The 50,947-nt window shown below is 56.3% G+C and carries 53 protein-coding genes; 7 read left to right on the top strand and 46 right to left on the bottom strand.

From position 1 onward, the window contains the following. The 5 genes from AACR14_RS00670 to AACR14_RS00650 all read left to right on the top strand — a co-directional run. The coding region (locus tag AACR14_RS00670) for an aminomethyltransferase beta-barrel domain-containing protein (RefSeq protein WP_019444754.1) at positions 1-214 on the top strand (214 nt) is incomplete at its 5' end. A 23-nt stretch (positions 215-237) separates the two neighbouring features. Continuing rightward, positions 238-852 carry a high frequency lysogenization protein HflD gene (gene hflD / locus AACR14_RS00665; protein WP_005334622.1) on the top strand — a complete coding sequence of 205 codons (615 nt, stop codon included), beginning with the start codon at positions 238-240 and terminating at the stop codon, positions 850-852. A gap of 129 nt (positions 853-981) precedes the next feature. After that, the gene (gene purB / locus AACR14_RS00660; RefSeq protein ID WP_019444753.1) at positions 982-2,352 is read left to right on the top strand and encodes an adenylosuccinate lyase; all 1,371 of its coding nucleotides are present in this window, start codon (positions 982-984) and stop codon (positions 2,350-2,352) included. 139 nt (positions 2,353-2,491) lie between these two features. Continuing rightward, a complete protein-coding gene (locus AACR14_RS00655) occupies positions 2,492-3,622 on the top strand; it encodes a ribosomal protein uL16 3-hydroxylase (RefSeq protein ID WP_005334626.1) in 1,131 nt (376 codons plus the stop codon). Between the two features lie 183 nt (positions 3,623-3,805). Then, positions 3,806-4,219: a hypothetical protein gene (locus AACR14_RS00650; RefSeq protein ID WP_019444752.1), complete on the top strand. Its 414-nt coding sequence runs from the start codon at positions 3,806-3,808 to the stop codon at positions 4,217-4,219. Positions 4,220-4,315: 96 nt separating this feature from the next. Here AACR14_RS00650 and AACR14_RS00645 read toward each other — a convergent pair whose 3' ends face one another. From AACR14_RS00645 to AACR14_RS00600, 10 genes are all read right to left on the bottom strand, one after another. After that, the gene (locus AACR14_RS00645; protein ID WP_005353625.1) at positions 4,316-4,855 is read right to left on the bottom strand and encodes a GNAT family N-acetyltransferase; all 540 of its coding nucleotides are present in this window, start codon (positions 4,853-4,855) and stop codon (positions 4,316-4,318) included. A 6-nt stretch (positions 4,856-4,861) separates the two neighbouring features. Beyond that, positions 4,862-6,502, bottom strand: a complete 1,641-nt coding sequence (locus AACR14_RS00640; RefSeq protein WP_019444751.1) for a GNAT family N-acetyltransferase — start codon at positions 6,500-6,502, stop codon at positions 4,862-4,864. After that, positions 6,502-7,116 (bottom strand): glutathione S-transferase family protein, encoded by a 615-nt coding sequence (locus AACR14_RS00635; RefSeq protein ID WP_019444750.1) that lies wholly within the window; start codon positions 7,114-7,116, stop codon positions 6,502-6,504. Before AACR14_RS00635 ends, AACR14_RS00640 begins: the two co-directional genes overlap by 1 nt. Positions 7,117-7,152: 36 nt before the next feature. Continuing rightward, the gene (gene pdxH, locus AACR14_RS00630; protein WP_019444749.1) at positions 7,153-7,791 is read right to left on the bottom strand and encodes a pyridoxamine 5'-phosphate oxidase; all 639 of its coding nucleotides are present in this window, start codon (positions 7,789-7,791) and stop codon (positions 7,153-7,155) included. A gap of 176 nt (positions 7,792-7,967) precedes the next feature. Then, the gene (locus tag AACR14_RS00625) at positions 7,968-10,097 is read right to left on the bottom strand and encodes a reprolysin-like metallopeptidase (protein WP_019444748.1); all 2,130 of its coding nucleotides are present in this window, start codon (positions 10,095-10,097) and stop codon (positions 7,968-7,970) included. 305 nt (positions 10,098-10,402) lie between these two features. Then, entirely contained in the window at positions 10,403-10,741 is a 339-nt protein-coding gene (locus tag AACR14_RS00620) for a hypothetical protein (RefSeq protein ID WP_019444747.1), read from the bottom strand. Further along, entirely contained in the window at positions 10,720-12,681 is a 1,962-nt protein-coding gene (locus tag AACR14_RS00615; RefSeq protein ID WP_019444746.1) for a reprolysin-like metallopeptidase, read from the bottom strand. The genes AACR14_RS00620 and AACR14_RS00615 overlap by 22 nt, the downstream gene beginning before the upstream one ends. A 45-nt stretch (positions 12,682-12,726) precedes the next feature. Further along, positions 12,727-12,912, bottom strand: a complete 186-nt coding sequence (locus AACR14_RS00610; protein WP_019444745.1) for a hypothetical protein — start codon at positions 12,910-12,912, stop codon at positions 12,727-12,729. Between the two features lie 21 nt (positions 12,913-12,933). After that, on the bottom strand, positions 12,934-13,263 hold the full coding sequence (locus AACR14_RS00605) for a hypothetical protein (protein WP_019444744.1): 330 nt from the start codon (positions 13,261-13,263) through the stop codon (positions 12,934-12,936). Continuing rightward, positions 13,260-15,236: a reprolysin-like metallopeptidase gene (locus AACR14_RS00600; RefSeq protein WP_019444743.1), complete on the bottom strand. Its 1,977-nt coding sequence runs from the start codon at positions 15,234-15,236 to the stop codon at positions 13,260-13,262. Before AACR14_RS00600 ends, AACR14_RS00605 begins: the two co-directional genes overlap by 4 nt. A 215-nt stretch (positions 15,237-15,451) precedes the next feature. Here AACR14_RS00600 and AACR14_RS00595 point away from each other — a divergent pair, with 215 nt between their 5' ends. Next, positions 15,452-16,663 carry an RsmB/NOP family class I SAM-dependent RNA methyltransferase gene (locus AACR14_RS00595; RefSeq protein ID WP_019444742.1) on the top strand — a complete coding sequence of 404 codons (1,212 nt, stop codon included), beginning with the start codon at positions 15,452-15,454 and terminating at the stop codon, positions 16,661-16,663. A gap of 81 nt (positions 16,664-16,744) precedes the next feature. Here the strand turns inward: AACR14_RS00595 and AACR14_RS00590 are convergent, their stop codons facing one another. The 6 genes from AACR14_RS00590 to AACR14_RS00565 all read right to left on the bottom strand — a co-directional run bounded on the left by AACR14_RS00590 (position 16,745) and on the right by AACR14_RS00565 (position 23,995). Next, a complete protein-coding gene (locus AACR14_RS00590) occupies positions 16,745-17,128 on the bottom strand; it encodes a RidA family protein (protein ID WP_019444741.1) in 384 nt (127 codons plus the stop codon). A 69-nt stretch (positions 17,129-17,197) separates the two neighbouring features. Continuing rightward, a complete protein-coding gene (gene pflB, locus AACR14_RS00585) occupies positions 17,198-19,492 on the bottom strand; it encodes a formate C-acetyltransferase (RefSeq protein WP_019444740.1) in 2,295 nt (764 codons plus the stop codon). 44 nt (positions 19,493-19,536) lie between these two features. Further along, complete coding sequence (gene tdcD, locus AACR14_RS00580; protein WP_019444739.1) at positions 19,537-20,745, bottom strand: propionate kinase; 1,209 nt, start codon at positions 20,743-20,745, stop codon at positions 19,537-19,539. Between the two features lie 198 nt (positions 20,746-20,943). Further along, positions 20,944-22,275, bottom strand: a complete 1,332-nt coding sequence (gene tdcC / locus AACR14_RS00575) for a threonine/serine transporter TdcC (protein WP_019444738.1) — start codon at positions 22,273-22,275, stop codon at positions 20,944-20,946. Positions 22,276-22,286: 11 nt separating this feature from the next. Then, positions 22,287-23,291, bottom strand: coding sequence for a bifunctional threonine ammonia-lyase/L-serine ammonia-lyase TdcB (gene tdcB, locus AACR14_RS00570; RefSeq protein WP_019444737.1), 1,005 nt, complete (start codon positions 23,289-23,291; stop codon positions 22,287-22,289). A 359-nt stretch (positions 23,292-23,650) separates the two neighbouring features. Beyond that, positions 23,651-23,995, bottom strand: a complete 345-nt coding sequence (locus AACR14_RS00565) for a Grx4 family monothiol glutaredoxin (RefSeq protein ID WP_005353650.1) — start codon at positions 23,993-23,995, stop codon at positions 23,651-23,653. Between the two features lie 288 nt (positions 23,996-24,283). Here AACR14_RS00565 and sodB point away from each other — a divergent pair, with 288 nt between their 5' ends. Then, entirely contained in the window at positions 24,284-24,868 is a 585-nt protein-coding gene (gene sodB, locus AACR14_RS00560) for a superoxide dismutase [Fe] (protein ID WP_019444736.1), read from the top strand. 112 nt (positions 24,869-24,980) lie between these two features. On the opposite strand, the gene AACR14_RS00555 is transcribed toward sodB, so the two are convergent. From AACR14_RS00555 to AACR14_RS00410, 30 genes are all read right to left on the bottom strand, one after another. Continuing rightward, on the bottom strand, positions 24,981-25,793 hold the full coding sequence (locus AACR14_RS00555; RefSeq protein ID WP_005334673.1) for an MlaA family lipoprotein: 813 nt from the start codon (positions 25,791-25,793) through the stop codon (positions 24,981-24,983). A gap of 85 nt (positions 25,794-25,878) precedes the next feature. Further along, positions 25,879-27,147 carry a c-type cytochrome biogenesis protein CcmI gene (ccmI, locus tag AACR14_RS00550; protein ID WP_019444735.1) on the bottom strand — a complete coding sequence of 423 codons (1,269 nt, stop codon included), beginning with the start codon at positions 27,145-27,147 and terminating at the stop codon, positions 25,879-25,881. Then, complete coding sequence (locus AACR14_RS00545) at positions 27,144-27,623, bottom strand: cytochrome c-type biogenesis protein (protein WP_019444734.1); 480 nt, start codon at positions 27,621-27,623, stop codon at positions 27,144-27,146. Before AACR14_RS00545 ends, ccmI begins: the two co-directional genes overlap by 4 nt. A gap of 11 nt (positions 27,624-27,634) precedes the next feature. Continuing rightward, complete coding sequence (locus tag AACR14_RS00540; RefSeq protein ID WP_005362026.1) at positions 27,635-28,165, bottom strand: DsbE family thiol:disulfide interchange protein; 531 nt, start codon at positions 28,163-28,165, stop codon at positions 27,635-27,637. Beyond that, the gene (locus tag AACR14_RS00535) at positions 28,162-30,117 is read right to left on the bottom strand and encodes a heme lyase CcmF/NrfE family subunit (RefSeq protein ID WP_019444733.1); all 1,956 of its coding nucleotides are present in this window, start codon (positions 30,115-30,117) and stop codon (positions 28,162-28,164) included. The genes AACR14_RS00540 and AACR14_RS00535 overlap by 4 nt, the downstream gene beginning before the upstream one ends. 82 nt (positions 30,118-30,199) lie before the next feature. Further along, a complete protein-coding gene (gene ccmE, locus AACR14_RS00530; RefSeq protein ID WP_005334685.1) occupies positions 30,200-30,691 on the bottom strand; it encodes a cytochrome c maturation protein CcmE in 492 nt (163 codons plus the stop codon). After that, positions 30,688-30,894, bottom strand: a complete 207-nt coding sequence (gene ccmD, locus AACR14_RS00525; RefSeq protein ID WP_019444732.1) for a heme exporter protein CcmD — start codon at positions 30,892-30,894, stop codon at positions 30,688-30,690. Before ccmD ends, ccmE begins: the two co-directional genes overlap by 4 nt. A 2-nt stretch (positions 30,895-30,896) precedes the next feature. Beyond that, a complete protein-coding gene (locus AACR14_RS00520) occupies positions 30,897-31,637 on the bottom strand; it encodes a heme ABC transporter permease (protein WP_005334687.1) in 741 nt (246 codons plus the stop codon). A gap of 170 nt (positions 31,638-31,807) precedes the next feature. Further along, positions 31,808-32,476 carry a heme exporter protein CcmB gene (gene ccmB / locus AACR14_RS00515; RefSeq protein ID WP_005334688.1) on the bottom strand — a complete coding sequence of 223 codons (669 nt, stop codon included), beginning with the start codon at positions 32,474-32,476 and terminating at the stop codon, positions 31,808-31,810. A gap of 4 nt (positions 32,477-32,480) precedes the next feature. Beyond that, on the bottom strand, positions 32,481-33,125 hold the full coding sequence (ccmA, locus tag AACR14_RS00510; protein WP_019444731.1) for a cytochrome c biogenesis heme-transporting ATPase CcmA: 645 nt from the start codon (positions 33,123-33,125) through the stop codon (positions 32,481-32,483). Between the two features lie 198 nt (positions 33,126-33,323). After that, on the bottom strand, positions 33,324-33,701 hold the full coding sequence (locus AACR14_RS00505) for a DUF2802 domain-containing protein (protein ID WP_005353661.1): 378 nt from the start codon (positions 33,699-33,701) through the stop codon (positions 33,324-33,326). Between the two features lie 28 nt (positions 33,702-33,729). Continuing rightward, complete coding sequence (locus AACR14_RS00500) at positions 33,730-34,218, bottom strand: chemotaxis protein CheW (RefSeq protein ID WP_005298836.1); 489 nt, start codon at positions 34,216-34,218, stop codon at positions 33,730-33,732. A 69-nt stretch (positions 34,219-34,287) separates the two neighbouring features. Continuing rightward, entirely contained in the window at positions 34,288-35,160 is an 873-nt protein-coding gene (locus AACR14_RS00495; protein ID WP_019444729.1) for a chemotaxis protein CheW, read from the bottom strand. Beyond that, positions 35,157-35,951, bottom strand: coding sequence for a ParA family protein (locus AACR14_RS00490; protein ID WP_019444728.1), 795 nt, complete (start codon positions 35,949-35,951; stop codon positions 35,157-35,159). The genes AACR14_RS00495 and AACR14_RS00490 overlap by 4 nt, the downstream gene beginning before the upstream one ends. Before the next feature lie 4 nt (positions 35,952-35,955). Next, positions 35,956-36,876, bottom strand: a complete 921-nt coding sequence (locus AACR14_RS00485; protein ID WP_019444727.1) for a flagellar motor protein MotB — start codon at positions 36,874-36,876, stop codon at positions 35,956-35,958. 2 nt (positions 36,877-36,878) lie between these two features. Further along, entirely contained in the window at positions 36,879-37,616 is a 738-nt protein-coding gene (locus tag AACR14_RS00480) for a flagellar motor protein (protein WP_019444726.1), read from the bottom strand. Between the two features lie 2 nt (positions 37,617-37,618). Beyond that, the gene (locus AACR14_RS00475) at positions 37,619-38,734 is read right to left on the bottom strand and encodes a protein-glutamate methylesterase/protein-glutamine glutaminase (protein WP_019444725.1); all 1,116 of its coding nucleotides are present in this window, start codon (positions 38,732-38,734) and stop codon (positions 37,619-37,621) included. 32 nt (positions 38,735-38,766) lie between these two features. After that, positions 38,767-40,953, bottom strand: coding sequence for a chemotaxis protein CheA (locus AACR14_RS00470; RefSeq protein ID WP_019444724.1), 2,187 nt, complete (start codon positions 40,951-40,953; stop codon positions 38,767-38,769). 11 nt (positions 40,954-40,964) lie between these two features. Beyond that, positions 40,965-41,705, bottom strand: a complete 741-nt coding sequence (locus tag AACR14_RS00465) for a protein phosphatase CheZ (protein ID WP_005353668.1) — start codon at positions 41,703-41,705, stop codon at positions 40,965-40,967. Positions 41,706-41,717: 12 nt separating this feature from the next. Then, positions 41,718-42,089, bottom strand: coding sequence for a chemotaxis response regulator CheY (gene cheY, locus AACR14_RS00460; protein ID WP_005334709.1), 372 nt, complete (start codon positions 42,087-42,089; stop codon positions 41,718-41,720). 123 nt (positions 42,090-42,212) lie between these two features. Beyond that, complete coding sequence (locus AACR14_RS00455) at positions 42,213-42,932, bottom strand: RNA polymerase sigma factor FliA (RefSeq protein WP_019444723.1); 720 nt, start codon at positions 42,930-42,932, stop codon at positions 42,213-42,215. Further along, the gene (locus tag AACR14_RS00450; protein WP_013723550.1) at positions 42,925-43,800 is read right to left on the bottom strand and encodes a MinD/ParA family protein; all 876 of its coding nucleotides are present in this window, start codon (positions 43,798-43,800) and stop codon (positions 42,925-42,927) included. The genes AACR14_RS00455 and AACR14_RS00450 overlap by 8 nt, the downstream gene beginning before the upstream one ends. Position 43,801: 1 nt before the next feature. Continuing rightward, on the bottom strand, positions 43,802-45,226 hold the full coding sequence (flhF, locus tag AACR14_RS00445; RefSeq protein ID WP_019444722.1) for a flagellar biosynthesis protein FlhF: 1,425 nt from the start codon (positions 45,224-45,226) through the stop codon (positions 43,802-43,804). 16 nt (positions 45,227-45,242) lie between these two features. Beyond that, positions 45,243-47,345, bottom strand: a complete 2,103-nt coding sequence (flhA, locus tag AACR14_RS00440) for a flagellar biosynthesis protein FlhA (RefSeq protein WP_005353675.1) — start codon at positions 47,343-47,345, stop codon at positions 45,243-45,245. Positions 47,346-47,452: 107 nt separating this feature from the next. Next, positions 47,453-48,583 carry a flagellar biosynthesis protein FlhB gene (flhB, locus tag AACR14_RS00435; protein WP_019444721.1) on the bottom strand — a complete coding sequence of 377 codons (1,131 nt, stop codon included), beginning with the start codon at positions 48,581-48,583 and terminating at the stop codon, positions 47,453-47,455. Next, on the bottom strand, positions 48,576-49,373 hold the full coding sequence (fliR, locus tag AACR14_RS00430; protein WP_019444720.1) for a flagellar biosynthetic protein FliR: 798 nt from the start codon (positions 49,371-49,373) through the stop codon (positions 48,576-48,578). Before fliR ends, flhB begins: the two co-directional genes overlap by 8 nt. Beyond that, positions 49,370-49,639: a flagellar biosynthesis protein FliQ gene (fliQ, locus tag AACR14_RS00425; protein WP_005334727.1), complete on the bottom strand. Its 270-nt coding sequence runs from the start codon at positions 49,637-49,639 to the stop codon at positions 49,370-49,372. Before fliQ ends, fliR begins: the two co-directional genes overlap by 4 nt. Before the next feature lie 25 nt (positions 49,640-49,664). Next, entirely contained in the window at positions 49,665-50,438 is a 774-nt protein-coding gene (fliP, locus tag AACR14_RS00420) for a flagellar type III secretion system pore protein FliP (protein ID WP_005334729.1), read from the bottom strand. Further along, positions 50,425-50,805 (bottom strand): flagellar biosynthetic protein FliO, encoded by a 381-nt coding sequence (fliO, locus tag AACR14_RS00415; RefSeq protein ID WP_005362049.1) that lies wholly within the window; start codon positions 50,803-50,805, stop codon positions 50,425-50,427. Before fliO ends, fliP begins: the two co-directional genes overlap by 14 nt. Beyond that, positions 50,802-50,947: FliM/FliN family flagellar motor switch protein (locus AACR14_RS00410; RefSeq protein ID WP_019444719.1), on the bottom strand; the 146-nt coding region annotated here is incomplete at its 5' end. The genes fliO and AACR14_RS00410, both read right to left, overlap by 4 nt.

The raw sequence follows: 50,947 nt of genomic DNA, 5'->3' as shown, positions 1-50,947 counted from the left end.
CCCCATTCGCGAGCCGCGTCGCTGCACCGTCAAGACCCGCTACCGCCAGCAGGATATCCCCTGCCTGATCCAGCCCATCGACGACGAGACCATCCGGGTCATCTTCGACGAGAAACAGGCTGCGGTGACCCCGGGCCAATCCGCCGTCTTCTACGACGGGGAAGTGTGTCTGGGCGGCGGCATCATCGAACAACGTTTCAGCCATCCGGTTTGAATCCTTAACAGAAGGCAGCAGACGTGAGCGATAAATTCCAAGACAGAACAATGGCCTTTGCCGGCATCTGCCAGGCCGCGTATCTGGTGCAGAAGGTGGCCCGAGACGGCAGTTGTGACGAGGCGGCCCTGCGCGAGAGCCTCTCCAGCATTCTGGTGACCAACCCGAGCCAGCCGCTCGAGGTGTTCAACAACACCCATCTGGCCATTCGCGACGGCTACCGTGCGCTGGTCGAGCAGCTGGGTGCCGACGGCAGCCAGAAGAATGCCGAGCTGACCCGCTACGTGGTAAGCCTGATTGCACTGGAGCGCAAGCTGGCCAAGCGCAAGGACATTCTCAATATGCTGGGTGAGCGGATCAGCCAGATTGGCCGCCAGCAACAGCACTTCGATCTGCTCGACGAGCAGATTTTGGCCAACATGGCGAGCATCTACAGCGATCTTATCAGCCCCATCGGGCCGCGCATCCAGGTGGCGGGTACCCCGCTGTTCCTGCAGCAACCGCTGGTGCAGCACAAGGTGCGCGCCCTGCTGCTGGCGGGCATTCGTGCCTGCGTGCTGTGGCGCCAGCTCGGTGGCAGCCGCACCCAGATCATCTTCGCTCGCAAGAAGATGGTGGAGCTGGCCAAACGTTACTAATCATCGGCTCGCGCGCGGGCAAGCGAGGTCAACATCAGGGTGAACAGCCGCACATCCGCCCTGACGACGACTCAACCCCACGCGCGAGTGGATACGGATCCCCCACACAAATCATCAGGAGTTCACCCCATGGAGCTGTCCGCGCTGACTGCTGTTTCCCCGATTGACGGTCGTTATGGCGACAAGGCCGATGCCCTGCGCCCTATCTTCTCCGAATTCGGCCTGCTGCGTTTTCGCGTCGAAGTCGAGGTGCGCTGGTTGCAAAAACTGGCCAGCCACGCCGGGATCCCGGAAGTCCCTGCCCTGAGCGCGGCCGCCAACGCCCTGCTCGACGGCATCGTCAGCAACTTCAACGAGAGTGACGCCGCCCGCATCAAACAGATCGAGCGCACCACCAACCATGATGTGAAAGCGGTGGAGTACTTCCTCAAAGAGAAAGTCGAAGTGAACCCGGAGCTGGCGGCTGTCAGCGAGTTCATCCACTTCGCCTGCACCTCGGAAGACATCAACAACAACTCCCACGGTCTGATGCTGAAAACTGCCCGCGAAGAGGTCATCAAACCTTATTGCGAAAAGCTGATCAGCGAGCTCAAGCGTCTGGCTCACGAGTACCGTGACATGCCGCTGCTCTCCCGCACCCACGGTCAGCCGGCCACCCCGAGCACCATGGGCAAGGAGATGGCCAACGTCGCCTACCGTCTGGAGCGCCAGTTCAAGCAGATCATGGCGGTGGAGATCCTCGGCAAGATCAACGGTGCGGTCGGCAACTACAACGCCCACCTCAGCGCCTACCCGGATGTGGACTGGCACCAGTTCTCCGAGGGGTTTGTTACCTCCCTGGGCCTGACCTGGAACCCCTACACCACCCAGATCGAGCCGCACGACTATATCGCCGAGCTGTTCGACGCCATGGCCCGCTTCAACACCATCCTGATCGACTTCGACCGCGATGTGTGGGGTTACATCTCCCTGGGCCACTTCAAGCAGCGCACCATCGCAGGCGAAATCGGCTCCTCCACCATGCCGCACAAGGTCAACCCCATCGACTTCGAGAACTCCGAAGGCAATCTGGGTCTGGCCAACGCTGTGTTCCAGCATCTGGCGAGCAAGCTGCCTATCTCTCGCTGGCAGCGTGATCTCACCGACTCGACCGTGCTGCGCAATCTGGGTGTGGCGGTGGGCTATTCACTTATCGCCTATCAGGCGACCCTCAAGGGCATCTCCAAGCTGGAAGCCAACGACGCCGCCATGGCCGCTGATCTGGATGCCAACTGGGAAGTGCTGGCCGAGCCGATCCAGACCGTGATGCGCCGCTACGGTATCGAGAAGCCCTACGAGAAGCTCAAGGAGCTGACCCGTGGTCGCCGCGTCGATGCTGAAGGGATGCGCACCTTTATCGACACCCTGGAGCTGCCGGAAGCAGTCAAGGTTGAGCTGAAGAAGCTGACCCCGGCCAACTACATCGGTGACGCCCAGCGTCTGGTTGATCTGCTGAAGTAAGCGGATAAACGACACCACCGGGGCCCTGTGCATGATCTGCAACAGGGCCCCGGTTATTTTCCCTGCCACGGCAGGATCCCGAGTGGCTTTTCCCAAGCCCGCCTTGGGCAAAACCTCTTTGCGAGACACGAGAAACAGCATGTACGAACTCAATCTGGATATCGCTCACTTCCTCGAGCACTACTGGCAGAAGCGCCCGCTCCTTATCAAAGGCGGCTTCACCGACTTTCAGGATCCCATCAGCCCGGATGAGCTGGCCGGTCTGGCCATGGAAGAGGTGGTAGAGTCCCGCCTCGTCACCCGTTTCGACGGCAAGTGGGATGCCGCCCACGGCCCCTTCGAATCCTATGACCATCTGGGCGAAGAGAACTGGACCATTCTGGTACAGGCTTGCAACCACTGGGCTCCCGAGGTGAACGAGCTGGCGGTGCCGTTCCAGTTCATCCCGGGCTGGCGCTTTGACGATGTGATGGTGAGCTTCTCCACCCCCCATGCGGGTGTCGGCCCTCACATCGACAATTACGATGTGTTCATCACCCAGGGTCTGGGCAAACGCCACTGGCGAGTCGGCGATGCCAAGCCGCTCAACGAGTTCGCCGCCCACGCCGCCCTGCTGCACTGCGAGCCGTTCGAGGCGATCATCGACGTCATCATGGAGCCGGGCGACATCCTCTACATTCCGCCCGGATTCCCCCACGAAGGCTACGCCATCGAGCCCTCCATGAACTTCTCGGTGGGCTTCCGCGCGCCGGATGCCAAGGCGCTTATCTCCTCCTTTGCCGATCACCTGATCGACAACGAGGTGCGCACCGAGCGTTACGGCGATGCCGATCTCAAGCCCCGTGCCCGTCACGGCGAGATCCAGCCCCACGAGCTGCACCGTCTGCGCGAGCTGATGCAACAGGCCCTCGATGACGAGACCCTGTTCAAGGAGTGGTTCGGCACCATGATCTCCGAAGCCAAGCACGATCTGGATGTCAATCCGGTCGAGCCGGACTACAGCGCCGAGGAGGTAGCCGACCTGCTGACCCAGGGCGAGCCTGCCATCAAGGTGCCGGGTCTGCGTACCGTCTGGTTCAGCGGCGAGAGCCAGCAGTGCTTCATCGACGGCGAAGCCTGGACTCTGCAGAGCGAAGACGCGGCAGCCATTTCGCTCTTGTGTGACAAAGACATCATCACTCAGGCCGACATGGTGGAGCTGGCCGATCAGGCTGGCTTCCTGCAACTGCTGACCCGTCTGGTCAACCGTGGTTACTGGTTCTTCAACTGATCCGGCGGTAACCGAAGGATAAAAAGGCGCCTTATGGCGCCTTTTTTGTCACTCAGAGGCAGTTCAATTAACAGTCGATGCGCGAAGCTGAACCCACTCTTGATGAGCCGACAAGTGGTGATTTATTGAACTAAGATCGATGGGTATCATGCGTCCGTCCCTATTCACAAGAGAAGCGTCACCATGCAAATCACCTCCCGGCCCATGCCGCTGCCCGATTACGGCAAATACCCCTCCTCTCCGGCTGTCACGCCCGAACAGGTCAATCAGGCCCGTAACGAAGCGCTGATCAAGAAGGATGAAGTGCAGGCACAGAGCGAAGAGAAAGCAACGGCTCGCAGAACCCTGGCGGTCTCTTATACGGCTAACCAGCAAGATAAAGCCGTGGTGGAGCGCTACCTGGAGGCCAGCGGTCAGGAGAGCGACAGCAAGTCGGGCCCGAGCACGGCTGAACTCTATCAGGCGGCCAATCGCAACCAGCGCCAGCAGAATCTGAGCGACTACATGCAATTCCAGCAGAGCCCGCTCGCCCAGCAGATGGGTGACATGGTGGGCGAAGATAATCGCAAGGGTACCCAGCTCGATATCATTGCCTGAGTCAATTTGCTCGAATAATCCCGGCAGGGACTGATATAAACTTAAAAAGCCCTCGCTGAGGGCTTTTTCGTTATAGCTTGTCGCAGCGACGTCTCGCTATAAATGGGACTCTTCTGCCTGCGCGTCCGGCAGCTCGTCGGGGAGTTCATCAAACAGGGGATGATAGAGCACCTCACCCTGCACACCTGCAAAACCGCGCTCCTGCAGCTCCATCGCCATAAAGCAGTCGGCAGGCACCTCATAGATGCAGTGCAGGCCAAACTCGCTGGCCGGGCGGAAACCGAAACGGCTGTAATAGGCCGGATCCCCGAGTACCACCACCCCTTTCCAGTCCATCTCGAGCGCCGTATCAAGCCCTTCACGGATAAGATCCGAGCCAATCCCCTGGCCTTGCCAGTCGGGATGAACCGCGACCGGCGCCAGACCGAGCCAGGGCCCTTCCATGCCGTTAATGGTGATCGGGCTTAGCATCAGGTGCCCCATGAACTCGTACTCTTCCTCTTCGACCATGGTCACCACGGCAGCGCCACATTCGCGCAGGCGGTTGACCAGTTCGGCCTCATCGGAACGACCGAAGGCGGCACTCAGCAGCTCATAGACCGGCAGCATGTCACCGGGGCGCTCGGTTCTCAACATCAGGTATTACTCCTCGTACAGCAGAGCGGGCATTATTCCACACAACGGCTGGTCATTCTGAGTACCTTTGTCCAAAAATGGGAGGGTGCACTCAGGAAAACGAGCGGCAAACTGCTGCTGCAAGGCGGTTAGCTTAGCCGGGGTGACCCTGTTCATCGCCTCACGGTAGGCCAGCCAGAGGGCGGGAGCCTCCCGCGCCAACCGATCAAAGGTCAGTTCGGGCGTTTGATGCCAACAGCCATCCAGCTCATCGACCAGCTCCGGCAGCTCCACCAGCAGCCGTAACTGCTGATAGCGTATCTGCAAAGAGTCACCCTGATCGCGCAGCGCCTGCGCCATCAATTGGTTGAACCAGTGGAGCCGTGATGCGCGCTCCTCGCGGCTGAGCAGGTCGGGCCCCTGCCGCTGCAGCGCGGTTAGTTGCAGCAACCACGCCAGCCCCTGTTCATCCCTGTCTTTCAGCAAGACGCCGCCAAGATGGGACAACTGCTCCGGTTCGGCCTGATCCAGCAGATCGACGGGATAACAGTGCAGCGCCAGCAACCTCTCAAGATGCGGCGGGCAGCGCAGAAAACAGGGCTTCTCCCCCGCGCCCCTCTCATCCACAAAGAGCGAGATGGCCAGCTTGCCGTTGGCACTCTGCCGATCCAACGTTACAGGATCCCACAGGATCACCACGGCGATCCGCTCATCTGCCAGCCAGCAGGAAATTTCCTCGGGCAAGGGATTGGGTAAGGAGGGAGCGCGATCCAGCCGCCAGTAACTCACCTCGCACGGCTGACGACCGCTGATATGACGCTGACCGCGATAGTACATCCCCATTTTTGCCATCACCCGGCCGGAGGCGAGGTTGTCCGGCATATGGCGGGCCGTCAGCGCAGGCAGTTGCAGTTGGTCAAAGGCGAACCCCTTGACCAAACCAGCGGCCCGGGTCGCCAGACCGCGATTTTGCCAGGGCACGCCCACCCACCAGGCGAGCTCGCCATTCCATTGCAGGGAGATCACCCCAAGCAACGCCGCACCTTGCTCCTCTGGCAAGGTGATGGCCCAGCTCCAGCCAAGGCCAAGCGCCGCCTTGCGCCAGCTGAGCGCCAGCCAGTCGCGGGCCCCCTCTGGCGGATAGGGGTGAGGAATATTGAGGGTGTAGCGGGCCAGCGCCTCGTCGCTGCAATAGCGCACTATCTCGCGCTCATCGTCGGCCTGCAGTGGTCGCAATACGACACCTGATAGCGAATGCCCCTCAGCCAGGGTCGGCACCGTCACGCGGCGCGCCAGCAGGCGATTGAGCACGGCGCCCAAATCGGCCTCGGGGGTGAGCGGCAAATCGGCCCCCACAGGGCCAAGGGTGAGCAGTCCCTGCTCCCTGGCGAGGGTCAATAGGGAAGTAGAGGCGCTGATCAGAACCTGGCGGCTGGGATCAACATGAAAATCCGCCAGCAGATCCCCATCGAGCCAAGCAGCCAGCAGGGCCCCCGAGCAGAGCACCCCGTCTGGAGGGCTGCTCGCCCAGGGAGCATCGGTTTGATCGAGGACGGCGGCCACCTCTTTGCCCAGTAGCAGCTGCCAGCGATGACCTTGCTGCTGCCAGTGCGGCAACAGCGCAGCCCACTGCGGTTGCCACAGACTGGCCTCGATCAGCAGTTCCATCAGCTGGCCTGACAGGCCGCTGGCAGCGTCAGGTGCCGGGGATGGGCTTCGATACGGGCGATCCAGCTACGGATAGCGGGCCACCCCTGCAGAGAGAAGATCCCCTCCTCTGCCACATGGGTGTAGGCATAAAGGGCGATATCGGCGATGGTCGGCGCATCACCGCACAGGTAGGGGCTCTGTTTCAGCTGCTGCTCCATTACCGCCAGCGCCTTCTCGCCACCGGCTTTCAGACCGTCGAGCCGCGCCTCCTGCGACTCGGGTCGGCCGAGATAGTGAACGATAAAGCGGGCCACCGCGATGTAGGGCTCATGGCTGTACTGCTCAAAGAACATCCATTTGAGCACCTCGGCCTGCTGGCGCGGATCGGTTGGCCACAAAGACGAGCACTGCGCCAGATAGAAGAGGATGGCATTGGATTCCGCCAGCGTATCGCCCTGGCCAATCTCCAGCACCGGGATCTTGCCGTTGGGGTTCTTGGCCAGAAATGCGGGGGTACGGGTATCCCCCGCCTGAATATTCACCTCAACCCACTCGAGGGGCAGCTCCAGCCAGCGGGCCAGCAGCCACACCTTGTAACAGTTGCCGGAACGCAGATCACCATACAGACGCATACACACTCCTTGTGAAAACAGAATTGAACAGCGCGCTCAGGGTGCCAGACGCTCGATATGCCAGCCATCCCCGTCGCGGGTGTAGTAGAAGCGGTCGTGCAGCCGGTGCTCGCCCCCCTGCCAGAACTCCACCGTCTCGATCACCACCCGGAATCCGCCCCAGAAGCTCGGCAGCGGCACTTCGCCATTGGCAAACTTCTGCTTGAGCTCGAGGAACTTGGCCTCCAGCACGCCGCGGGCCGAGATGCGGGTCGACTGTTTGGAGACCCAGGCAGCGATCTGGCTATCCTTGGGACGACTGTGGAAATACTTCATCACCTCGAAGGTGCTCATCTTCTCCACCCGGCCGGTCACATGCACTTGACGGTCGAGCGTATGCCAGGGGAAGAGCAAACTGATGCGGGGATTGCCTTCCAGCTGCTGCGCCTTGCGACTCCCCATGTTGGTGTAAAAGACCATCCCCTGGGCGTCGTAGTGCTTGAGCAGCACGGTACGCTGCCAGGGCTGACCATCGGCATCGACGGTCGCCACCACCATGGCGGTGGGATCGGTCAGTTTGGCCTCACAGGCCTGCGCCAACCACTTCTCGAAAAGCGCCAGCGGCTCGGCCGGCAGATCGGCCCGGTGCAGACCGCCACGGGTATACTCACGGCGCAGATCAGCAACATCCATCATCTTGATTTTCCTTCAAATAAATAATGGTTCCACGACCATCAAGAGAGTGACGCAGGCATTGTGCGCTCGATAAAGCGACCTTGTAAACCATACAAAAAAAGCGAAGAGGCTAACGCCTCTTCGCTTGGTTCATCAATTTACCAAAGATGGGTAATCTAACCCTTGGGTTATCTGGTTTAGTAGCTCATGATCTCACGACGACGCAGCAGCGCAGCGATACCAAGGCCCAACAGCGCGAACAGACCGGTCGAACCGCCACCACCACCGCCGCCATTGCTTTCAGGCTGGGGAGCCGGTGTATCACTGCTCTTGGTCGCCAGTTTTGGCGTAATGGCATAGAAGATATTGTCGCTACAGGCCAGCTTGAGGCGAACAGCGCTGCCAGCATTGGCCGGAATGGTCACCTCATGGGCGCCATTGTTGTTCACGCCATTAACCAGCGGCTGCCAGCTCTTGCCTTCATCGTTGCTATAACTGATATCGACCCGCTGACAGTTGACAGGATGACGGTCCGTGCCAGCTACTTGCCAATTCACTGTGGTCGGGCTACCAACCAGCATACGCTGGTCAGATGCCGGTTCAATCTTGAAGGTTTGTGCGCCTGTATCGACCACCTCGACCGAGGTCTCACCATAGGCACCACCGCCTTTGCCATCACGGGCGACCAGACGGAAGTTAAGGGTGCGCGGCACATTGACCCAGACATCACCTTTCTCAGCTTCCCCTTTCAACTGGGTAGCCAGCGAAGGAAAGTGACGAACCGGGGAAGTTGTCGGCGCGGCGTAACGATACAGGGGGCCGGTTGCAAGGCGACCGGAACTCAATTGATCGCCACTGGTCGTTGCATCCCCCAGATCGACCTGCTCCCAAGTATAGGTAAGGGTATCGCCGTCAATATCATTACCCTTGCCACTCAGGCTAAATGCCACCCCTTTGGGGATCACATGTTCTGCTGGCACATCGGTAATTTCTGGCGCCTGATTATCACCATTTTGGTTCGGGATCGCAGTGCCACAACGCGAAGAGGGAAAAGCAGCAAGTACCGATGGTACCCCCTCGATTTTTATCGAGCCATTACTCGCTTGCTCTTCTCTGTCGTTGATATGCTTGAGCATCTCCTCAATCGACTTGCTATGAAAATAGGCCTCGCTGTTGAGCTGTACGTTTTGCTCCCCCATCAGCCCCGCATAAGCCATGATGGAGCTACCACTACCTGGCTCCCATGCCATGGAGGACTCTCTCTGCCCCTTATTAGCGTTATAGGTATGGTCGGCACCAAATTGATGGCCAATCTCATGCGCCACAAAGTCAATAAAAAATGCATCTCCAACAGGATTTTTGTTTCCTGTAGCCGCGTTAGACCTATATGACGCATATGAGTCTATCTTATCACACAATGACCCTAGTTGTGCATCCCCCTCATCTTTTTCCGATTGCGTTACTACATGACCAATATCGAAATAGCCAAGGTCATTACTATTCAGCTTCTCTCTCTGAACCACAGCATTTATAGTGCTGATGTTTTTAAATTTTGGATATTTACCGTTCACAAAAGGGTCGTCAACAGGATTTTCGAATATAATCTTGTCATTCCCATCTGCCAATACAAAACGAACGCCCAAGTCCCTTTCATATACCTCGTTTAAACGGTTAGTCAAGGTTGTCAGTGACGCCAATGCTTGGGCTTGGCCACCAAAGAACCTGGTATATGAACCAGTAGTAGAGAATGCAATGCTGTACTGGGTAAGCTCTGGCTTGCTATAGCCAGCCTCGTTACGAGCCGCTTCAGTTTTGTATGCTAACTTTTTTTTCAGCTCGGATTTTTCAATGATCTCCTTGATATTCTTGCCATTCATTGAATGTGCATCTTTTTTGTAATAGACAGCGTAGGTACCATTACGCTGAATATCGACAAATATCTGCTCTCCGGCATGCATAAACATGCCGTTAAAACCACGCGGAGAAATATCAAAACGACCGGTATTACTGGGGGTGCCAACTTCATGTCCTTTATAGGTCATGATATCTGGGTATTTTGCTGCCAGCGCAGGCGGTAATACGGAGTAGGCTTCCAATTCATATTGCACCATCTTGCCATCAGGCAATGGTAGCGTAATCACGGTTTGGCCCAAGCGCAGATTTTCTAAAAAATCCGGTTCTACCTCAAAGATATTGTATGCGCGAGCCCTTACAGGTTCATCGGCCTGCTTGCTGCGTTTTTCGACCATATGCCATGGGGATGCCAGCGCGATATTGGCTGACATTGCGATGACAACTGAGATTGCATTTATTGTGAACTTCATCATTATTAATCATCTGACTGAACAGCCGGCGAGAATAACGTGACGCAAATCACAATTCAACTTTTTCAATAAAAATTAAATGAATTTAATTTCATTTAAAATCATGCGGTTAGTGAGTTATAGTTTATAAATAGCTCATTTTGTTAGCATTTTCAGCAGTTCTTTTTAATAGAGTTAAAACTCCAAAAAAAGTATATGGGGGCTCATATGTGAGTCATCGAATCATTCCCCTGAGGCTATCACTATGTTTGGAATATTAGAGTTATAACTCCAATCATACCGATTTACACGCCGTTGTTGAACAGCCACTACGGCCTTGAAATCGCCTCCGGCATGCACCTTTCCAGCATCTGTCGGTTATATCGGGTGGCATAGTCAATCCGCTGCTCAAACTCCGACTCCTTACCCATCTCAATCACATCACCGAACCCTTTCAGATAACGGACTCCGCACCGGGTTCTCGCTTCTGCTTGCAATGACTCCACAACCCCCGGGGCCATACCGCCTCGTCCGCCACGCACAATGAGCCGATAATCCTGAGCAGCAAGACTTTCATCTATTGCCTCGGTCAGTGATGCGACCACAACAGGCGCTGCGCAGATATATAGAAACAGCAAACTGACGGCTAACCGTAATACCTGCGCCATCCGGCTGCCCCTCCCATCAGGAGGATCACGATAAGATTCACTGCACCACCACCGCCGCCACCCGCATTGTTGTCGGTAATGACAGTTGCACTTTCCGTAGTGGCAGACGCATTACCTCTTATCCCATTGATAGAGAAAAAAATATTATTGCTGCATGCCAGCTTCAGCCTGGCCGTGCTGGTCAACGGTGCAGGCAACACCACACTGGCCGAACCGTTATTGGCAAGCCCGCTTGCCAGCGTAGTCCAAGTAGAACCACTATTCTGTGTCAGTGCCAAATCCACGCCGGGACAATTGATAGGAGGCTGATCGGTCCCGGCAACATTCCATGTCACTAGCTGAGTGCTACCCGCCACCATGGCGCCGATCTGCGGAGCTGTGATGGCAAATGCCGCGCCGGTATTGATCACCTGCACCACCATCTCATCACTGCTGACCGCCCCCTGACCATCGCGCACCGTAAGGCGAAACTGAAGGTTACGATTGGTCGCTGGCCACGCCTCCCCTTTGGCCAGCACACCCGTGATCAGCGAGCTCATGGCAGGCAAGGTTCGGCGGGGATCCGAAGTTGGCGAGACAAAGCGAAACAGCGGGCGGGTTCCATCATCCACCATGGTTGCCACGCTGTAGGATGCATTGCCAAGATCAACCTGCTCCCAGGTGTAACTGAGGGGATGACCATCCAGATCCAGCGCACTGCCGACAAGAGTGAAAGGCGTATTGGCGGGGATCACCCTATCGCCCCCCGCATCCACAACCGGCGCGTTATTGGCAAGCACCAGGTCGGTGCCGCAGGAGGGCAGAGAGGCCATCAGAGCCCGCATCTGCTCGATCGACTTGCTGTGAAAAAAAGGTGTGCTGTTAACCTGCAGATTCTCCTCACCACAGATCCCGGCATAGGCCATGATGGTCGAGCCACTGCCCGGTTCCCAGGCTGAGCTAGCCTTGCGACCCGTGGCACAACTGTCGGCCATGCCATTGAAGGAGTGCTCGGCCCCCAGCTGGTGCCCCAATTCGTGAGCCACATAATCAATAAAGAACGCATCACCGATAGGCTGTGAGCCTCCGGTCATGCCCCGTGAACGGCTGAAAGGGTTGCATAAAGATCTCAGGGTCGCCACTCCGCCGCCTGATGTCGCCAGCAGATGGCCCAGATCAAAAGAAGGCTTGAGCAACACCCCCTGTTGGGTCTGGTTGATGGCGATATCCTGGGTCGAGTTGGTGAAAGGATCCGTCGCAGGATCGGTGAAAATCACATTATCCGTATCAGCTGCAAGCTGAAACTCGGCCCCCACATCACGGCGATAGACTTCATTGACCCGATTAAGCAGTGTTGCAATGGCCGAGAGTGCTGCAACCTTGGTACCACCGTGATACCGGGTATATTCCCCGGTTGCCGAGATGGCGATGGTGTAGCGCTTGCGCAAATTGCCATCGACCAGCACAGCTCGCTCACGCTCGATACCATGAGGATCAATCACCTGATCCACATCCTGTCGCCGCCAGGCATCTTGCTGTTCATAAACGGCATAAGAGAAACCGTCCTGAAGCGGATCGACATAAAAGGTACGCCCCTGATGGGTAAACATACCGTGAAAACCATGTATGGTGACATCAAATCGGCCTGTATCCGCCGCCCGATCGATAGCCTTCCCACTGTAAGTATTGATAGAAGGGTAGCGCTGGGCCAAAGGCTCCGGGAGCAAGATATTGGGATGAACATCAAACTGCACCGTAGTGCCATCCGGCAATGGCAAGGTCAATACACTGGCGAGATGCCCGGGTTCAAAAGGCTTGTCAGGAACCACCACTCTGACCTTTTCAGCTCGCACATCATAGCTCCCTCCCCTTTCCAAGTTTTCATCCATGAAGGTCCACTGTGGTTCTGCTGCAACCTGAACAGACAAACTGGTGATAATCACCGCAATGCCATGCTTCATAGAGCCTCCTTGCCCAACCTTGGTGACAACAAGTATGGTGCAGCGTCAATTGACGATCTGCGTGACAGACAGAAAAGAAAATTCGCACAAAACTTCTGTCACGCTGAAAAATCGTGCTGCACCCGCGCTCCCCATCTCAGGCAATACAGACTGGCCCCATTCAACAACGGAAAAAGTGAAGGCGCCATTGGCGCCTTCACGGATAGATAGGGGGATGAATATCCCCTCCATTTGGATTGGTTCGTTGGTGTATTACTGCTTGCCAGCGCCCGATGCTATTGGGCAATGAATCGCCATACGCTGGTTATACTCGCTGGCGTGAGCGCTCAACTTGGCATGTATCTCTTGCTGACCGGGCCTTATCACATCGCCCAATCCATCCAGATAACGCTTGCCACAGCGCGCCTTGGCCTCTGCCTGCTGCTCGGCTGCAATACCGGGGGCGAACTCTCCCCGCCCAGCTATCACTATCAGGCGGTAATCCTGCCTGGCGAGGTTTGCACTCAGCTCCTGTTCCAACGTGCTGGCATCGGACTGACAACCGCCGAGCATGACAAGCAGCAACAGAGGGACTCCCTTCATTTGCGCCTCCGTTGCCAGCCGAGCAGCGCCAGAGCGAGCGTCCACAATCCGAGCGCCCCGCCACCACCGCCGCCACCTGAAGTCGAGCCACCTTGCACCAGAGGCAATTTGAGGGGACTGATGGCAAAGAAGATATTGTCGCTGCATGCCACTTTCAGCCTGACGCTGCTGGTGAGATCGGCAGGCAACGTTACCGTTGCTGCGCCGTTATTGGGTTGTCCGGCGGCGAGCATTGTCCAGCTTACGCCCTCATTCTGGGTCACCGAGATGTCCACCTTGCGGCAACTGATCGGCGCCACAGTTGTGCCCGCCACATCCCATCCCACTGCCTGACTGGCCCCCGGAGTGAGAGTCACCCCGTAAAACGGGTTGGTGATGCGAAATGCCGCGCCGGTATTGATCACTTGCACTTTCATGTCATCACTGGCAACGCCACCCTGACCATCACGCACCGTCAGTCTGAAATTGAGATCCCGATTGGTAGTCGGCCAGGCCTCTCCTTTGGCAAGCGTGCCGGAGAGCAGGGATGGCAAACTCGGCAGGATCCGCTCCGGCGATGCCGTGGGAGAGACAAAACGAAACAGCGGCCGGGAGCCATCGTCAATCATGGTGGCGGCACTGCTCGATTCAGTACCCAGATCGATCTGCTCCCAGTTGTAGAGCAGAGAATCATTATCCAGATCTCCACCAGCCCCTTTTAACATAAAGGCCGTATTGGCCGGGATCACATAGTCCCCCCCTGCAGCTGCCTGCGGGGCATTATTGCTCAACGCGAGTGTGGTTCCACAAGTCGATACGGTCGCCATGTGCGCACGCATCTGCTCGATGGACTTGCTATGAAAATAGGGGTCGCTGTGAGTCTGGATATTCTCATCACCACAAATACCGGCATAGGCCATGATGGAGCTGCCACTACCAGGCTCATAGGCTTGACTCGCAACCCGGGTACCAGCACCGCAACTCCCGGTAGTGCCGTTGAAGGTATGATCGGCACCAAACTGGTGGCCAATCTCATGAGCCACATAGTCAACGAAGAAGGCATCTCCCACCGGTGTGGGTGAACCCGACATCCCGCCAGACTTCTGATTGGTGCAGAGCACTGCCAAACCGGCCAGACCACCGCTACCGGTATTGAGTACATGGCCGATATCAAAATTACCGAGCTGCATATTGGTAAAGTAATAAGCCTGTACCCCGATATTGGTCTGCGCATCCGAATTATCATTGGCAAACAAGTCGCTGGCCGGATCGGTAAAGATCAGGTTGTCATTGCCACTGGCCAGCACGAATTCGGCACCCACATCCCGTTGATAGACCTGATTGACGCGGTTGAGCAAGGTCGCAATCGCCGCCATGGTAAGCGCTTTGGAGCCACCGTGGTATTGGGTAAATTCTCCTGTCGCCGAAATGGCAATGACGTAGCGCTTGCGAACATTGCCATCCACTTGCACCTTGCGCACCAGTTTGCTGAGCTTGGGCCCTACCACCTCATCTGCCGCCTCTTCCAATCGACTATGGGCATCCTGCTGGTAATAGACGGCGTAGCCTTCGGCATTGCGCAGCGGATCGACAAACACCATCCTGCCCTGATGACTGAACATGGCGTGGAAACCCTGTGGTCCCAGATCGAAGCGCCCTGTCTCTATCGGATGCGCCGGGTTGTGACCCTTGAAGGTGCGGATCTGCGGATACTTGGCGGCGAGATCTGCAGGCAGCAAGTCGTAGGCTTCCAGAGCAAAGGTGACCTCCCCCCCATCGGGCAGCGGCAGGGTCAGCTCACTCGCCCCGGCTTGCAGCCCGGCAAAATAGTCGAGCGGCACCTTGGCCACCCGAAACTGATTGGCCCGCACCTCATAACCTTGCTCCGCCGTCGCTCTGGCGGCTACCGTGCTCCACTCGCTGGCCATCAGGCTGGTTGACCCCAACAAACTGGCCACCACCAGGGCCAATGAACACTTACTGGTCACATGCATCTTTGTCATCCTTGTAGTCATGCACTTTTTTGAACCATTACCGGCATCATTATCCCGCCGAATCAAGAAGCCCGGTGCCACTGTTTCAGCCACTCACCCATGGGGAGTGTTGCGCCAACCCCGTCTAACCCCTATCATTGCGCGGATTTGTCAATTTTAGAACTGCTCCTCTTCACAAAGGTGCGGTTCATCTTTATCTGGCCAAGGTTAATCTCATGCTCAAATCCCCACTGTTGCCCCGTTTCGGGGATCTGGTCGTTGCCATTGTTGATGACGTGCTAGGCCAGGGTCTCACCCTCGACCGCGCCTATGCCCGTCACTTCTCAGGCATCGAACTCAAACCGCAAGAACAGGCAAGGATTGCCCTGGTCACCGGCGACCTGCTGCGCCGTCTCAGCCTCTATTGTTTCCTCACCGGTATTCAGGTGCGTCAGGCCGAAAAGAATGTCTGGCCACTGCTGCACAGCTGGCACGCATTCCACAAAATTGCCCAGCCCAACCACCCGACCCTGGATCGCTTCAATGAAGAAGCATTCCGCCGCCGTCTGACCGAGGCGAAGAAGAACCCGGTATTGATGGATGGTTGCCCGAGCTGGCTGGAGAAACTGGGTAGCGAGCAGCTGGGTGAAGTCTGGCCTGCCGAGCGTGCCGCCCTGGCCTGGATGCCCAAGCGCTACCTGCGGGTCAACACCCTCAAGTGCACCCGTGATGAACTGCAAGCCATGCTGGCCAAAGAGCAGGTCACCACCATTCCGGTTGAAGGTGTGGAGACTGCCCTGCAGGTCACCTCCGACGCTGCCCTGTTCCGCACCAAGGCCTTTGCCGATGGTTGCTTCGAACAGCAGGACGCAGGCTCCCAGCTGGTTGCTGCTGCGCTGGAAGTTGCCCCAGGCATGCGCGTTATCGACGCCTGCGCCGGTGCCGGTGGCAAGACCCTGCATATCGCCGCCATGATGCAGGGCAAAGGCCGTCTGCTGGCAATGGATGTGGAAGAGTGGAAGCTGGAGAACCTCAAGCAACGCGCTCGTCGCGCCGGTGCCCACAACGTGGAGACCCGGGTCATCACCAGCAGCAAGACCGTCAAGCGCCTCAAAGAGAGCGCCGACCGTGTACTGCTGGACGTGCCCTGCTCCGGTCTGGGCGTACTCAAGCGTAATCCGGATGCCAAGTGGCGTGATACCGCCGAGCGTCTGCCGGTGCTGGTCGCGCTGCAAGAAGAGATCCTGCAGCGTTACAGCCAGATGGTGAAGGTGGGTGGTCTGCTGGTCTATGCAACCTGCTCCATCCTGCCCGAGGAGAACCGCCAGCAGGTGGACAAGTTCCTCGCCGCCAACGAGAACTTCCGTCTGCGTGACGATCACACCGTAAGCCCGTCCGAGACCGGCTTCGACGGCTTCTACATGGCTCGTATCGAACGGATCGCCTGATCTGCCCGATGACCATATAGACAAAAGCGGCTGCCATTGGCAGCCGCTCTGTTTTGGCTTGCTGACACACTCCCGATGGGGTTACAGCGCAGCAATCGCCTCTATCTCGATCTTCACATCCTTCGGCAAGCGGGCCACTTCCACGCAAGAGCGCGCCGGATACATGGCATCGTGCTCGGTGAAGAAGTCGTTGTAGACCTGATTCACCGCAGCAAAGTCGTTCAGATCTGAGACAAACACCGTAGTCTTGAAGATGTTGCGCACCTCGCCACCTGCCGCCTCGACAATCGCCCGAACGTTTTGCAAGGAACGCAGGGTCTGCGCTTCGATACCCTCCGCAATATCGCCGCTCACCGGGTCCAGCGGGATCTGACCGGAGGTGTAGAGGATGTTGCCAATCCGGGTGGCCTGCACATAGGGGCCGATGGCGCTCGGCGCCGCCTTGGTAGTGATAACCTGTCGCATCTGTTACTTCCTCGTGCTGACAAACAAAAAGTAGGCCCGGAGCAAGCCTGCTCACCCCGGGCATGAGAGTTACATCATGTTGGTGAAGGTTCTGGAGATGACGTCCTGCTGCTGCTCGCGGGTCAGGGCGTTGAAGCGCACCGCATAACCGGAGACCCGGATGGTCAGGCTGGGGTACTTGTCCGGATTGTCGATGGCATCCAGCAGCATCTCGCGATTCATCACATTGACGTTGAGGTGCTGACCCCCTTCCACATCCCGCTCATGATGGAAGTAGCCATCCATCAGCCCCACCAGATTGCTCTCGCGATTGGCCGGCTCCTTGCCGAGCGCCCCCGGCACGATGGAGAAGGTGTAGGAGATCCCGTCCTTGGCGTATTTGAACGGCAGCTTGGCCACCGAGGCGAGTGAAGCAACCGCCCCCTTGCGATCCCGACCGTGCATCGGGTTGGCCCCCGGGGCAAACGGGGCACCGGCGCGGCGGCCATCTGGGGTGTTGCCGGTCTTCTGGCCATACACCACGTTGGAGGTGATGGTCAGGATCGACTGGGTCGGCACCGCATTGCGGTAGGTCGGCAGCCCCTGGATCTTCTTCATGAAGCGCTCGACCAGATCGCAGGCGATGGAGTCGGCCCGCTCGTCGTTGTTGCCGTACTGGGGATACTCCCCCTCAATCACGAAATCGACCGCCAGCCCGTCCGCATCGCGCACCGGCTTGACCCGAGCGTACTTGATGGCCGCCAGCGAATCGACCGCCACCGACAGACCGGCAATGCCGCAGGCCATGGTGCGATAGACGTCGCGATCGTGCAGCGCCATCAGGGAAGCCTCATAGCTGTACTTGTCGTGCATGTAGTGAATAAGATTGAGCGCACTGATGTACTGCACCGCCAGCCAATCCATAAAGCTGTCGAGGCTGGCCATGACGGTCTCGTAATCCAGCACCTCGTCCATGATGGGCGCCACTTTCGGGCCAACCTGGATCTTCAGCTTCTCGTCCACGCCACCGTTGATGCAATAGAGCAGGGTCTTGGCCAGGTTGGCGCGGGCACCGAAGAACTGCATCTGCTTGCCGATCACCATGGGGCTCACGCAGCAAGCGATGGCGTAATCATCGCTCTCGAAGTCGGTGCGCATCAGATCATCGTTCTCATATTGCAGGGATGAGGTATCGATGGAGACGCGGGCAGCATAGATCTTGAAGGCCCGCGGCAGCCCTTCCGCCCATAGGATGGTGAGGTTGGGCTCAGGCGCTGGCCCCATGGTCTTGAGGGTGTGGAGGTAGCGGAAGGAGTTCCTGGTCACCAGGGTGCGACCATCCAGCCCCATGCCACCAATCACCTCGGTCGCCCAGATGGGATCGCCGGAGAAGAGGGAGTCAAACTCGGGGGTACGCAGGAAGCGCACCATGCGGATCTTCATGATGAAGTGATCGACCAGCTCCTGGGCATCCTGTTCGCTGATAAGCCCCGCTTTCAGATCCCGCTCGATATAGATATCGAGGAAGGTGGCGGTACGACCGAGGGACATGGCCCCGCCATTTTGCGACTTCACCGCCGCCAGATAGGCAAAGTAGAGCCACTGCACCGCCTGCTGCGCCGTGCGCGCCGGCCCGGAGATGTCAAAGCCATAGCTGGCCGCCATCTGCTTGATCTGCACCAGTGCCCGCTTGTGCTCGGCCAGCTCCTCGCGCTGACGGATCACCTGCTCCAGATTCTCGCCACGCTCGAGGGCCGGTTGCAGATCGGCAAACTGCAGCTCCCGCTCATGGATTAGATAATCTATGCCATAGAGCGCGACCCGACGATAATCTCCGATAATGCGACCACGGCCGTAACCATCCGGCAAACCGGTCAAAATTCCCGATTTTCGGCAGCGCAACATCTCGGGAGAGTAGACGTCGAACACGCCCTGGTTATGGGTTTTGCGCAATTCGCTGAAGGTATATTCAAATTCGGGATCCATCTCCCGGCCATATGCTTCAAAAGAGCTGCGGATCATATTTACGCCGCCAAACGGGTGCAGCGCTCTTTTAAGGGGCTTGTCGGTTTGCAGGCCAACAATCTTTTCCAGCCCCTGTTCGATATAACCAGGCCCGTGGGCAGTAATGGTCGTGGCAATATTCGCATCAAAATCGACCGGTGCGTGGGTGGCATTCTCGATACGGATCCCCTCCATCACCTTGTTCCACAAAGTGGTGGTCGCTTCTGTGGCATCCGCTAAAAACTGTTCGTCACCTTCATAGGGGGTGTAGTTCTGCTGGATAAAATCACGGACGTTGATCTCGTGCTTCCAGTTTTCACCGGCAAACCCTTGCCATGCCTGACGGAATTTATCCTGACCCAATTGCATATCAACTTTCATCAAATAAACCTCATTCACTACTCATGACACAAGAGTGGAAGATGTCAGACGCACTCGGCCTGACGAACCAGCTGCCCCAGACGAATGGCATCCAGCGCGATCATTTTCTCTTCATTGGTGGGAATAACCGCCGCCAGCACCATGGACTCTGCCGCCGAAATTACCCGGCAGCCCTCGCTATTGGGACGCTGGTTAAACGGCTCGCTGATCGCTACGCCAAATACCTGAAGTCGTTCGCATACCAGTTTTCTGATAAAGGCCGAGTTCTCGCCGATCCCGCCGGTGAAAATAACGGCATCCAGCCGGTGCAATGAGGTGGCATGGCCGCCGATATGGCGGGCAATACGATGGACAAAAGCGTGAATGGCCAATTTCGCCCCGGGATGTCCTTCGTGATAGGCAGCTTCCAATACCCGCATATCAGAGGAGAGCCCCGAAATACCCAGCAGGCCGGACTGCTTGTTCAATACCCGCTCGATATCCTCGATGGATTGCCCCGTCTTGCTGGCGATATAGGCCAGCGCGCCAAAATCGATATCGCCGCTGCGGCTGCCCATGATCAGCCCCTCCAGCGGCGTCATCCCCATCGAGGTATCGACGCTCTTGCCATCCTGTACCGCACAAATAGAGGCGCCATTGCCCAGATGGGCGATGACCAGACCGGCATGCTGTTCATCCAGCCCCATGAATACGCAGGCCTGCTCGGCCACATAGCGATGGGAGGTGCCATGGAAGCCATAGCGGCGCACGCCGTAATCCTGCAGATATTGGTAAGGCAGCCCATAGATATAGGCTTCCGGCTTCAGGGTCTGGTGAAAGCCGGTATCAAATACCGCAATTTGGGGTTGGTCGGGAAATAGCTGGCGAGCGGCCATCACACCGCTCAGATTGGCGTGATTATGCAGGGGTGCCAAGGGTGACACCTGCTTTATTTTGGCCAATACATGTTCATCAATGATCACGGCTTCGCTAAATTCACTACCACCATGAGCAATACGATGACCCACCAGTGCAATGGCACCCAGCAGATCCCGTTTTTTCAATTCCGCCGCGATGGCAGCTAATGCACAGGTGTGGTTATTTTCAGGTAATGACATTGCGGGCTCTTTACCCACTTGCAATTGGGGATGGGCTGTCTCAATACCATCCGCTATACCGGATATCACCACCTCGCAGGTTTTACTGTCCAGTACCGAGAATTTGACCGACGAAGAGCCGCAATTGATAACCAGAACCAACGAATCAAACTTCATTACATCGCCTCGAGATTAATAGTGTCGAGTCACTGCAGTCAGGGCATTTCGCCATAAACAGAAAGTCAAAAAACGGCAAGCCTTACCCAGGGCCCACACAATTGGGCCAACGAAGAACCGGTTATTGCTCATGTCTGACTGCACCATCCAGACCCCGCCAGGGGGGCCTGAATGGCTGATGACTTGCAGAAAAGGTTTTCAGAACAGCTTGGAAACTATATTCAGGATGGTCAGCACACCGATGATAGTGACAAACAGGTTGCTGGCCTGACCTTTATATTTTGCAAGTGCCGGTGTCTTGCTCACCGCATACATCGGCAGCAGACAGAGCAGGGAAGCGATGATTGGCGCCCCCATTGCCTCAATCAGGTCGAGGATGTTGGGGTTCACATAAGCGACCAGCCAGGTCGAACCCATGATGAACAACATACTGACCATGTTGAGTTTTTTACTGGAAACCTTGCTCTTGTCACCCTGGTAGCCAAAGCGGAGGATAAGGCCGTTCAACCCTTCCAGCGTCCCCAGATAGTGGCCAAAGAAGGATTTGAAGATGGCAACCAGCGCAATGATGGACGCCGCATACTCCAAAGTGGTGGCAAACGCAGACTTGCTGCCCGTCATTGAGGAGAAGTGGTTGGCCAGATAGGAGAGCACCGGAATGTTCTGGGCTTTGGCTTCCGCCATATTTTGCGGCGACAGGGTAAAGAGGCAGCTGAAGGCAAAGAACATCACCACGGCCACCATCAGCATGCTGGCACCGGAGATAATCTTCGAGCAGCGCTTCTCGGTAAAATCACGCCCGAACTCCTGCTCATACTCTTCCCGTTTGGAGACAATGAAAGAGGAGACAATCGGCGAGAAGTTGAAGGAAAAGACCATGATGGAGATCCCCAGCCAGACGGTAACCAGAATACCATCGTGACCAAACATCGATATCTCGCTCAGATTGACCTGATCAAAGACGGCACTGTTCCAGTACGGGACGAGGGAGAGAGAGATAACGATCAGACTGGCAATAAAGGGAAAGACCAGATAGCTCATCACCTTGACCATCAGATCTTTACCGAAGTAGATCACGAATGCCATCAACATCAACAATGCCAGTGCAACCACACCTCGATTAAGCGGAACCAACTGTAGTTGATGCTCCCAAAATGCCATAAAGGTATTGGTGATCGTCACACCATATATCCACAGCAGTGGGCAGATGGCAAAGAAATAGAGGAAGGTAATTACCACTCCACCCATCTTGCCAAAATGTTCTTCAACGGTCTCGGTAATATTTGCCGATGGATTACTGCCAGAAAGACATAATCTGGCCAACGCCCTGTGGCAATAAAATGCAATGGGGTAAGCCAGCACCAACATGATTAATATTGGGATCAGGCCACCATATCCGGCCCGGATTGGAAAGAACAAGACCCCCGCCCCGATAGCAGTACCGAACAGACCTAATCCCCATGTGGTATCCGATTTACGCCATGCACGCGTATTCTCTTTACTGCCGGTGACAACACTGTCTAATATCATGACTGCATTCCTTACAGGATAATTTGACGAATATTGTTCTGTTCGATAATTTCGGCGATCCGGGTCAGATCAATATTGCCCCCCGATATAATGCTGACGGTCTTTTTACCTTCGACATAATGTTTCAGCTTGCCACTGAGCAGCGCTGCCGACGCCAGAGCTCCCGCCCCTTCGGTAATCACCTTGTTGCGCTGAATAAGGTCAACCATGCTATGACGAATATCATCCTCGGTGACCAGTACAATATCATCCACCAATTGTTTGACGATTTCGAAGGTCAGTGAACCGGGTCTTGCCACATCACAGCCATCGGCCAGCGTGCTGCTGGTTCTGTGATTGGTCATGGTACCGGCATAGAAAGAGGCCGCCATACCGTGCACATTCTCGGATTGTACACCAATCACCTTGATGGTCGGATTAATAGATTTGATAGCCATGGCAACACCGGCAATCAAACCACCGCCACCGATCGGCACTATGATGTTATCGACATCATACAAATCTTCGATAATTTCCAGGCCAATGGTGCCCTGGCCTGCAATCACTTTTGCATCGTCGAAGGGGGGGATAAATACGCGGTCTTCCATCTCCACGATTTCGCTGACTTTGGCAATGGTGTCATTGAAGCTATTTCCATGGAGGATCACTTTGGCTGAATAGTCACTGGTTGCAGCAATTTTTGATTTGGGGGCACAGCAAGGCATGACCACCTTGGCATCAATTCCCAGCATAGCACTGGAGAGTGATACACCTTGGGCATGATTGCCCGCCGAGCAGGCGACAACACCTTTTTGTCGGTCTTCCAGACTTAATGAACTGAGTTTGTTGAAGGCACCACGAATTTTAAAAGAGCCTGTACGTTGCATGTTTTCAAGCTTGAGATAAACCTCGCCATGGCAACGTTCGCTGATGTAGTTAGAGGGTAGTTGCGCGGTCTTGTATATATGATTGGTCAGTCTTTTTTTGGCTTCAGTAATATCATGAAGACCAATGGGCAGATTGCTATACATCTTCATCGCAAATCTCTTTTTATTTATTAATTTGTAGGGTTTTATTTCACAGGGCGAAGCGATACTAGGTTCTATCACTTGCAATTAATGTGAGCATAAACACAAAAAAATCTACAAAGAGACTGCGTTACGGTGAAATTATCAAAAAATGTGATGGCAGCAACACTTGAATCCAAATGGATTAAAAAAAGTAATCAGATATTGGCAAGCAATATAATTAACAACTCCAAAACAAAGCCGTAAAGATTAGATTTTTCAGGGCAATTGCGTTGCTTTTTGCAACCGGCAATCAGTTGCTTTCCTGCCAGAACCGGGACAATAAAAAAGGGAGCCTATAAGGCTCCCTCTCGACAACACAGAACCGATTACTCGGCTGCAGCATCATCTTTCTTGTACTTGGCAGCAGTCTCTTTGATCAGAGCCTGCAACTCGCCAGCCTGGAACATCTCGATCATGATGTCACAGCCACCGATCAGCTCACCCTCAACCCACAGTTGGGGGAAGGTCGGCCAGTTGGCGAATTTTGGCAATTCGGCGCGGATATCCGGATTTTGCAGGATATCAACGTAGGCAAACGGCTCGCCGCAGGACATCAGAGCCTGGGAGGCCTGGGCAGAGAAGCCACAGCTGGGTAGCTTGGGGGAGCCCTTCATGTAGATGATGATGGGGTTGTCAGCCAGCTGCTGCTTAATCTTTTCAATAGTTTCCATAGGTGCCTCACTAGAGCGATTTCGGCGGCCATTCTACTGCAATCTTGCCCGAGCACAAACTGACAAAGGGGTGACCCGGCTCGAATTGTGCAAAGAACCCACACAGGATTGATCGCGATCATGGCGCCAATCAAGAGTTGTTAGGCCATCTTTGATACTGCTACAATCCCTTGGCTTTGGGCTACCCAGCCCCATCATTTTAAAAACAACTCTTTTCAAATATAGAAAAGAGTACGCAATGTCTTGCAACCGTCGCCTTCGCACGGTCCAGCCAATGGAGAGTAGAAAATGGCATTCGAACTTCCCGCTCTGCCCTATGCAATCAACGCTCTGGAACCGCACATCTCCCAGGAAACTCTGGAATATCACCACGGCAAGCACCACAACACCTACGTGGTCAACCTGAACAATCTGGTGCCGGGTACCGAGTTTGAAGGCAAGTCTCTGGAAGAGATCATCAAGACCTCCAACGGCGGCATCTTCAACAACGCCGCCCAGATCTGGAACCACACCTTCTACTGGCACTGCCTCTCTCCGAATGGCGGTGGCGAGCCGACTGGCGCCCTGGCTGAGGCCATCAACAAGGCATTCGGCTCCTTCGCCGAGTTCAAAGATGCCTTCACCAAATCAGCCATCGGCAACTTCGGTTCCAGCTGGACTTGGCTGGTGAAGAAAGCTGACGGCTCTCTGGCTATCGTCAACACCTCCAACGCTGGCTGCCCGCTGACTGAAGCCGGTACCACCCCGCTGCTGACCGTTGACCTGTGGGAGCACGCCTACTACATCGACTTCCGCAACCTGCGTCCGAAGTACATGGAAACCTTCTGGGCTCTGGTTAACTGGGAATTCGTGGCCAAGAATCTGGCAGCCTAAACAGCCTCGCTTGCCAAAACGCCCCGCACTGCGGGGCGTTTTTTTATCTCGATATGGCTGCGTAAATGAATAAGGCGCCCGCAGGCGCCTTTTACATATCGAGATAGCCCGTTTACTGGTCCAACTCGTCCATATATTCATCCAGATTGGCATCGTCGGCCTGCTCTTGCTGAGACGCTTTCAGCTCGGTCTGCTTGCCCGTCACCTTGCCCTGATTATATTGCAGGTAGAAGTCCTTGGTCAGCGCATAAGGATCGAGGGAGTTGTCGATGATCCGCTCCTGATCGATCAGCTTGGCACGTGTGCCCAAGCCATCCAGTGCCCAGTGTGCAACCTTCATCGGGAAGGTTAACAGGGCATAGGGGAAGTAGAAGCTGTCAATCGCATCGCCAACCAGCTCCCGGGTGGTAGTCGGGCCGTAGACAGGCACCATGATGTAGGCACCATTACCGATATCGGCCCTGCCCAGCACTGTATCCATTTCCAGCTTGTTACGCTCGAGGCCGGCATGTTTGGCCACATCGAAGATACCCAGCAGACCGACCGTGGTGTTGAGGGTAAAGCGCCCCAGGTTGGTGCCCGCCCCCTTCAAATCACCGGTGATCAGATGGTTCACCATGCTGCTTGGCTCATCAAAGTTGGCAACAAAGTTGGCAATGCCATCCTTCACCCCTACCGGAATGTAGCGGGCATAGGCATGTACCACAGGACGTGCCACATAGGGCTCCAGCACATCATAGTTGACCGCCCACATGGCCCGGTTGGCCCCCTGGAAGGGATCACGCGGATCGGCCGCCGTACTGGTGGCACCCGGATTATTCATGCCGGGATTGAGATCCAGACTCTCTGGGCCAGGCTTGGGTGGGCCACCGGCACAGCCAGCCAGCAAGAGGGCTGCCAGTATGGCCCCTGAACGAAGATACATATGATTGTCCTGACGTTTTATTTTGATTTATCAGAAGTATAGATAACCCGGCCCCTATCCAGGGGCCGGGTTATCCAAAGGCATATTAGAGGGCGTGATCGATGCGGATGTCAATCGGAGCAGCAGGGATCTCGGCCGTCTTGACCGGCACGGATACCCCTTCGAAGGCTCCTTCCTTGTTCATCACATTGCCACCGCGCGAGAGACGTGCCTTGAACTGCAGCTCCGGATAGGCCGCCAGTTTGCTACCTTCCATCATGGCATCGCCATCCCCGAGTGACAGGGTAACAGGCAAGGTTGGCCCTGCGATACGCTTCACGGCGATAGGCATGGGCGGCCCGTTGGGCACCACGGCAAAGACGAAGAGATGGGCATCTTCCGGCATCTGAATGCCCGCCGCCAACGTGACGTGGATGGGGAATTCCCCCTCCTTCACCGCCAGCGGTTGTCCCTCAACTGCGCCCGCTTTGGCTGCGCCTGAATTCGTCACCTCGATGCCGCGCTGCTTGAGCTGCGCGCGGGCGTACTCCATGGAGCGCTCGACCATCACGTAACGGGGAGTGCCTTTCTCCATCAGTGGCAACATCGCCTGCCAGCGAGCCAGCGCGGTCTGGAAGTCCTCTTTTTGCAGCGCCATAAAGGCATAGACGGAACGCGCTTCAATATTGTCCGGATCCTGCGCGATAGCAGCCTGCAACAGGGCATCCGCTTGCGCCTCATCCCCCGTCATCATCAGCGCCTGCGCATAGGGCACCGCCACCAGCGATTTCTGGGGGGCAAGCGTGTAGGCCCGCTCCAGCGCCTCGCTGGCCATTTCAGGATCATTGCCATCCAGCGCCAAACGTCCCAGCAGCAGCCAACCGCGGTAGTCGTTCGGTTCATCCTTGAGGCGGGTACGCAGTGCCAGCGTGAAATCCAGCAGATCCTGCTCGGTCACCTGGGCATCGCGTTCCACCAGAATGCGGTTGCTCAGCTCGCCAAGACGGCTGCTGGCATCTTGCCAGCGACTCACCTCTTGCCAGGAGCCCAACTTGTAGTAGAGCCCCAGACTCACCACCAACAGCACCAGCACACCCGGGATCCAGATCAGACTCTTGCCACTGCGGGCAGTCTGCTCCACATCGGGAATATCATCCAAGAGGCTTCGTTGCAGCTCGACCAGCGAGTCAGACTCCTCAGCCAGGACACCCTGCTCGCGCTCTTCGCCAATTTCCAGCAGCCGCTGGCGATAGAGCTGTTTGTTGAGCGCCGAGCGACTGATGCTCTGTTTGCCTTCACCACGCCACAGCGGGACGACGAGCGCCAGACTCACCAGCACCAGCAAGCCCGCAATCACTATCCAAAAAGCGGTCATTGTTTCTCTTCCTCTTTGAGCAGCTCGGCCAGTCGGCGCTGCTCCTCCTCGCTCAGGGCGTTATCCAGTTGTTTTTTCACCGCAGGGGACCGGCGGCTGCGCATCACGACCACGGCGCCACCGATCAGGATCACCAGCAGCGGGCCTAGCCAGAGGATCAGGGTGGAAGCCATCAAGGGCGGGTTATAGAGGATAAAGTTGCCGTAGCGGGCCACCATGTAATCCACGATCTCCTCTTTATCCTTGCCCTCGCGCACCATCTGGTAGGTCTTGTCGCGCAAGTCCTTGGCCAGCCCCGCATTGGAGTCGGCGATATCCTGGTTCTGACACTTGGGGCAACGCAGCTCCTTGGTCAGTTCGCGAAAGACCTGCTCCTGATTGTCGTTGTCGAAGGTGTAGACATCGATAGCGGCCATGGCCGGCGCTTGCACCACCCATCCCAGCAACAGCAGCAGGGAGGCAATAAATACTCTCATCAGGACTCCCCTCACTTCATGGCATCAAAGATGGGTTTGAGGGTCGACGCCCAGTTCTCGGGGTTGATATCCCCCACGTGGCGATACCGGATGATCCCCTTGCTGTCGATAAAGAAGGTCTCCGGCGCGCCATATACTCCGAGATCCAGCCCCAGCATGCCGTCCGGATCATAGAGGTTGACCTGATAGGGGTTGCCCAGCTCCGCCAGCCATTTGATAGCCTTGTCACGCTCATCCTTGTAGTTCATGCCGATGATGGGAATACCCTGCCCTGCAAGCTGTTTGAGGTAGGTGTGCTCGCCATAGCAGGTCGGGCACCAGGTAGCCCAGACGTTGAGCAACATGGGGCGACCGGTCAGGATACTGCGATCGTGCTGTTTGTTCAGATCGTAAATGTCCTGCAGAGTGAACACCGGCACCTCTTTGCCCACCATCACTGACTCAAGCTTGGTGGGATCGGAGCCAAGTCCCTTAAGAAGAAACCCAAGCATTAATAAAAACAAAATAAAGGGGATTAAAAACAACCAGGTCTTTTTGTTCATACCTTGGCCTCCTCCTCACGACGGCCGAAACGGTAACGCTTGTCGAGCATCGCCAGCACGCCACCAATGGCCATAAAGACGCCGCCGAACCAGATCCAGCGCACGAACGGCTTGTAGTAGATCCGCACCGCCCAGGCACCGTTGTCGAGCTGTTCCCCCAGCGCCGCATAGAGATCGCGGGTGATACCGGCATCGATGGCCGCTTCGGTCATCGGCATCCGGCTCACCTTGTACATCCGCTTCTCGGGCTTGAGCAGGGCGACCTGCTTGCCATTGCGGTGCACTTCCAGCACGCCCTTGAAGCCATCATAGTTGGGGCCGTTCTTCTCTTTGATCCCGGCAAAGACGAACTCGTAATCGGCAAAGTGCACCCGATCACCCGCCTGCATTCGCAGATCCTTCTCGATGCTGTAGTTCTGGGTGCAGGCGATACCAATGATGCTGACTGCCAGCCCCACATGGCCAAGAATCATGGCCCAGTGGCTGTTGCCAAGCTTGCGCACACCGACTGCAAAGCTATGCTTGTGGGTGGCCCGCGCCCAGGTCTCCTGCACGCTGGTGACGATGATCCAGGCCCCCAGACCAATCCCTACTGCCGCCCACGGCTTGAAGGTTTCGGCAAAGAGCTGCGGCAACAGCAAGGCTGCGGCCAGACTCAGCACCAGTGCCACAACCACCTTGCTTTTGAGTTCCCCCAGCTCCTGACGACGCCAGCGAAACAGCGGGCCAATCCCCAGCAGCAGGGCAAACGGGATGATCAGCCAGCTGTAGATGTGGTTGAAGAAGGGAGTACCGATGGAAATGCTCCCCAGCCCCAGCTCCTTGTGCACCAGCGGCAGCAAGGTACCGAGCAACACGGTCAGCAGACCCGCCACCAGCATGATGTTGTTGCAAAGCAGCAGGGTCTCGCGGCTCCACAGCTCGTGTTTGCCGTGGCTCTTCACCTGCGAGCCTTTAAAGGCAAACAGCAGCAAGGAGGAGCCGATCACCGCCAGCAGGAAGCCGAGAATAAACAGACCGCGGGTCGGATCGGAGGCAAACGCATGCACCGAGACCAGCACGCCGGAGCGCACCAAGAAGGTACCCAGCAGGCTCAGCGAGAAGGCAGAGAGGGCCAGCAGCACGGTCCACGCCTTGAAAGTGGCGCGCTTCTCGCTCACCGCAAGCGAGTGCAGCAGAGCGGTGCCCGCGAGCCAAGGCATAAACGAGGCGTTTTCTACCGGATCCCAGAACCACCAGCCACCCCAACCGAGCTCGTAATAGGCCCACCAGGAGCCGAGCACTATGCCAAGGGTCAGGAATACCCAGGCCGCCATGGTCCAGGGGCGCGACCAGCGGGCCCAGGTCGCATCGAGACGACCGGTCATCAGCGAAGCAATGGCAAAGGCAAACGCCACCGAGAAGCCCACATAACCCATGTAGAGCATCGGTGGATGGAAGATAAGACCCGGATCCTGCAGCAGCGGATTGAGGTCACGACCATCTACCGGGAAATAGGGCAAGGTGCGGGTGAAGGGATCGGAGGTGAACAGCACGAAGGCAGTGAAGCCGACCGAGATCAGCCCCAGCACGCCGAGTACCCGTGCGACAGCATCGAGCGGCAGACGACGACTGAACATGGCCACCGCCGCAGTCCAGCCACCCAGGGTCAGTACCCACAGCAGCAGGGAGCCTTCGTGGGCGCCCCATACGGCGGAAATGCGATAGGCGAGCGGCAGCAGGCTGTTGGAGTTAGTGGCCACATACTGCACGGTGAAGTCGTTATCGATAAAAGCCCAGGTCAGGCAGAGAAACGACAGCAGCAGCAGCAAGAACTGGGCATAGGCGAGCGGACGGGCCGCCGACATCATGCCAAGACGCCCCCAACTGGCGCCCAGCAGCGGGTAGCTCCCCAGCAGCAGGGCGGTGGCAAAGGCCAGGATCAGCGCAAACTGACCTAATTCCGGGATCATGAAGGCATTCCTTTCAATTGAACGGTGACAACAGCCGCACCACGCACGGCAGGCAAAGCGGAAAAGGCAAACACCACAGGGATCACTGCTTGGCTCCCTTCAACTGCGCCTCGGTATACTCCGGCTTGAAGTGCATACCGTTGGTGGCATCGGCCACTTCCGGCGGCATGTAGTTCTCATCGTGCTTGGCCAGCACCTCGAACGCCTCTACGGTCGTGGCATCCTTGAGGGTGCCCTGGGCAACAATCCCCTGCCCTTCACGGAACAGATCCGGCAGAATGCCGTCAAACTCGACCTTCACCAGATGACCGCCGTTATCCACCAGCTTGAAGGCAACCTTGAGGCTCTGGGGATCCCGCTGTACCGATCCCGGCACGACCAATCCACCGATGCGCAGGCGCTGCCCCTCTTCCGGCTTGATCTTGTCCGGCCCCTTCCCCTCCACCAGCTCGCTCGGGGTGTAGAAGAGGTCGATATTCTGACTGAGGGCGTAGAGCACCAACCCGCTGACGGTAGCCAGACCCAGGGTGATGGCAAGAATGATGGTGAGGCGTTTTTTGCGTCTCGGGTTCATAGGGTGTTCTCCATCTGCTGGGCCGCCTTGCGACGGGCCTCACGCGCCTGCTTGCTGCGCAACTCACCGAGCAGGCTGCGGGTTTTCATGCGGGTAGAAATGATGATGCCGACCAGACACACCAGCGTCAGGCCAAAAGAGAGCCAGACATAAAAGGCGTAACCGCCCATCGCCATAAAATCACTGAAAGAGGCAAAGTGCATGCTTACTTCTCCTGCTCTGCAATCTCTTTGACCCAGGGGCGATGCCACTCCCGCATCAGGAGTTCATTGCGAAAACGCATCAGGGTCAGGGCCCCGAGAAATGCGGCAAATGCCAGGATCATGATCAGCAGCGGCCAAAGCATCTCGGGTGAAATGGAAGGTTTGTCAAATTTGGTGATGGTGGCCCCCTGATGCAGGGTGTTCCACCACTCCACCGAGTAGTGAATGATGGGCAGGTTGATCACCCCAACCAGTGCCAGAATGCCGGCCGCACGGCCAGCGACCACCTTGTCGCTGAAGGCGTTGTAGAGGGCAATCACGCCGAGGTAGAGAAACAGCAGGATCAGCTCAGAGGTGAGCCGCGCATCCCACACCCACCAGGTTCCCCACATGGGTTTGCCCCAGGCGGCACCGGTAAAGAGGGCAATAAAGGTAAATACGGCGCCGACCGGCGCAATGGCTGCAACCGTCATATCCGCCATCCGCAGTTGCCACACCAGGCCGATAAAGGCGGCCACCGCCATGGTGGAGTAGGCCCCCATGGAGAGAATGGCGGAAGGCACGTGGATATAGATGATCCGGAACGAATCTCCCTGCTGGTAATCTGCCGGAGCAAACGCGAGGCCCCAGACAGTACCGATCACAAACGAGAGCAGACTAATCACCGCAAACCAGGGCAACAGCGTGCCTGCCAGCTGATAGGCCCGCTCCGGTTTGGCATAAGGGTGCAACCATTTCCACATAGCTCACAAAACCTTTTTGTTATTAATCGTTTGGCGAGGCCTACCATACCGACCACGGGGCAGCATCAAATACCCCGAAAGCAATAAGCGGCACTCTCCTTGATCCATCGCAACATTATTTTTTGCAAAAAGACCCCATTCGGAGCCAAATTCAGCTCAGCTCACGGCCATCAGTTGAGGCTGACCCGCAACGCCGCCGACACTGCCAGCGGTGTCAGTGTCAGAGCCCCCACCAGCATGGCGGCCAGAATGGCAAGCTGCCCGCCATAGGGCAAGCTCATCCCCGCGGCATCGATGGCTGAGGTGGCAAAAATCAGTACCGGAATATAGAGCGGCAGGATCAGCAGACTGAGCAATACCCCGCCTTTGCGCAATCCCACCGTCAACGCGACCCCGACCGCGCCGAGCAGGCTCAATACCGGAGTGCCCAGTGCCAGCGTCGCGACGACGGCCAGATAGGTGTTCATATCCAGCGACAGCAAAATCGCCAGCAAGGGAGAGATCAGCAGCAGCGGCAAGCCGGTCAGTAGCCAGTGAGCGACCACTTTCGCCAGCGCCAGCAAGCCCAGCGGGTACGGCATCAGCATCATCTGCTCCAGCGCGCCATCGGCAAAGTCGTCGCGAAACAGTCGCTCCAGCGACAGCATGGCCGCCAATAGCGCCGCCACCCAGATGATCCCCGGGGCAATACGGGCCAGCAGCTTGGGCTCCGGGCCAATCCCTAACGGAAACAGGGTGATGACGATGAGGAAAAACCAGAGCGGATTGAGAATATCGGAACGCTGGCGCAGAGCCATCAGCAGTTCACGGTGAATAAGGTGCATAACAGCGCGCAACATGGCGTTACTCCTGCAATGTCGATGCGAAGGGGGTCAACGAGATAGTCTTCAGCCGTCCCTGCATCAGAGTCAGATCCTGATGGGTGGTGAGGATCACCATGCCGCCCCGCTCGGCGTGGGCCAAAAAGAGCTGCTCGAGCACCTTGACCCCTTGCTTGTCGATGGCGGTAAAGGGCTCATCGAGGATCCAGAGCGCCGGTTTCTGTGACAGCCAGAGTCTGGCCAGAGCCACCCGGCGTTGCTGACCGGCAGAGAGTTGCCCGGTCAGGTTCTCTTCAAACCCGGCCAGCCCTACCCGGGCCAATATCTGCCACAAGTCAGTCTCTGTCTGCTGCGGGTGATGCAACTGCTGGTAGAACTTCAGGTTTTCAAAAGGGGTCAGCGCCGCTTTGACGCCCGGCTGATGGCCGAGATAGAGCAGATTGGCATGATACTCATCACGACAGTGACGAATATTCTCCCCATTCCAGCACACCTCACCGGCAAACGGCTGCGACAGCCCGGTCAACAACCGCAACAGGCTTGTCTTGCCGACCCCGTTGGGCCCTTCAATTTGCACCAGATCGCCGGGCGCAACAGAGAAAGAGAGGTGTTCAAACAGAGTGCGATCTTCGCGCACGCAGCTCAGATTGTTAACTTGAAGCAGCATGGGGATTTTTTCAGAGAAAATGAAGCGGTCTGCATCTTAACACAGTATTGGAATACGTCTTTTCAAAGATGCAACAATTGAACTGACTGGCGACCGGGATCACAAAGAAAATGCGGTAGAAACCATCCGCTCAACGCAGCTGGGGGAAAAGCGGCTGAACGCCATAAAATTCAGGAAGGCAATTGCCTTCCTGAATCATCAAGAGCGACCTTTTCGCAACGATATCAAGAGCTCAGCCTCTGCCTTTGGCAACTCGCACTCACTCATGACTTCATCAAGATCGGCGCCCAGTTCGACCATCTTGGCCGCTCGGCTGTAGAGCCTGCGTTCGGGATCCTGCATGGTCAGCTCTTGCTGGCGCTCATTGACCTGCTGCATCGCCCCTTCCACCGACTGCAGACGCTGCCCCATGCCAATGGCGCCGGTATGGAGTTCCATCATCTGCTTGCGCAAGCTTTCCAACTGACCTTGCAGGGTTGCCACACTGGCCTCGGACTCCTGCTTGCTGCGCTTGCTCTTGAACCAAATATAAGAGGCAAACGCCAAGGCAATCAGGGACACCCCCAAGGCAACCATCTCGATTATCAAAACATCACCTTACTTATCAGAGGGAACCGATATCTTCCCACTCTTCATCGGAGAGCAGCTTGTTCAAGTCAACCAGGATCAGCAGTTGCCCATCGCGGTTGCTCACCCCCTGAATAAACTTGGCGCTCTCTTCAGTGCCGACCGCAGGTGCCGCATCGATTTCGGAAGAGCGCAGATAAACCACTTCTGCCACACTGTCGACCATGATGCCGATCACCTGCTTCTCGGCCTCGATGATCACGATCCGGGAGTTTTCACTCACATCACCGGAAGGCAGACCGAAACGGGAACGGGTATCGATGACAGTCACCACATTGCCACGCAGGTTGATGATCCCCAGTACGTACTCAGGCGCACCCGGCACCGGTGCAATTTCGGTGTAGCGCAACACCTCCTGAACCTGCATCACATTGATGCCGTAGGTTTCGTTTTCCAGTTGGAAGGTTACCCATTGCAGCACTTCATCTTCGGCCAGATTCTGTGCAATATTGCGCTTTTCTGTCATGTTTTTATTCCTTTTATGAAAACGTCTACTGCTAAAACTAGCAATAAAACAGCTCGATTGCAGAAGTTATCAGCGACCTTCTATGTTAACCCCACGCTCCAGCAACAGGAGCAGTTCGCGGACGTGTAACAGGGCACACATTTTTTCTTTGACCATGCCAGCCAACCAAGGGCGCTTGCCCTCCTGATGGCGCCATTTCACCTGGTCACGGTGTAACAATTCAGTCCCTTTGAGATGATGGCAGGCTAATCCCCACGGCGATTCACCAAGCATAATCAGATACTTGTAATCATCCATCTCGAGATGCTGACCCGGCATGACCCACTGGGCAGTATCGACCACATTCATCTTCTGCTCGCGAGAGGTCATGATCCCCTTGTACCAGCCAGGCTGGCCAAACAGGGAGGTGATCTCGCCCAGCTGATGAATACCACCCAGCTCGGTCAACGGCACCGCAAACGTCACGCCCGCGACTTCAAAGAAAAGGGCCTGAAACTCTTTACCGGTATCGATATTTTCCCAGGCAACCGGTTCACTGGCCTCTACCGGAGCAACCTCCAGCACCGTTTCGGTCAGGATAGTAGTATGGGGCTCCGCAACCTCGGGGAGCAGCACCTCCGCAGGCCACTCAGGCTCCACCGGCAACAGTGACTCCTCCGCCACAATCTCCAGCGGTGCGGTGAGAGTCGCTTCCTGGGTGAAGGCGTCATTCTCAAACTGGACTTGTCCCACCTGAGCCAATAGCTCACCAAGTTGGGCAAGCCGTGGATCGCTTTCAAGGTAAGGTGCGGCGACTACCTCAGGGACGCTTTGAGGCTGACGTTGCAACTGTAAAACAGGGGCAGATTGAACCTCTTCCACCTCATCCAGCGCCAGTGGCTCATCGAGCAGCAGGGAGTGGAAATAGTCATCCATCGCCCGAACTTGAATGGTATCTCTCATACCGTCACCTCATGAACCCGTTGCCGCTCAAGGGCATCAAGATGGTTGAGCAGCGTTTCATATGCATAGGTTCCACGACTCCCGGGAGAATAGATAGACGGGGGGATATGCAGCAAGCTGGCATCCCGAAACTTGGTATCAATAGGGATCACCGCATTCCACACTGAATCTCCATATTGATCCTTGATCGACTTCAAGGTCATCAGAGAAGCACGGGTGCGCTTGTCGAACATGGTCGGGATCACGGTATAACGGAACTTGTCACGCTTGGAACGCTGCATGATCTCGAATGTTTTCATCATCCGCTCCAACCCCTTGAGGGCCAGAAATTCTGTCTGGACAGGCACCAGAATACGATCGCATGCAGCCAGCGCGTTGACCATCATCACCCCCAGTACTGGCGGGCAATCGATCAGCACGTAATCATATTGCTCCTGAATGCGCAGCAGTGCCCGCTTCAGTACCAGTCCCATCCCCTCACGATTGCCCATCACCCGATCAAGGGTCGCCAAGGTAATAGATGCTGGCAGTAAGTTGATATTTTCGAACTTGGTCTTGAGCGTCAGTTTATTGACAAGCTCGGCTGTCGGTTTGACAGCTTGAAACAACTCATAGAGGGTTCCATCCAGGCGATCTGAATCAAAATCAAGATATGCAGTCAGCGAAGCATGGGGGTCGGTATCAATCAACAGCACCCGCTGGCCACGCTGGGCCAGGATCCCCGCAAGCGAGACCACTGTGGTGGTTTTACCCACACCACCTTTCTGGTTGGCAACCGTCCAAACAATCACTGTATCAATCCTGCCTTGTTGTTATGCGTATGCCACCACCGGGCAAGGTGATCACCTTTATCTCTCCTGCATCCACCGCCTGCTGTACAGCAGGAACCGGTTCAGCAACTACCGTCGGTGTTGCAACCACAGGTGCCGGCGGCACCCAGGCAAATTTGGAGATAGCGACCACAACCTTGCGATTCTGCAGTCTGCCCTGCTCGCTGCCGTTGTCAGCAAAGGGGGAAAACTCGCCATATGCCTCGAACGCCAGACGCTGAGGGGCTATCCCATCGGCAATCAAGCCATTGAGTACCGCCTCGGCCCGAGCAGCAGAAAGCGCCCAGTTAGAACGATAAATTTCATTATTTATCTGTTGGTTATCGGTATAACCCCGAACCCTTACATAGTTATCGACCGGTTTAAGAATACTTGAAAGAGTATTAATGACCGGTGCAGCGTTTGGTCCCAAAAAGGCACTGCCGCTGCCAAACAACAAGCCTGAACTGAGTTCAACCGTCAGCCAGTTCTCATCTTGCATCAGTTTGACGATACCGGCATCCACCAGCGAGCCCATGCTCTGTTGCAACTGCATATCAAGTTTCGCAAGTGTCGTGCCATCTTGCAGTACTGGCACTCCAGAAATGGGAGCAAGTGAAGGAGAGGGGGATGCTGGGCTTTCCAGCAACGATGGAGAGGCAGATACCGGGTTATCCAGCAGGGAATTACCCTGCCCTTCAAGCAAGCCATTGCCGCCAGACTGCATGACACTGAACGCCTGGCTCATACCATCAATCACCGCGCGATACTTGTCCTTGTTCACCAGCGCAACAGAGTAAAGCACCACGAACAAGGCAAAGATCAGCGTCATATAATCGGCATAGGAGACCAGCCAGCGGTCAAGATGCTCGCGCCCCTGCAAGTGCAACCGATAGCGCTTGCGCATGGCTACTCTCCTTTCAAATAGGCCCTAAGCCGGCGTTCAACCTGCAAGCCGTTTTCACCATGAGCGATAGCCAGCAGCCCTTCTAGGGTCATCTCCTGAAAGAGTGCATAGTGATAGTGAAATGCGCGTAGCCGGTTGGCGATAGGCAGGTAGATGAGGTTGGCAAACCCCACTCCATAGATGGTTGCAACAAATGCCACTGCGATCCCCGCCCCCAGCGCTGATGGATCTTCGAGATGAAACATGGCCTGGATCAACCCCAGCACGGCACCGATGATCCCGATAGTCGGACTGTACCCCCCCATAGCTTCAAATACCCTGGCGGCATGTTCATTGCGCTCCTGCTCGATATCGATATCGGCTTCGAGCAACATGCGAATATCTTCCGTGGAGACCCCATCGACAATCATGCCAAGCCCTTGGCGAGTAAAGTTGTCTTCCTCCTGCTCGGCCTGATTTTCAAGGGCCAGCAGCCCTTGCTGGCGCGCAAAGACGGCCCATGACTGCAACCGTTCGGCCTGCGCCGCGAGATCTTGGTGGGGAGGGGTAAAAATCCATAACAGCTGGCGCAACGCCAGCAGAATGTACTTGGCAGGAGTCTGCAACGTGACGGCACCGACAGTACCGCCCAGCACGATCAGAAAAGCAGGCCCGTCCACCAGCGTCAACAGGGAGCCGCCATGCCACAGTTGGGCAATGGCAATAGCCCCCAATGCCAGGAGCAGACCGAGCAAGCCCATGATTAGCGCCCCAACTCAACCAGAATACGCTGGGCCACCTTGTCCAGAGGGAGTGATTCGCTGGCAATTCCCGCTTTGGCTACTGCTTGGGGCATCCCATATACCACGCAGGAAGCCTCATCCTGAGCCCAGATGGTTGATCCCTGTTCTTTCAGCAGTCTGGCGCCATCACGGCCATCAGCCCCCATACCGGTCAGCACAATCGCCAATACCTTGTCGGCATAGGTCTTGGCCGCAGAGGCAAAGGTGATGTCCACACAAGGCTTGTAATTTACCTTGTCGTTGCCATCCACGATGCGAATGCGGGCCCCTGCACCACGACCTTCCAGCAGCATCTGTTTGCCACCTGGAGCAAGATAGGCATGCCCTGGTTTAAGCACATCGCCATCTTCCGCTTCCTTGACGCCAATCTGACATAACCCGTTGAGACGAGCAGCAAACGCGGCAGTAAAAGTGGCTGGCATATGCTGGATAAGCAGGATGGGATGGGGAAAATCCCCCGGCAACTTGGTCAGCACATTTTGCAAAGCAACAGGTCCGCCGGTAGAAGTACCGATCGCCACCAACTGATAACTCTTGCCACTGCGCTTGAATGAAGCACTTGGCACAGTGCGTTGCAGGTCAGGCTGACGATCAGGAGTTCTGGGCGCTATGCTGCCCAGAGGAGCACGAGCAACCGGTTCAGGTGCTTTGGGACGAGCAGTGGATGTCATCAGGAAGCGCTTGCGAGAGATCTCCTTCACCCGTTGTTGCAACAGTCTGACCGCTTCATCTTTGTCTCTGGCAATGTCCTCAAACTTCTTGGGCAAGAAGTCGAGTGCACCGGCGTCCAGCGCATCAAGCGTAGCCTTGGCCCCTTCATGGGTCAGGGAGGAGAACATCAGAATGGGGGTTGGGCACTTGGCCATGATCTCCCGCACCGCACTGATGCCATCCATCACGGGCATCTCTATGTCCATGGTGATCACATCAGGGCGCAGCGACATAGCCTTGTCCACCGCCTCACGTCCATTCTGGGCCGTATCAATCACCGTCAGCATGGGATCCTGATTGATGATCTCGCTCACCCGACGGCGAAAGAAGCTCGAATCGTCGACAACTAATACCTTGACTGCCATTGTTGTTTTTCTAACTCCTTGGGCCTGAGCTATTAATGTCTACGCGCATATGCTTTGAGCAGACTCGGCACATCCAAAATAAGAGCAATTCCGCCATCACTGGTAATCGTCGCCCCGGCCATGCCAGGCGTACCTTGCAGCAGGTTATCGAGTGGCTTGATCACCACCTCTTCCTGACCAATCAGACTGTCTACCACAAACCCGATTTGCTGAGTGCCAATCTGCACGATCACCACATGTCCGGTATCCTGGCGTGAACGCTTGTTGGCGCCACGAATCAACCATTTGTGCAGATAGAAGAGCGGAATCGCCTTCTCGCGCACAATGATGGTGAGCTGGCCATCAACCATGTTGGCCTTTTTCAGATCAAGATGGAAAATCTCGTTTACACAACCAAGGGGAAGTGCGAAGGTCTGCTCACCCACTTCAACCATCAGAGTCGGCAGAATGGCTAGCGTCAACGGAACCTTGATTTCGAGACGGGTACCTTTCCCCCAAGTGGAATCTATGTGCACTGACCCATTGAGGCTGACAATGCTGGTTTTAACCACGTCCATTCCGACACCACGGCCAGATATATCGGAGATCTCGGCCTTGGTTGAAAAGCCCGGAGCAAAGATCAGGTTATAGGCATCGTTGTCGCTCATGCGAGCGGCAGTATCTGCATCCAGAACACCGCGACTGATTGCGATGGACTTGAGTTTCTCAGGATCCATCCCTGCCCCATCATCCTCGATGCAAAGCAGAATATGGTCACCTTGCTGGGAGGCGCTAAGGGTGATCGTCCCTTGCCGCGGCTTGCCCGCTTTCTCCCTCACATCCGGCATTTCGACCCCATGATCGCAGGAGTTGCGAACGAGGTGAACCAGAGGATCGGCGAGCGCCTCCACCAGGTTTTTATCCAGATCTGTCTCTTCCCCCACCATCACCAGCTCAATCTCTTTCTTGAGGGTTCTGGCTAGATCACGCACCACGCGCGGGAAACGACCAAATACCTTCTTGATTGGCTGCATGCGGGTTTTCATCACCGCACCTTGCAGGTCAGCCGTTACCACATCCAGATTGGCAACCGCCTTTGACATCTCTTCATCATTGCTGGCAATACCCAGGCTCACCAGCCGATTACGAACCAGTACCAACTCGCCTACCATGTTCATGATGACATCGAGAGTCTTGGTATCCACCCGCACCGTCGTATCGCTTTGCACGGCACTGTTTTCTACTGGCGCAGGCGCCGCCTTGGCGGCAGGCGCTGGTGCTTTGGCTGCTTCGGCAGGTTTTGCGGGAGCAGCCGGTGCAGGTTTGGCTACAGGAGTGGCCGGTTTGGGCGGAGTCACCGCAGCAGGTGCGGCAGGTGCGGCAGGTGCCAGAGTACTCTGAGGCCCTTGGCCACGGCCATGCAATTCATCAAGCAGACGCTCAAACTCATCATCATCGATAAGCTCGTCCACCTCTTTTTGCACCGACTTCAGAGGATTTACCTCTGGCGCCCCCATGTGCTGTCCCTGACCATGCAGCTGATCCAGCAAGGCCTCAAACTCATCATCGGTGATATCGCCAGAGCCACCCGCTATCGGGGCTGCTGCAGCCGTCTTGGTCGGAGCCCCACCCACGCCGTGGAGCTCGTCCAGCAGACGCTCGAATTCGTCTGCAGAAATTTCATCGATCGAGCCGCCGCCATTGACAGGAGCAGGTTCGCTGCTGATGGCTGCGGGTTCAACAACTTCTGGAGCAACTTCTGGAGCAACTTCTTCAACAACTACCGGTACTGCAGGTTCAGATTCTACAGCCGCAGCAGCACTGGTAGCAGTGCGCAGTTGCTCTTCCCCTTCCGGCTTGCACAACTCGTGGAGGTCATGAAGCAAATCATCTGACGCAGGGCTGGGTGCTTCGCGATTTTGAACCTGGGCGAACATGACATTGATGGCATCCAGCGCTTGCAGGATTACATCCATCAGCTCCGCAGTAACGGTTCGCTTGCCATTACGCAAGATATCGAACACGTTTTCCGCACCGTGGCATACATCAACCAGTTCACCGAGCGACAGAAAACCAGCCCCCCCTTTCACGGTATGGAAACCGCGAAAGATGGCATTCAACAGGTTCTTGTCATCGGGCCGCTTTTCCAAGTCGACCAGTTGTTCAGACAACTGTTCCAATATTTCGGATGCTTCGACCAGAAAGTCTTGCAGTATGTCTTCATCAACTTCGAAGGCCATGCGTCACTCCATTAGAATCCCAAGCTAGACAGCAGATCGTCCACATCATCCTGACCATTGACCACATCGGCACGAGCCTCGGGGTTCATGATAGGGCCCTCTGCTTCAATCCCGTTGACAGGAATACTACGAGTTGAATGCTCAGCAGAAGCCTCACCAAACATGGTCAGCATTTCTATTAATTTTGTTTCAACTTCCTGAACAAGCTTGATGACCTTGCGGATCATCTGACCTGTCAAATCCTGAAAATCTTGCGCCATCAGGATTTCTGTCAGCAGTTGCCGTAATTTATCGGCATCAGACTCTGAAGCCTTAATAAAATCATCAAGTTGGTGACATAAGGATTTGAACTGCCCCACGCTCATGTCACGAGACATCAGGGCATTCCAGTTCGGCATCACCAGCTGGATATTGTCATTCAGGCGATCCGCTATCGGCAAACTGGCTTCCACCGCATCCATTGTGCGATTGGCCGCTTTGTCGGTCATATCGATAACGTAGCTCAAGCGTTCCCGAGCATCGGGAATATCATGAGTAGCCAAATCGGGAATACGGGGATCGAGGCGAAATTCTTGAAGTGAATCATGCAGTTGTCGGGTCAGCTGACCTACTTTTTCAAACAGATCGGCTGCGTTGGGGGCACATACTTCGGCAAGCAGTTCATCGGCCAGCTCAAATTCGCCTTGCTCCAGATGAGCAACAAGCATCCTTGCCTGGTCGAGCGAAATCATTGCTCTCGTTTTGGCCATCATCCCTGCAGCTCCTTAGCCAATTCGTTCGAAAATTTTGTCGAGTTTTTCTTTGAGCGTTGCTGCGGTGAAGGGCTTGACGATGTAACCGTTGACGCCAGCTTGGGCGGCTTCAATGATCTGCTCACGTTTAGCTTCAGCGGTTACCATCAGTACCGGCAGATGCTTGAGCTTCTCATCGACACGGATGGCTTTAAGCAGGTCAATACCTTGCATGCCAGGCATGTTCCAGTCGGTAACTACAAACTGAAAATCACCATTTTTCAGCATCGGCAGCGCTGTATTGCCGTCATCCGCCTCATGGGTATTGTTGAATCCCAAGTCGCGCAGCAAGTTCTTGATAATCCGGCGCATCGTTGAAAAATCGTCAACAATGAGGATTTTCATGTTCTTGTCCAAAATTCCCTCCTAAATAGCCACCAGAGTGGCTCACTTACATGATGCTAAAAACGGGTTGTGTCGTGCGGATTATGCCTTAGAGTTTCATCTCAGTGTAGCCAGTACAAACACTTATAGATGCCAATCTCTCAAACGAGCACGCAATCTGTGCATTGCCTGACTGTGGATCTGGCTCACACGCGACTCGCTGACATTCAAAACCTCGCCAATTTCACGCAAATTCAGCTCTTCATCGTAGTAAAGAGAGAGAACCAAAGCTTCTCTCTCTGGTAGACGACCAATTTGCTCGGATAATTGAATCTGAAATCGCTCGGCAGCCAATTCATCGAATCCCGAGCCTGAAGGAGCATCATCGGGGTTACCGATCACATCCTCGCTGACCCCCAGATCCTCGATACCGATAATTTTGCCGCAAGAGACGTCTTGCAGCATCGCATGGTAATCAGCGATGGAGACCCCCATCTCGGCAGCAACCTCGGTATCTCGCGCGTCACGACCGTGCGTCTGCTCGACATTCTCGATCGCTTCTGCAATAGCCCGACTGTTGCGATGCACAGAGCGGGGTACCCAGTCACCACGCCGGATCTCATCCAGCATGGCGCCTCGGATGCGGATCCCGGCATACGTCTCGAAGCTGGCCCCCTTGCTACCGTCAAAGTTGCGGGAGGCTTCAAGCAGCCCAATCATACCTGCCTGGATCAGGTCATCCAGCAAGACACTGCTGGGCAGGCGAGCCAACAAATGCTGGGCAATTCGCTTGACCAGGGGAGCATGACGCTCCACCAGCACATAGGAATCCTGATGACGCAAGTACGCTTGGGCTTTATTCACGGGAACCTTCCTGTGTTGTGGCCGGTTTCTGCAACAAATTTTCCAGGAAAAACTCCAGATGGCCGCCCGGCTGGTTGGGAACCGGCCAGCTCGCCGCCTTGTTGGCAAGGGCCCGGAACGCCAGTGCGGCCGGCGACTTGGGAAACGCCTCGACAATCAGCTTCTGCTTACGCACGGCGGCACGCAGGTTGGTGTCATAAGGTACACAGGCGACCAGCTCCAGCGAAGTGTCGAGGAAACGATCCGTGACCCGGGTCAGTTTGGCAAAGAGCTCCTGCCCTTCGCGCAGACTGCGCACCATATTGGCCACTACCTTGAAACGAAACACACCGTGATCCTTGGAGAGGATCTTGATGAGTGCGTAGGCATCGGTGATGGAGGTCGGCTCATCGCAAACCACCACCATGATGTCCTGAGCTGCTCGGGTGAAGCTCAGCACCATATCGGAGATCCCCGCAGCCGTATCCACCAGCAGGATGTCGACCTGGGTCTTCATCTCGCTGAAGGCGCGGATAAGCTCGGCATGCTGCACCGGAGAAAGCTCGACCATGGACTGGGTGCCCGAGGTCGCAGGCACGATCATCATGCCGTAAGGGCCTTCGACAATGATGTCGTCGATGGTGCACTCACCCGCCAGCACGTGAGAGAGGTTGCGATGAACCCGCAGCCCCAGCATGACGTCGACGTTGGCCAGACCCAGGTCGGCATCCAGCACCATCACCCGCTTGCCTTGGGCAGCCATGGCTCCGGCCACGTTCAGGGTCACGTTGGTCTTGCCCACGCCACCTTTACCACCGGAAACGGCGATTACTTTTACTCGATTGTTTTGACGCATTTTGCGCAGACCACTCGCCTGATCCATATACATGTTACTCATAAAACTCCGAATCTTCGGCCTCGCCAAAGCCTGCGCCCCAGAAATAGGGCTCCTCTGTTTCTCGCTCCAGCGAGCCCATGGCAGCCCCGACGAGCTGCGCCGCATTGGCAACCTGAATATCTTCCGGAACCCTTTGTCCGTCAGTGATATAGCTGATGGGCAATGAATTCTGGATACACACGTTAATCACTTCGCCCAGATTCAGACTTTCATCCAATTTGGTAAGTATGCAGCCGCTTAATGGAATACGCCGGAAATGGTCAACCGCCTCCTGCATCACCCGACGCTGGGAAGTTGCCGACATCACCAGATAACTGCGGATCCGCACCTTGGCATTCTTGACCAGGGTATCGAGCTGCTCGGTCAACCGGATATCCCGTTGGCCAACCCCGGCCGTATCGATAAGTACCAGCCGACGATGGCGAAACTGATAAAGGGCATTGGCCAGCTCTTCGGCATCACGCACCTGCCGCACCGGACACCCCATGATGCGGCCATAGGTCTGCAGCTGTTCATGGGCACCAATCCGATAGTTGTCGGTGGTGATCAGCGCCACCTGCTCGGCGCCATACTTCATGGCGAAACGGGCCGCCAGCTTGGCGATGGTGGTGGTTTTGCCCACCCCGGTCGGGCCAAGCAGCGCCACCGCGCCGCCCTGACGCATGATCTCGTCCTCACTGATCTTGAGCTGAGCCGTCAGCACCTCGGCCAACTGGGCCATCGCCTGATGGATGGACATATCTTCGGGGATCAGTCCCGCCAGTTGATCGGCAAACGCATCGTCAAAGCCCAGCTTCTTGAGCTCCTTGATCAGCAGTGCCCGCATCGGCTCGCGGCGCTCCACCTCTTGCCACATCAGCCCGGAGATCTGATGCTCCAGCAATTTGCGGATGCTGGCCATCTCCTTGCGCATCCCTTCCATCTCCTGATCCCGCTGGGCAGGTTGAGGGGCGCGCTGGCCGGAGGCAACCCGGGCCTTGGGCTTGGCAGGTTCGGGGGCTGCGCCCCACTGCCCCTGCTCGGCCAATGTTCTGGGCGCTGCATTGGCAGCGGCCAGACCGGCCGATTGGGTATTACCCATTGGCGCCCCATTGCCCGGCTTGAGCTTCTGCTGGCGCGCCAGCAAGGCGGCCAGGGTATCGGCATAATGTTCGTTCTGCTCCTTCGCCGGCGACGGCTCGGGGCGGATCATCTGCCGTGCAGCAGACGAAATATTGACGCTCTCATCGTTCAGCTGACGGCGAACCGGCGCATCTTTGGGCCCCGGAACCTGGGATTGATAATCGACTGCGGCGACTATCTCTACCCCTCCGGTAACCTTCTTGTTGGACATGATGACGGCGTCAGGCCCGAGAGTCTCCTTGACCTCGGCCAGAGCCGTTCGCATATCCTTGGCAAAAAACCGCTTAATCTTCACCCGTCGTCTCCGCTAACTAGTTCTGCCCTACCGCACTGACGATGCGGATCTGCTTGTCGTCGGGCACTTCCTGATAAGACAGAACGCGCAATCCAGGAATGGCATTCTTGACAAATTTCGCCAAGGTATTGCGCAAGATCCCCGATGTCAGAAGCACGGCAGGTTGGCCTTCCAATTCTTGTCGTTGAGTGGCTTCCACCAGCGAACGCTGCATCCGCTCAGCCAGACCCGGTTCAATACCGGCACCATCACCGCCACCTGCCTGCAGGGATTGATGCAATATACGTTCCAATTCCGGTGCCAAGGTAATCACCGGCAGCTCGGGATCGGGACCTGCAATCTCCTGCACAATCAGGCGACGCAGGGCAATCCGGCAAGCGGCCGTGAGCACTTCCGGATCCGGACTGCGCGGCGCGTATTCAACCAGGGTCTGCAGGATAGTGCGCATATCGCGGATTGGCACGCCTTCATTGAGCAAATTCTGCAATACCTTCACAAGGTTACCCATGCTGATCACTTCCGGCACCAACCCTTCGACCAGCTTGCTCTGATGTTTGCCAATCATGTCGAGCAGCTGTTGTACCTCGTCATGGCCCAGCAGCAGAGCAGCATGGTTGGTCAGGATCTGGCTCAGATGGGTAGCCACCACGGTCGCGGTATCCACCACCGTATACCCCAGTGTCTGTGCCTGAGAGACCATCTCCTTGGCAACCCAGACTGCTTCCAGTCCGAAGGCGGGATCCCGGGTGGCTATCCCCTGGATCTGGCCGAACACCTGCCCCGGATTGATGGCCATCTCCTTATCATGGTAGACATTGGCCTCGCCGGTACTGACCCCCATCAAGGTGATGCGGTATTGGTTTGGCGCCAGATCCAGGTTGTCGCGAATGTGGACGGCAGGGACCAGAAAGCCAAGCTCTTGCGAGAGTTTCTTGCGCACCCCTTTGATCCGGTTGAGCAGTTCGCCACCCTGATTGCGATCCACCAGCGGGATCAGCTGATAACCCACTTCCAGCCCGATGATGTCCACCGGCATCACATCGTCCCAGCTCAGCTCTTTCTGTTCATGAGGCTGCTCGGCTGTGGCAGGCAACAGCTCACCCTTGGCCGCTTTGGCGGCCGCCAGTTTCTCGCGGCGCAGCAACCACCAGGCGCCAGCGGCGGCAAGAGCCCCCAGACTCAGGAAGGCGAAATGGGGCATCCCCGGCACCAGTCCCATCATCAGCAGAATACCGGCGGAGATGATCAGGGCTTTGGGATTGTCAAACAGCTGACCCAGCACCGCAGTTCCCATGTCCTGATCGGTATTCTGACGGGTCACTATGATGGCGGCGGCGATGGAGAGCAGCAGGGAGGGGATCTGCGCCACCAGACCGTCACCGATGGCCAACAGGGTATAGATCTCGGCCGATTCGCTGAAGGTCAGCTGGTGCTGCATCATCCCGATGATGAAGCCGCCGATGATGTTGATAAAGAGGATCATGATGCCCGCAATGGCATCCCCTTTGACGAATTTGGAGGCACCATCCATGGAGCCGTAGAAGTCGGCTTCCTGGGTCACATCCTGGCGACGCTTCTTCGCCTCTTCCTGATTGATGAGGCCAGCGTTCAAATCGGCATCGATGGCCATCTGTTTGCCTGGCATCGCATCAAGGGTAAAACGGGCACTCACTTCCGCGATCCGCCCGGCACCCTTGGTGATCACCACAAAGTTGATGATCATCAGGATGGTAAAAACGATGATGCCGACCGCATAGTTGCCGCCGATCACCACGTTACCGAACGCCTCGATCACATGGCCGGCCGCCGCACTGCCATTATGACCTTCCAGTAACACCACCCGGGTCGAGGCAACGTTCAACGCCAACCGTAGCAAGGTAGCGAGCAGCAGTACGGTCGGGAAGGCAGCAAATTCGAGGGGGCGGCGGGTATAGACGGATACCAGCAGCACCACGATGGAGAGGGCAATGTTAAAGGAGAAGAGCACGTCCAGCATCAGCGGCGGGATGGGTAACACCACCATGCCGAGCGCGGCCAATACCAGCAGAGGGGTACCAAGGCCTTTGCCCAAAACTCCTCGGTACTCTTTGAACTGGCCCAATACTGCCTTGAATTCCATCGCGCTTCTCAATTTCAACCTGCTGGTGCCAGATTAAAGCAAACATCAGGCCAACAATACAAGACATTGAAATGCAATGGATTTATTTTGACTACGTCAGAACTTTGTCATTTGCGATATTCGGTCGGAATGGGGAGATCTTTAGCCAGTGGCTGGGGACGGCGCCCCTGACCACGACGGAATTTCTTGAGCTGGAAGACATAGGCGAGCACCTGGGCAACCGCAGCAAACAGCCCTTCCGGGATCTCGTGGCCCAGCTCGGTTGAGTGGTAAATAGCCCGAGTCAAAGCCGGTGACGGCATGATGGGGATCTCGTACTCTCTGGCGATCTCCCTGATCTTCATTGCAATTTCATCGGTGCCCTTGGCTACGACCTTGGGCGCGGCACCGGGTTTTCCCGCATCATACTTGAGCGCTACCGAGTAGTGGGTCGGGTTGGTGATCACCACATCGGCCTTGGGCACATCCCCCATCATCCGGCGCATAGCCATCTGCATCTGCAGCTGACGGATCTTGCCTTTTACCTCGGGCTTGCCTTCGCTGTCCTTGAACTCGTCCTTCACCTCCTGCTTGGTCATCTTGAGCTGACGCATGTGGTTCCACTGCTGGAACGGCACATCGATGGCCACGATGGGGAGCAGGGCACAGCAGAGGATGATCAACATCCAGAGAAACAACTCCAGCGCATCGATAATACCGCCGGGGAAACCCTCCATGGATAGGTTGAGCAGATGATTAAACTGACTTGATAACATCCACCAGGCAAACAGGGTGATGAACACCACCTTGGCGATGGATTTGACCAGCTCAATCAGCGACTGCACCCCGAACATTCGCTTGAGGCCGCTGAGCGGGCTCAGCTTGCTCATCTTGGGCATCATGGCTTCGGTGGAGAAGTTCATCCCCCCCATCAGGGTGTTGCCGATAAAAGCGGCAATCGCCACCAGCGCAAACAAGAGTCCCAGCGGAAGCACCAGTTCCCCCAGCAGCGCCGGCACCATAGCGATCATGGCATTGGGATCGAAGGCCTGCTCCCGATCCAGGGTAAAGCCCATGGTGACAACCTTGACCATGGCGGTCGCCAGCGAGCCCTTGAGCATCAACAGGCCAAAGACCGCCGAGAGCAGAACGCTGGCGGTCCCCAGCTCTTTTGAACGTGCAATCTGCCCTTTTTCACGGGCCTGTTGCAGTCGTTTGCCCGTGGGTTGTTCGGTACGTTCCTGGTCGGTATCAGCCATGAGCGCCCCCGAAGCACTGGGTGTTGATCAGCTCGCAGCTAACCTCCTGCACCCGCTCCCACATGATGTCGAAGTGACCGAGGAACCCGCCGATAGTGAGCCAGAGGATCAGCAGACCCGACATCATACTGACCGCAAAACCGATACTGAAAATGTTGAGCTGCGGCGCCGCCCGGGTCATGACGCCAAAAGCGAAGTTGATCAGCAGCAGGGCGACGATGGCAGAAAGGGCCATCACCAGTGAGGCCTGATACATCACTCCGAGAAAACCGATCAGGGTACGGATGGCCGGTAAAGTGAGTCCAGCGTCCGACACCGGCAAGGTTTCAAAGCTGAGGATCACCAGCCGCAGCATCACCAGATGGCCATCCAGCGCCAGAAATACCAGGGTCGCCAGCATCAGATAGAATTGACCCACCACGGGGGCAGACTGGCCATTCATCGGGTCCACCAGGGTGGCAAAACCCAGACTGGTCTGCATGGCGATGACCTGACCGGCCATCACGAAGCTCTCCATCAGAAACTGGGTCATCAGACCAAGGGCAATACCGATCAGCAATTGCTGGCCCAATACCAGAAAGCTGCCGGCAGAGAAGAGTTCAATGGGGGGCATTTTCGGGAGCAGCGGGGCAATCAGAAAGGTGATGGCCAAAGCCAGCCCCATCCGTACCCGCGCAGGAGCGAGGCGGCTGCCGAACACCGCCATCACCATCAGCAGACTGCTCACCCGCGCCAGCGGCCAGAGGATGGAAGACAACCACTCCATGATCAGAGCGGTTGTGTAGGTCATCCCACCACCTCGGGGATTTGATTGACCATCAGTATGAAGAAGTCCATCAGACTCTGCATTCCCCAGTGAGCACCAATTCCCAGGGCTAGCAGGGTCACGATAAGACGGGGCAAAAAGCTCAGGGTCTGTTCGTTGATGGAGGTGGCCGCCTGAAAAATGGCTACCACCAGCCCGATAGCGAGGCTGGGCAGGATCACGGCGCTGACCATGATATTGACCAACCAGAGCGCCTCGCGAAAGACGTCGACAAAGGTTTCAGGACTCATGTTCGGGCTCCTTGCGCTCGACCGGCTAACCGGCACCCAGTCCGAAACTGTTGGCCAGTGACCCCAGAATGAGGTTCCAGCCATCCACCATCACAAACAGCATCAGCTTGAAAGGCAGCGAGACGATCATCGGCGAGAGCATCATCATCCCCATCGCCATCAGAATACTGGCGACCACCAGATCGATGACCAGGAACGGCAAGAACAGCATAAAGCCTATCTGGAAAGCAGTTTTCAGCTCGCTGGTGACAAACGCAGGGATCAGCACCCGTAGCGGCACATCGGCCGGTTTCTCCACCTGCACGTTGGCGATCTCCATAAAGGTATTGAGATCCTTGATCCGGGTCTGGGCTAGCATGAACTGGTGGATGGGCAACTCGGCCCGCTCCAGCGCCTCCTTTGCCTGAATGGTCTCGGCCAGATAGGGCTGCAACGCCTCATCATTGATGCGATCCAGCACCGGCGACATGATGAAGAACGACATAAACAGGGCGATGCCGATCAACACCTGGTTGGAGGGACTCTGTTGCAGACCGATCGCCTGGCGCAAGATACCCAACACCACAATGATGCGGGTAAACGAGGTCATCATGATCACCATGGCCGGCAAGAAGGAGAGCGCGGTCATCAGCGCCAGCACTTGCAGGGTCAGGCTGTACTCCTGAGAGCCATCCCCCATGGTCTTGACGGTCACCGCCGACATGGCGTCCTGTGCCAGCGCTGGCCAGGAGCAAAACAGTGGTATCAGCAGGCTGACCAACAGCCCCGTTTTCAGCCATAAGCCGTTAGCTTTTTTCATGCTTGCCCATCAATTTGCCAAGCTGCTGGGAAAACGCCTGCGGCTGGTTTTCGTCCAGCGGCTCCTCCAGCCGGTAGAGAAAGTTGACCTGCTGCGGTGTTACGCCGACCAGCAACTGCTGTTCGCCCACCTTGACCACCAGCAGCTTCTCTTTGTAACCCACCGGCAACGAGGCGATGACCCGCATCTGGCCGCCCCCCATGGCGGTCGCCAGCTTGCTCTTCTTGAGCAGAAAGCCCAGCACCAGAATGAGACCAATCACCATCAGACTGGAGAGCAACCAGGAGCTCAGACTAGGCACGTTGGCAGATGCCGCTGTCTCGGCAAAGGCCGGAACAGGCAGCAATAACAACAGGAGGCGCATCATTTGAGCTTCTTGATCCGTTCAATCTGGCTTATGACGTCGGTCAGGCGGATACCGAACTTGTCGTTCACCACCACCACCTCGCCGTGAGCGATCAGGGTACCGTTGACCAATACGTCCAGCGGCTCGCCTGCAACCCGATCCA

The sequence above is a fragment of the Aeromonas sp. 159 genome, from assembly GCF_963862045.1.
In the GTDB taxonomy this organism is placed as follows: Bacteria; Pseudomonadota; Gammaproteobacteria; order Enterobacterales; family Aeromonadaceae; genus Aeromonas; species Aeromonas veronii.
The sequence above is the reverse complement of the archived record's forward strand: the minus strand, read 5'-3'. Positions and strand labels throughout refer to the sequence as shown.

Bases quoted from the DNA above. Each gene is read 5' to 3' on its own strand.
- purB (WP_019444753.1), top strand. From the start codon at position 982: ATGGAGCTGTCCGCGCTGACTGCTGTTTCCCCGATTGACGGTCGTTAT.
- AACR14_RS00655 (WP_005334626.1), top strand. From the start codon at position 2,492: ATGTACGAACTCAATCTGGATATCGCTCACTTCCTCGAGCACTACTGG.
- AACR14_RS00650 (WP_019444752.1), top strand. From the start codon at position 3,806: ATGCAAATCACCTCCCGGCCCATGCCGCTGCCCGATTACGGCAAATAC.
- AACR14_RS00645 (WP_005353625.1), bottom strand. From the start codon at position 4,855: ATGTTGAGAACCGAGCGCCCCGGTGACATGCTGCCGGTCTATGAGCTG.
- AACR14_RS00640 (WP_019444751.1), bottom strand. From the start codon at position 6,502: ATGGAACTGCTGATCGAGGCCAGTCTGTGGCAACCGCAGTGGGCTGCG.
- AACR14_RS00635 (WP_019444750.1), bottom strand. From the start codon at position 7,116: ATGCGTCTGTATGGTGATCTGCGTTCCGGCAACTGTTACAAGGTGTGG.
- pdxH (WP_019444749.1), bottom strand. From the start codon at position 7,791: ATGATGGATGTTGCTGATCTGCGCCGTGAGTATACCCGTGGCGGTCTG.
- AACR14_RS00625 (WP_019444748.1), bottom strand. From the start codon at position 10,097: ATGATGAAGTTCACAATAAATGCAATCTCAGTTGTCATCGCAATGTCA.
- AACR14_RS00620 (WP_019444747.1), bottom strand. From the start codon at position 10,741: ATGGCGCAGGTATTACGGTTAGCCGTCAGTTTGCTGTTTCTATATATC.
- AACR14_RS00615 (WP_019444746.1), bottom strand. From the start codon at position 12,681: ATGAAGCATGGCATTGCGGTGATTATCACCAGTTTGTCTGTTCAGGTT.
- AACR14_RS00610 (WP_019444745.1), bottom strand. From the start codon at position 12,912: ATGGAGGGGATATTCATCCCCCTATCTATCCGTGAAGGCGCCAATGGC.
- AACR14_RS00605 (WP_019444744.1), bottom strand. From the start codon at position 13,263: ATGAAGGGAGTCCCTCTGTTGCTGCTTGTCATGCTCGGCGGTTGTCAG.
- AACR14_RS00600 (WP_019444743.1), bottom strand. From the start codon at position 15,236: ATGCATGTGACCAGTAAGTGTTCATTGGCCCTGGTGGTGGCCAGTTTG.
- AACR14_RS00595 (WP_019444742.1), top strand. From the start codon at position 15,452: ATGCTCAAATCCCCACTGTTGCCCCGTTTCGGGGATCTGGTCGTTGCC.
- AACR14_RS00590 (WP_019444741.1), bottom strand. From the start codon at position 17,128: ATGCGACAGGTTATCACTACCAAGGCGGCGCCGAGCGCCATCGGCCCC.
- pflB (WP_019444740.1), bottom strand. From the start codon at position 19,492: ATGAAAGTTGATATGCAATTGGGTCAGGATAAATTCCGTCAGGCATGG.
- tdcD (WP_019444739.1), bottom strand. From the start codon at position 20,745: ATGAAGTTTGATTCGTTGGTTCTGGTTATCAATTGCGGCTCTTCGTCG.
- tdcC (WP_019444738.1), bottom strand. From the start codon at position 22,275: ATGATATTAGACAGTGTTGTCACCGGCAGTAAAGAGAATACGCGTGCA.
- tdcB (WP_019444737.1), bottom strand. From the start codon at position 23,291: ATGAAGATGTATAGCAATCTGCCCATTGGTCTTCATGATATTACTGAA.
- AACR14_RS00565 (WP_005353650.1), bottom strand. From the start codon at position 23,995: ATGGAAACTATTGAAAAGATTAAGCAGCAGCTGGCTGACAACCCCATC.
- sodB (WP_019444736.1), top strand. From the start codon at position 24,284: ATGGCATTCGAACTTCCCGCTCTGCCCTATGCAATCAACGCTCTGGAA.
- AACR14_RS00555 (WP_005334673.1), bottom strand. From the start codon at position 25,793: ATGTATCTTCGTTCAGGGGCCATACTGGCAGCCCTCTTGCTGGCTGGC.
- ccmI (WP_019444735.1), bottom strand. From the start codon at position 27,147: ATGACCGCTTTTTGGATAGTGATTGCGGGCTTGCTGGTGCTGGTGAGT.
- AACR14_RS00545 (WP_019444734.1), bottom strand. From the start codon at position 27,623: ATGAGAGTATTTATTGCCTCCCTGCTGCTGTTGCTGGGATGGGTGGTG.
- AACR14_RS00540 (WP_005362026.1), bottom strand. From the start codon at position 28,165: ATGAACAAAAAGACCTGGTTGTTTTTAATCCCCTTTATTTTGTTTTTA.
- AACR14_RS00535 (WP_019444733.1), bottom strand. From the start codon at position 30,117: ATGATCCCGGAATTAGGTCAGTTTGCGCTGATCCTGGCCTTTGCCACC.
- ccmE (WP_005334685.1), bottom strand. From the start codon at position 30,691: ATGAACCCGAGACGCAAAAAACGCCTCACCATCATTCTTGCCATCACC.
- ccmD (WP_019444732.1), bottom strand. From the start codon at position 30,894: ATGCACTTTGCCTCTTTCAGTGATTTTATGGCGATGGGCGGTTACGCC.
- AACR14_RS00520 (WP_005334687.1), bottom strand. From the start codon at position 31,637: ATGTGGAAATGGTTGCACCCTTATGCCAAACCGGAGCGGGCCTATCAG.
- ccmB (WP_005334688.1), bottom strand. From the start codon at position 32,476: ATGTTGCGCGCTGTTATGCACCTTATTCACCGTGAACTGCTGATGGCT.
- ccmA (WP_019444731.1), bottom strand. From the start codon at position 33,125: ATGCTGCTTCAAGTTAACAATCTGAGCTGCGTGCGCGAAGATCGCACT.
- AACR14_RS00505 (WP_005353661.1), bottom strand. From the start codon at position 33,701: ATGGTTGCCTTGGGGGTGTCCCTGATTGCCTTGGCGTTTGCCTCTTAT.
- AACR14_RS00500 (WP_005298836.1), bottom strand. From the start codon at position 34,218: ATGACAGAAAAGCGCAATATTGCACAGAATCTGGCCGAAGATGAAGTG.
- AACR14_RS00495 (WP_019444729.1), bottom strand. From the start codon at position 35,160: ATGAGAGATACCATTCAAGTTCGGGCGATGGATGACTATTTCCACTCC.
- AACR14_RS00485 (WP_019444727.1), bottom strand. From the start codon at position 36,876: ATGCGCAAGCGCTATCGGTTGCACTTGCAGGGGCGCGAGCATCTTGAC.
- AACR14_RS00480 (WP_019444726.1), bottom strand. From the start codon at position 37,616: ATGGGCTTGCTCGGTCTGCTCCTGGCATTGGGGGCTATTGCCATTGCC.
- AACR14_RS00475 (WP_019444725.1), bottom strand. From the start codon at position 38,734: ATGGCAGTCAAGGTATTAGTTGTCGACGATTCGAGCTTCTTTCGCCGT.
- AACR14_RS00470 (WP_019444724.1), bottom strand. From the start codon at position 40,953: ATGGCCTTCGAAGTTGATGAAGACATACTGCAAGACTTTCTGGTCGAA.
- AACR14_RS00465 (WP_005353668.1), bottom strand. From the start codon at position 41,705: ATGATGGCCAAAACGAGAGCAATGATTTCGCTCGACCAGGCAAGGATG.
- cheY (WP_005334709.1), bottom strand. From the start codon at position 42,089: ATGAAAATCCTCATTGTTGACGATTTTTCAACGATGCGCCGGATTATC.
- AACR14_RS00450 (WP_013723550.1), bottom strand. From the start codon at position 43,800: ATGTATATGGATCAGGCGAGTGGTCTGCGCAAAATGCGTCAAAACAAT.
- flhA (WP_005353675.1), bottom strand. From the start codon at position 47,345: ATGGAATTCAAGGCAGTATTGGGCCAGTTCAAAGAGTACCGAGGAGTT.
- flhB (WP_019444721.1), bottom strand. From the start codon at position 48,583: ATGGCTGATACCGACCAGGAACGTACCGAACAACCCACGGGCAAACGA.
- fliR (WP_019444720.1), bottom strand. From the start codon at position 49,373: ATGACCTACACAACCGCTCTGATCATGGAGTGGTTGTCTTCCATCCTC.
- fliQ (WP_005334727.1), bottom strand. From the start codon at position 49,639: ATGAGTCCTGAAACCTTTGTCGACGTCTTTCGCGAGGCGCTCTGGTTG.
- fliP (WP_005334729.1), bottom strand. From the start codon at position 50,438: ATGAAAAAAGCTAACGGCTTATGGCTGAAAACGGGGCTGTTGGTCAGC.
- fliO (WP_005362049.1), bottom strand. From the start codon at position 50,805: ATGATGCGCCTCCTGTTGTTATTGCTGCCTGTTCCGGCCTTTGCCGAG.